This window comes from Corynebacterium sp. HMSC069E04 (genome assembly GCF_001813175.1).
Classification (GTDB): Bacteria; Actinomycetota; Actinomycetes; order Mycobacteriales; family Mycobacteriaceae; genus Corynebacterium; species Corynebacterium aurimucosum.
In genome coordinates, this window is the sequence record NZ_KV811624.1 from 1 (window position 1) to 55,817 (window position 55,817).

Consider the following 55,817-nt stretch of genomic DNA (forward strand, 5'->3'; position numbering starts at 1 on the left):
CGACCGGAACGATGTCTCGAGACTTCACAGCGTGCCCGGGGCGGGACTTGAACCCGCACGTCCTATAAGGACACTGGCACCTGAAGCCAGCGCGTCTGCCAATTCCGCCACCCGGGCAGGGTATTGATGTCTTGGCGACTAGCTAACCTTAGCACGCAGTCCAGCAGATTCTACAAATCCGCTGGCAAACCCGAACTTTCCAGGGAACTTTGCCGCGCGCGTCTACGTTAAGTCAAGGAAAGCACCCTATACTGATCGCTGCTATATCTCTCCCTGAAAACATCCCGAAAGGAGGACGGCTCTTCCTATGGCATTGCTCGATAAGCTCGCCAAGCTGGATTCTTCCCTGCAACGCGGACTGGACAACGGCATGGCCTTTGTCTTCGGCGGAAAAGTCGTCCCCGCTGAAATTGAGGAGCTTCTCAAGCAGGAGGCGCAGGACAATTTGTCCCGCGGTGACGACGGCAAGCTGTATAGCCCCAACGTCATGACCGTCGGCGTATCCTCCAAGGACATCGAGAACCTCTCCCAGGACCGGGGTGTTCCCAAGGATCTAGCTGATCAGCTCACCCGCTTCATCCGTAACAGTGGCTGGTCCCTCGCCGGGCCGGTCATCGTCCGCATCGCGGAGGAATCGGGGCTGCGGACTGGGCAGTTGCGCGTGTCCTCTTTTTTGGATCACGAGCCCACCGAAGAAACCGGATTCGATGCGATTTTCCACCACGACCATGGTCAGGAGGACTCTATGACCCAGCCGCACAACGCCGACGAGGCCGCAACCACCGCCTTTATGGCGCCCACCCCGAACCAGCCCGCACCGCAGGGCCCTGCGGTGACGCTCATGCTGCAGGACGGCTCCTCCCGCGTCTACCACGTGCAGGAAGGCTCCAACATCCTGGGCCGCAGCAACGACGCGGACCTGCGCCTGCCCGATACCGGTGTCTCCCGCCAGCACGCAGAAATCACCTGGAACGGCCAAGACGCCGTGCTGGTGGACCTGCAATCCACGAATGGCACCACCGTGAACGACACCCCGATTGAGAACTGGCTGCTTGCCGACGGCGACGTGATCACCCTCGGCCACTCCCACATCGAGGTGCGCATCACCGGCCTCGAGAGCCAAGGCTATTAAGCCACCCCCGGCAACGTTCACAGATTTTTAGCGTAAGGATTTTCCATGGATTCGATCGTGCTGCTCTCGCTGCGCATCGGCCTGCTGGTGTTATTGTGGCTGTTCATCTTGGTCGCACTCAACGCCATGCGCCGCGACGCCAATAAGGCCGCCGGCGTCTACCAGGCATCGTCCCCGGTGAAGGGATCCCAGAGGCGTCGCGAAGCGCCGCGTGAGATCACCATCGTGGACGGGCCGCTGCGTGGTTCCCACATGGAACTGGGCACGCTCGAGGACTGTACGATGGGCCGCGCGCAGGACTGTGACTTTGTCACCGGTGATGATTTCTCCTCCGGCCACCACGCTCGCCTGTTCCGCAGGGGCAGCGAGTGGTTCGTGGAGGACCTCGAATCCCGCAACGGCACCTTTGTTGGTGGCGTTCGCATTGACCAGCCAGAACGAGTCGGAGTCGGCTCCGATATCAAACTTGGCCGAACGACCGTGAGGTTGATGGCATGACTTTAAGCCTGACTTTTACTGCAGTGACGGACCGCGGATTGGTCCGCGAAAACAACGAGGATTCCGCCCACGCGGGCCCGCACCTGCTGGTGCTTGCCGACGGCATGGGTGGCCACGCCGCCGGCGAGGTCGCCTCCACCACCATGGTGGAGCACATGGCCTCCCTCGAGCGGGATCCGGGCGATAATGACATGCTGGCGCTGCTCGGCGCGGCGGCGGAAGACGCTAATGCGGCGATCCGCAAGCACGTGGACGAGCACCCGGAGACCGAGGGCATGGGCACCACGTTGACCGCCCTGCTCTTTAACGGCTCCGAGTTCGGCGTGTGCCACGTGGGGGATTCCCGCGGCTACCGGCTGCGTGAGGGCAAGCTGACTCAGATCACCAAGGATGACACCTATGTGCAGTCCCTGGTGGATGAGGGAAAGCTCGATCCGGAGGATGTGTCCTCCCACCCGCAGAAGTCGTTGATCCTCAAGGCCTACACGGGCCGCCCGGTGGAGCCGACGCTCTTCATGCTCGATGCTAAACCGGGCGATCGCCTCCTGTTGTGCTCGGATGGCCTCTCGGATCCGGTGACGGCCTCTACCATCGAGCAAGCGCTGAAGCAGGGCACGGTCGAAGAAGCCGCTACCACCTTGCGGGATCTGGCGTTGCGCTCCGGCGGCCCGGACAACGTCACCATCGTGGTGGCGGAGGTCTTGGAGGGAGAGGGTGATGAGAACGCCCCCATGACCGTGGGCGCGATCCAGGGCGTCGTCCCGGAGCCCACGCACCCGGATTCCTCCGCCAGCCGCGCTGCCAAGTTGATCTCACCCCCAAAAGCGCAAGCCGCTGAGGAGAAACCCCAGGAGGAACCACAGCGGCGGCCACAGCGAAGCCGGATTGGGTGGAAGGTCATTGCAGGCCTGGCCATCATCATCGTGCTGGTCATCAGCGGCGGGCTCTGGATGAAGAATTACCTGAGCAATAACTACTACGTCACCGCGAACGAGGACGGTATCCTCACCATCCACGAAGGCGCGGACTATGAAGTGTTTGGCCGCCCGCTGCACCACACGTATCAAAATGCCTGCTTGAGCAAGGAGAACGCGCTCAAGCTGGGGCACGGCGCCTGCGACGGCGATTTCGCGCCCTTCACGCTGAAGGATTTGCCCGAATCCGAACGTGCCGCCGTGGGCAACCTGCCCTCCGGTTCTTATGACGAGGTACAGACGCAGCTTTCGCAGCTCTCGGACAAGGCGCTCAAGCCCTGTCCCACCTCGCCGAAGGACGGAAAAGATAAAGACGCGTCTAAAGGAAACTGCCGGGAGGTGAAGTAGATGAGTAAATTCTTCTCCCGTGGCACCGAATTCGGCCTGCTCGTGCTGGCTACCGTGGTCTTCGCCATCACCTTGGTCAGCCTTGAGCTCTCCCAGGGCAACGTGCTGACCCTCGATGTGCTCTACCTGATCGGTGGCTTCATCGGCGTCTTTGCCGTCGCTCACTTGGTGCTCTGTTTCCTGGCACCCTATGCGGATCAGCTCATGCTGCCCATCGTCGCGGTGCTCAACGGCACCGGGCTCATCTTATTGCAGCGCCTCGACCTGGCGAATGGCGGCGGGCTGGCAGTGCGGCAGGTGATGTGGACCATCGTGGGCCTCATCCTCTTCGCGCTGGTGCTGGTCCTCCTGCGTGATCACCGCTCGCTCACCCGATACTCCTATATCTTGGGCGCGCTCGGCCTCATCCTCCTCGCGTTACCCCTCGTGTGGCCGCAACCGCCAGGCGTGGACGCCCGCATTTGGCTATGGCTCGGGCCCTTTTCCATCCAGCCGGGTGAGTTTTCCAAGATCCTGTTGATCCTGTTCTTCGCCATGCTGCTGACCCAGAAGCGTTCGCTGTTTACGGTGGCTGGCTACAAGTTCCTTGGCATTTCGTTGCCGCGCCTGCGAGATCTCGCTCCCATCCTGGTGATCTGGGGTATTGCCATTGTCATCATGGGCATTTCCAATGACTTCGGCCCGGCCCTGCTGCTGTTTAGCACCGTGCTCGGCATGCTCTTCATGGCTACCAACCGCGTGAGCTGGCTGCTCATTGGCGTCATCCTCGTGGGCGTCGGTGGCTTCGGCATCTACCAGGTATCGGAGAAGATCCAACAGCGCTTCTCCAACTTCCTGGATCCGCTGGCTAATTATGATTCCACCGGCTACCAGCTCTCCCAGGCGCTCTTCGGCATGTCCTCCGGCGGCATCACCGGCACTGGCTTAGGCCAGGGGCATCCGGACATGGTTCCGGTGGCGCACTCGGACTTCATCCTGGCTAGCATCGGTGAAGAGTTCGGTCTCATTGGCCTTACTGCGGTACTTGTCCTGTTTGCCATGCTCGTCTCCCGCGGCTTCCGCACCGCGCTGACCTGCCGTGATACCTATGGCAAGCTGGTTTCCTCAGGCCTCTCGCTCACCTTGGCTGTGCAGGTTTTCGTCGTCACCGGCGGTATCTCCGCGCTGCTGCCCATGACGGGCTTGACCACGCCGTTCATGTCTGCGGGTGGTTCCTCTCTCATGGCTAACTACATGCTGCTGGCTATTCTGCTGCGTATCTCGAACGCAGCCCGCCGCCCGGCGCGTGAGCTGAGCTCAAACGCACCCACTGACACGTCCATGTTTCCTGCCGTCCAGGAGGCAAGCCGATGAACCGATCGATCCGCCTCGTGGCACTCTTTTCTCTGATTCTTACCGCCATACTCCTCGTGAACCTCACGGTAGTGCAGGCGTTTTCCACCGATAAATACGCCCATAACCCCAAGAATGTCCGCGGTTTTTTGGAGATGCGCACGACTCCGCGCGGCCAGATCTTCGCCGGCAACACGGTCCTGGCGCAGTCCACGGCCGACGCCGAGGGCAACTACTCCCGCTCCTACCCTGCTGACTCCCCGGCGTTTGCCAACATCACCGGCTACCTCTCGGAACGCTTCGGAGCCTCGCAGCTGGAGGCCTCCCAGAATGACATCCTCAATGGCAAGGATGATTCGCTGCTGGCGCGCAACTGGCTCGATGTGCTCTCCGGCAAGCCCCAGATGGGCGCGAACGTCGAGGTCACCATCGACCCCGCCCTGCAACAGGCCGCCTACGATCAGCTCGCTGGACCAGGCTATAACGGCGCAGCCGTGGCTATCCAGCCCTCGACGGGCAAGATTCTGGCCATGGCCTCCACCCCGAGCTTTAACGTGTCCGACCTCCTCGGCGATAACGCCAACGAGAGGTGGGAACAGCTACAGAACCAGGAGGGCACGCCGCTGGTTAACCACGCCGCGCAGGACACCCTGCCCCCGGGCTCAATTTTTAAGATCATCACCACCGCCGCTGGCCTCAACAACGGTTTCGAGCCGAACTCTACGCTGACCGGCGCGGCGTCCATCACGCTGCCCGATACCGTCACGGAGCTAACCAACTACGGCAACCAATCTTGTGGCGGCGCGGAAAGCGTTACCCTGCAGACCGCCTTTGCACTGTCCTGTAACACGGCCTTCGTGCAGATGTCGGAAAACATCGGCGCTGATGAACTGCGCAAGTACGCCGAAGGCTTCGGCGTGGGTGAGAAATACTCATTGGGTGTAGGCACGTCCGCCGGCGCACTCGGCGAGCTGAGCGACGGCGCCCAAGTCGCCCAATCCGCCATCGGTCAACGCGACGTGACGATGTCAGCGCTCCAGGCAGCGATCATGGCCGGCACCGTCGCCAACAAGGGCAAGCGTATGGAGCCCTACTTGGTCAATCGCATCACTGATGCCCAGATGAAGGAACTACGCGCGACCACACCGCGCCAGGCCGCTGAAGCCGTGGATGAAGAAACGGCCAATACCATCAAGGACCTCATGTTTGCCTCCGAGCGCAACACCTTCGGCTTCGACGGCAACGGTTTCGCCTCCAAGACCGGTACCGCGGAGCACGGTGAGGGCCTTGCCCCGCACGCATGGTACGTGGCTTTCGACCCAGACAAGGACATCGCGGTCGGCGTCGTGGTCAAAGATGGCGGACACCTTGGTGAAGGCGCAACCGGCGGCCAGGTTTCCGCACCGATTGGTCGCGCCATCTTGCGCGCATACGGAGGTGAGCAGTAGTGAATAGTGCTGACAACAAGGAGCACCTCCAAGCGCTGATCGGCGAGGACTACCAGCTGCAGTGGATCGTCGGCCACGGCGGCATGTCCACGGTGTGGCTGGCGGATGACGTGCGCAACGACCGCGAGGTCGCCCTCAAAGTCCTGCGCCCAGAGTTTTCCGATAACAATGAGTTCCTCTCACGCTTCCGCAACGAAGCCAAGGCAGCAGAGTCCATCGATTCCGAGAACGTCGTGGCCACCTACGACTACCGCGAGCTCGAAGACAACGGCCGCACCTTCTGCTACATGGCCCTGGAGTACATTCGCGGCGAATCCCTGGCGGACTTGCTGGCGCGCGAGGGAGCACTCCCGGAGACACTAGCGCTCGATGTCATGGAGCAGGCCTCCCACGGCCTGTCCGTGATCCACCACATGGGCCTAGTGCACCGCGATATTAAGCCCGGCAACCTCATGATCACCCAGAATGGGCAGGTCAAGATCACCGACTTCGGCATCGCCAAAGCCGCCGCCGCTGTGCCTCTCACCCGCACCGGCATGGTCGTCGGCACCGCCCAATACGTCTCCCCCGAGCAGGCCCAAGGCTATGAGGTTGGCCCGTCGTCCGACGTCTATTCGCTCGGTGTCGTGGGCTATGAAATGCTAGCCGGAAAACGCCCCTTTAGCGGCGATTCCTCAGTCTCGGTGGCGCTGGCGCACATTAGCCAGGCGCCGGAGCCCTTGTCGACGTCGATTAGCGCGCCCACCCGTGAACTGATCGGCATGGCCCTGCGCAAGGACCCGAACACCCGCTTCGTCGATGGCAACGAATTCACCAACGCGATCTCCGCCGTGCGCCAAGGCCAGCGTCCACCGCAGCCGAAATCCGCGGCGCTCGCGCCCGTCGCTGCCGAGCCTTCGCCCTCCGCGTCCACGGAAATGCTGGCCAACATGGCTCACCCCACCACGGTGCGTCCGGCCGTTTCTGCACCCCAGACGGAGGAGCGCCCCGCCAAGCAGGGAGGTTTCGGCACAGGTTTGCTCATCGCGGTGGCCATCGCGGCCCTCGTGGCGATCGGGTTCATGGCTTATAGGCTGTGGGGGAACACGACACCGACCCCACAGCCCACACCAACGGAGGTCATTGTGACCGAAACGGTGGAGCCGGAAACAACGGAAGAAGAGGAAACGGAAGCCCCTGAGACCGTTGAGATCACCACCGTGGAGGAGGAACCTACTCAAGTCACCGTCACCACGACGCACTCGGTTATCCCCTCCCCACCCACAACTGCGCATCGCACAACGCAACAGGAGCCACCCGCGCTCCCTACCGAGGAGACGCAACCGCAGGTCGATGACAGCCCACTGCCCGAACCCGAACTAGACTCACAGAACAACCCCACCGAAGAATCCGCACTACAGGGAGGCCAGTAACCCGCCATGGTCAGTGATCGGTACCACCTCCGCCAGTCCATCGGCTCCGGCGGCATGTCCGAGGTCTACGAGGCCGAAGACTCCGTCTTGGGGCGCACTGTTGCCATCAAGATGCTGCGCCCTGACATGGCGCGCGACGTTAACTTCCGTGAGCGTTTCCGCCGCGAGGCCCAAAACTCCGGCAAGCTCAACCACCCGAACATCGTCGCCGTCTTCGATACCGGCGAAAAGGACGTCGACGGCCTGATGGTGCCGTATATCGTCATGGAATACGTGCAGGGCCGCACCTTGCGCGACATCGTCCGCGAAGACGGCCCCATGTCGGTGGCGGAGGCCGCGCGCGTGCTCAAGCCGGTGGCGGAGGCCCTCCAGTCCTCCCACGAGGCCGGCATCATCCACCGCGATATCAAGCCGGCCAACATCATGCTGACCAACACAGGCCAAGTGAAGGTCATGGACTTCGGCATCGCCCGCGCGCTGGATGATTCCACGTCGGCGATGACGCAAACCTCTGCTGTCATCGGTACCGCGCAGTATCTTTCCCCGGAACAGGCCCGTGGCAAGCCTGCCGACGCCCGCTCCGACGTCTACGCTCTCGGCTGCGTCATGTATGAAACGGTCACTGGGCGCACCCCGTTTGAAGGTGAAACGCCCTTCGCTGTGGCCTACCAGCACGTGCAGGAGGATCCAACGCCCCCCTCGGAGCTCATCGACGAAGAGCTCACGGAGAGAGAGCGCCTTGGCGTCGACGCCGTCGTGCTCACGGCAATGGCCAAGCACCCGGCGGATCGCTACCAATCCGCCTGGGAGATGGGCGATGACCTTGACCGTTTGGCACAGGGCCAACTCCCGGAAGCGGCACGCTCCCACGTCAACGATGAGGATCACCCCACCACAATGGTGGCACCCGTAGCCGCACAACACCGTGCGCCGGTGGCCTCCACCCGCCCTTCGGAGGACGAGGAATCCGGATCGGGCTTGAAGTGGCTGGCGGCCTTGCTCGCCGCTTCCCTCATCGCCATCATTGGCTACTTTGCCTGGGATTTCTGGGATAGCTCCCGCCAAGAGGCCCGCGAGCGCGAACAGGAGCAGCAGGAAGCAGCTCAGCGCGCGAACATGGTCACTGTCCCGAAGGTGGCCAACCGCCCGCGCAATGAAGCAGTCGAAGAGCTGGAAAAGCTTGGTCTGCTGGTGACCGTCAACGAAGAACCCAGCCCCGATGTGCCGCGCGGCAAGGTCATCCGCGTCAACCCGGCGGAAGGATCAGAGCTGCAGAAGAATTCTTCGGTCACGCTGACAGTATCCTCTGGCAAAGAGGTCACCGAGGTCCCTGATATCACCGGCATGAAGCTGGATGAAGCTACCACTGCGCTGGAGGAAGCCGGCTTAGAGCTGAATACCGACGTGGAGCAGGTGAATGATGAGGCCCCCGCGGGCGAGATCATTTCCCAGAACCCAGCGGGCGGCGCGCAGCTATCCAAGGGTTCGAAGGTACGCGTCACAGTGTCCAAGGGCCAGAAGGAAGTCAGCGTCCCAGACGTCAGCGGCATGGATCGTGATCGCGCAGTGGACATGCTGTCCTCCATGGACTTTGACGTCACCGTGCATTCGGTGGATTCTGAGCTGCCGGAGAACCAGGTGCTCAGGGTTGTCGAGAAGGGCCAGAAGCTACCCAAGGGCAGCCAGGTCACCCTCGAGGTCTCCAACGCGATGCTCATCCAGGCACCAGATATTACGCATTCCACGCAGCAGGAAGCTGAATCCGCGCTGCGCGCCAAGGGCTGGTCCGGTTCCCTCGACGTGGGCGAACGCATCCCAACGTCGAACCCGATCGATAGTGACAAGATTGGGTGGGCGTCGGCAAGCCGCGGCGATGTCATCCGCAAGGATGAGACCATCCACGTCCGTTTCTGGGAGTTTGACCCGGCAGCGTTGCTGCCGCAGTAGCTCTCAACGCCGCAGCTGCTAAGGTATCTCACAGATTAACCACCCCTATTCTTCGTGAAGGTGTAACAATGCCAAAGTCCAAGATCACGACGGAGGGCTCCGCACTCCCGCAGTCCTCCAGCTCTGCGACCAACCGCACCCCGGTCAAGATCAACTCTGAGGGAACCCCGAAGTGGTACATCGCCATCATGCTGGGCCTCATGCTCCTCGGCCTGCTCTGGCTGGTGGTCAACTACCTAGCGGGTGAGTCCATTCCGTTCATGCAGGAGCTGGGACCGTGGAATTACGGCATCGGCTTCGGCCTGGCCATCATCGGTCTGTTAATGACGATGGGCTGGCGTTAGTTTTCATCGCCACCGATGAGCTCCTCGAGGTTCTATAGCATCGCTGGCGTTGGCTGCATCATTTTGGTGATGCTCACCGTCACGGTGGATAAAAACTTCCTCACTCCCGGTGCACTCGTACTTGCCGGCCTCGGCGTTTCCCTGACGCCGCTGGCCATCCGCCGCCCACTTGCGGCGGCCTGCGGGTACGGTGCGCTTTTTGCGCTCGCAATGTGGTGCCCCGACTGGCGGTCTTTCCTCCTCTTGGCGTGGAGCCCCGTCATCGTGGGCATCGTGGCGTTTCGTACACGCTGGCTGTGGGCGCTTCCCCCAGCGGTGGTGTACACATACCTCGTCACAACGGATCCTTCGATTAATTATCTGCCCGATTTCGACCCGTTAAACCTGTCGACACCACTCATCTTGTATGCGGTGTCCATCGTCATTGGGGCCGCGCTACGCAAAACCCGGGACCAGCGTCTTGCCGCCGAGCAGCGCGCCGCCCAGCAGCGCGAGGCGCTGATGACCGCCCTTCATGATTCGGTGGCTGCGACCTTGACCTCCGTGGTCATGCGCTCCGAAACCTTGGCGTTAACCCAAACGGATCCCTCCGCGGCTGACTCCGCGGAAGCGATTGCTAACGACGCCCGCCGAGCCATGGGCGAAGTCCGCGACCTGCTACGCGTGATGAAGAATGAGAGCGTGACTCAGGGAGTTAAGTCCTTGGAAGAAGACCTCGACACCATGGTTAGCTTCCTGAGCAGCCACGGCTTCCACTGCGAAGCACAGATCAATGTAGGCAAGAACGGTGAGCTTGCGCTACCGGAAAAGCTCTCCCTCGTGTTCTCTGAGCTCGCCATCAACATCCTCAAGTACGCTCGCCCTGAATCCCATGTGAGCATCGAAGCCACCGGCAGCTCCAAGTCCATCGACCTCGTGATCACTTCCGAGATTGCAGCGCAACAATCACGCCAATACATGACGACGAATCTGGGTTTGGAGGAAATCGCCCGCCGCGTTCGCCGAATGCACGGCAGCTTCGGCAGTGGCAAAGAAGGCGATCACTGGATCACACGCCTTTCTCTTCCCACTGCCCACCTAAGAAAAATATAGTAAGCTTGCCCGGTAACCCGCCGATTCTTAGATTCCACAAGGTTAGTAGACATGCGTACTTCCCTCGCCGTTGCCGCCGCAGCTCTCGCGCTGTTTTCCGCGCCAATCGCCAGCGCTGCTGAGGCTCCTGCTGAAACCACCGTTGACACCGCTACTGAGAACACTGAGTCCACCGGATTCACCTTCTACAAGTCTTTCGCGGGCGAATTCACCGACCACTTCCGTTGCTCCAACAACCCCCAGCTCTGGTGGTGCCGCTAAACTGTTGCCATGAGCATTCGGGTTTTCCTCGTTGATGATGATGAGCTCGTTCGCTCAACGCTCCGCGTCTATTTCCAGACCACCGAGGACATCACGGTGGTCGGTGAGGCAACCAACGGCGCCGATTGCTTAGACCAGCTTGAAGAAGCCAAGCCGGACCTCGTCCTCGCCGATATTCACATGCCGCACATGGATGGCATTACGCTGCTCAAGCACCTTAACTCCGGACCGAATCCCCCGACGTTTTTGGCGGTGACCGCCTTCGACTCGGATGACACGATGCTAAAGATCCTGCGGGCGGGCGGCGCGGGCTATATCTTGAAGAACCAACGCCCGCGCTCCATCATTGAGGCGGTCCGCGCCGCCGTGGAGGGTGGCACCGTCGTGGCACCCGCCGCCATGCACCGTTTGGTCGACTACATCGGTGAGCCCGCCACCCCACGCGATCCCGTGGCCGCCGCCATTGAGAGCCACGAGCTTCACGACGCCGAAATAGCCGTCCTCAAACTCCTCCTCGCCGGCAACTCCAATTCAGAGATCGCCGCCGCCACCCACTATTCCGAGTCCGCCGTGAAGAAGCACGTCTCACGCCTCATCACCATCTTCGGCGCCAGCACGCGCCTGAACCTAGTGACGAAGATTCTGGGTGGCGCTGGTTCCTAGTCCGAACTGCACTCTAGCGGCAGAACCCCTTTTCGTAATACGATTACGGTTATGAAAACTATCAATGGAAAACCGATCAGCGAAGAGCAAATTGATGAATGGGTAGCGGAAGCCGAAAAGGGTTACGACGTGGAGACTCTTCGCACTCGGGGGCGGAAGCCCCGCGACAATAAAGCCGCAAAAATTGTCTCGATTCGCCTTTCACCCAATGAAATTGCGGACCTGGATAAGTATGCCGCAACCCATGGATGGTCTAGGTCACAGGCAATCCGTGAAGCATTAAGAAAAGCCATTTAAAGAAAATGGAGACCCTTAAGCAGTACCGCGCTCTGCTCGATTAACGGGCTTCTCCCCCAAATGGCGGAGGCAAAAGATTGCCTGCTTAGGCGATGTTTCTCATGCCCCTGATCAATATCGTCAGAGGTATGAACACCGCATTCACTGCTCGAGACATCACCGTCTCCTTCGCCGGACATGAGGTTGTCCACGGCGCGAACCTCACGGCATCGCCCGGACGGATCACCGCTTTGCTTGGTCCGAACGGCGCCGGCAAATCCACCACGCTCCGGGCTGCCCTCGGGTTGGTCAAAGCCACCGGAACGAAGCACATCAATGGCACCATCGGGCTGCTCCTCGACGATGGCGGCCTCGTTAGCAGTCTCACCGGGCGTCAGCATCTCCAAGCAATGGCGAGGCTATATGGCGTCGATAAGCATCGAGTGCAAGAAATTTTAGAGCTGGTCGATATGTCGCACCGATGCGACCGGCAGATCAAAACCTACTCGTTAGGCATGAAGCGTCGTATAGCGCTAGCGGGAGCTCTGTTACAAAATCCCGACATCATCATCTTGGACGAGCCGTCTTCTGGTCTTGATCCTGACGGCATTCGTTGGTTAGGGGAAGTCTTGTGTGCGGAAGCTTCCCGTGGGAAGGCAATTATCATGGCAACCCATCATCTGGCTGAAGCAGCCGCAGTCGCCCACGACGTAGTCATCATTTCTCGTGGTCACACCACATTCACAGGCGTTCTCAGTGAAATCCCCGACCTTGAAGCCACCTACTTCGCCCACACTACGAAAGGCTAGACGTGAAATCCGAGTTTTATACCCTTCGTCACCTCCCGAACGTGCGAATCGTCGCCATACTCGCAGTTATGATGGCGGGCATCAGCGCTGTCCTGCAGTGGGCACTTCCGTTCCTTTTGAAAATTGACCCGCCACAAGTCGGTGACAGTCCTACGGGCCAACAGGTGCAGGCGCTTATCGACGGCTCCGACCCCACGACGTCCAGTTTCCAATTGGCCGCCCTCGACATCACAGGTTCTGGCCAGTCGACAGGCATTTCAATCTTCCTCATCGCCATTGTTGCACTCACAATCACCGCAGCTAGCTACCCATTTTCCAGCGGTGCAGTGGTGTGGAAGGTGGTTGGCGCTGGTTCGCGTATGAAATGGGTGCGTTCTTTGATCACGGTTGTACTTAGTACCGTCCTCCTAGTGTGCGCGGGAGCCTGCGTTCTTAACTCACTGATCGCACTGGTTGCGGCTCCGATGAATGATGTTTCACTGGTTGCTTCTGCTTCTAACGTCGCCGTCGTGTGGCTTCGGGGCAGCTTGGCGGTGCTACTACTGGCCCTCGCGATCATCGGTGTCGTCTTAGCCATACGGAGGATCGGTCCAGCCATCGGCGTTATTGTCGCAGTGTTAATGGCAGGAGTGATCTTGGGAACTATCGGCGTCATGGCCGGGTGGGAACCGTATTTTTACAGTTGGCTTCCTTCTTCTGCTGTGTCAATTGCTGGTGGACAGGGGGCAACGCAGACTATGAATCCATGGGTAGGTATAGCTGTCCTTGCCGGCTGGTCGGTTGTGAGCATGGGACTTGGGCTCACCCGCTTTCACCGGGCAAATCTTTAACATGGACTACATGGATCGCCTTTCAGCCAGAGACATCGCTCTCGCTGTCATCGTTCTAGCCCTTGACCTCGTTGGGTTCCTGGTGGCTAGCTCGATGGACCCAACCCCCTTCAATACCGCATTGTCTCCAGCGCAGTTCTGGCTGATTCTTGGTGCCATCATTGCCAAAGGCATCCTCCTACTGTGGCGCCGTAAATTTCCCTTAAGCGTCCTACTCGGGATTTCTGCTACTGAGCTCCTGTGGTCCCTCTACTGTCTCGTCACCGCAGACCACAGCCTCGGCTATAACGGTATCGCTGCCTCGGTGGCTGCGTTTTCGCTAGCGCTGCACACGAAGTCAAAAACCCGCGACTCTATTTCCCTCATTATCTCGGGTCTCATTGTCGGCACCCTCCGCGCCATTGCCATGCCACCGCTGGGAGGAATCGAGCCTCCACTTTTTACTCTGCTCACAGCCCTGGGCTGGATGCTCCCCCTCATTGTGCTCTTTGCTATTGGACTCGCTGTCCGCAATAACCGCGAGCTCACCGCATCCCTCGCCCGCCAAGCAGAACTCGCTGAGGAAAACGCCGTTATCGAAGAGCGCGCCCGCATTGCGCGGGAGCTTCACGACACCACCGCCCATCACCTCTCAGCCATAGCCATCCAAGCTCAAGCCGCACAGGCATGCATCGATGTCAACCCCATCGCTGCCAAAGAACATCTCCAACACGTGACCTCGTCGACGACGAAGGCACTCCAGGATGTCCGCGCGACCGTTGGCAAGCTCTCGGTTTCCGATGCCGAAATACACCGCATCCCTCAGCCGACAAATTTACCTGCGCTAATTTCGGAAGTTCGCGCTCTGGGACAGGTAGTAACGTTTTCGGACACTTCCCACTTGTCGGAGGGCGAGTTGATTGCGGCTTATCGAATCACCCAAGAAGCTCTGACAAATGCCCGCAAACATACAACAGGCGCGCCTGTTGATGTCATGCTGAGCGATGATGAACTGCGGATCATCACCCGCGGCGCTTTCACGCATAGCCCCACGGGCCGTGGCACCATCAGCATCCAAGAGCGCGCCCGTGCTGTCGGTGCAACCGCTTTCAATGAACCTACCGAAGATGGTTGGCTGGTGCTCATTACCTGGAGGAAGCCATGATTCGAGTCTTGTTAGTTGATGACCAACCTCTGATCAGACAGGGATTAAAGGCAATCTTCGAGGCCACCGGAGAGATCCAAGTTGTGGCTGAGGCAGCTTCTGGAAATGAGGCTATAGCGGCTGCTAAAGCACGCGACATTGACGTGGTGTGCCTCGACATCCGCATGCCTGACGGGGACGGTATCTACGCGACCACGGAGATTAACAAGCAAGACAATCCCCCAGCAGTCATCGTGATCACGACCTTTGACCTAGACGAATACGTCTTTGGCGCCCTCGAAACCGGTGCCTGTGGCGTCATGCTGAAAGACTCCCCAATGACCGACCTCATTCAAGGCGTCAAACACGCGGCCTCAGGTGAAGGCATGGTCGACGCTGCGGTTACTAAAAGGGTGATTGCGGAATTTGGTCGGCGGAAAGCGCGGGCCACGGTAGATTCAGCCCTACTCACGCCGCGCGAACTCGAGTGCGTAAGGGCCCTGGGCAAAGGATTGACCAACATCGAAATCGGGCGCGAGCTGTATTTGGAGCCTTCTACGGTCAAGACTCATTTGTCATCTGCGATGGCCAAAGTGGGAGCTAGTTCGCGAGTACAGCTCGTGATCTGGGCATTTCGCGCAGGAGTGGTGAGCTAACTAGGGTGCGCGATTCCCAACACCACCCCGCAACCGGAGCACTGTTAACACCTTGGGTACAAAGTTATCCACAGGGTGGGGATAACTCTGTGGAAAACGAATTCCACAGCCTTTCTCCACACCCTGTGGATAAGTGTTTTCACGCTTCCCACAGCCCGCACAAAAACTTCGAACACAACCGATTAAGCTGCTGATCTGCGGTTATCTTGGCCCACACGTTCGGTAAATTACAAAAATGTAGTTATCCACAATGTGGATAACGTATGTGGAATTCTTTCGCACAAAGGTTTTGGTGGATAACACGCCCGAGTTATCCCCAAAGCCCAGCTCGCAGCGCTGCTGCAACAGCAGCTATCACCCCGATAATCCAAATCCCCAACCAACGCAGCCACGTGCGTTTGCGAAAGAGGAATGGTGCCAACAGCAGTCCTGTGAGCAAACCGCCCAAGTGCCCCCACACGGAGACGTTCTCCGCCACGAAGCTGTAGACAACGTTGGCTACAACGAGAACGATGGGCGCGCGCAGGTCTAGACCGCGGCTGCGGTACACACCAATGAGTAGACCCATGAGCGCAAAGAGGGCTCCGGAGGCGCCCACCGTAGGCGTGTCAAAATCCATCCACAGCACTGCGACGGAAGAGCCCACAATGGAGATGAGATAGGCCGCCGCATACAGCGCGCTACCCAGAGTGCGCTCTACTTCCCTGCCCACAAAAAACAGCATCACCATGTTGACGAGGAGGTGCCCGGCGTCGAGATGCATGAATCCAGCCGTGAGCACCATGGAGGGATGAGCGGCCACATCCGGCCCCCACAACGTCCAGTCCTGAGCCAAGGAGCTTTCGTAATACGGGGTAACCAGGGTCTTGGCCTGGATGGCCGTGGCCAACCATGCCCCAATGCACAGCACCATGAACACCATGGTGACTGACGCCGAACGAAGATAATTTTTCACGCAGACTCCTAAAACAACGAGCCCGCCACCACTTCACGTGGCAGCGGGCTCGGATGAAAAGCTAAGAACGCTTAGGCGATCTCAATGGACTCGATGACAACGTCCTCAGCCGGACGGTCCATGCGGTCAGTGGAGACCTTAGCAATCTTGGACACGACTTCCTGGGAAGCCGCATCGGTGACCTCACCGAAGATGGTGTGGTGGTTGTTCAGGTGCGGGGTCGGCGCCACGGTGATGAAGAACTGGGAGCCGTTGGTGCCCGGGCCGGCATTCGCCATGGCCAGCAGGAACGGGCGGTCAAACTGCAGCTCCGGGTGGAACTCATCCTGGAACTGGTAGCCGGGGCCGCCACGGCCGGTGCCAGTCGGGTCACCGCCCTGGATCATGAACTGGTCGATGACGCGGTGGAAGATAGCGCCATCGTAGAACGGGCCAGACTGCTCACCCTTGGCGTTCTGGGTGGTGTAGTCCTTCTCGCCCTTAGCCAGGCCGATGAAGTTCTCAACGGTTACCGGTGCGTGGTTACCGAACAGGTCGATAACAATGTCACCGTAGTTGGTGTGCATCGTTGCAGTTGCGGTCTTCTGAGTCATGCCAGCCATTGTATGGAAATTTCCACCAATGCGTTGTTCCGGCGCGACGCTGTCAGCGATCTGCGTAGGGTTACAAGCATGATTCGCGCCATTCTCTTCGATCTCGATGACACCCTCATGGACCACACCGCCGCGATGCATGCGGCCGTTGAGGAGTGGCTGCCGGGCGGGCACCACAAGCGCTTCGCCGAGATTGAGCGTAAGTGGTTTGCCGCCTACGAGCGCGGCGAGGTCTCCCACCAGGGCCAGCGCGTGGAGCGCTGCCGCGAGTTCCTGGGGCGCCCAGAGATGACGGAGCAGGAGGCACTGGCGGAATATGCCAAGTATTTGGCCGCGTATGAAAAGCACTGGCAGGCGCTTGATGACGCCCTCCCTACCCTCGAGCACGTCCTGTCCCGCGGCCTCAAAGTGGGCGTTTTAACGAACGGGGCTCGTGAAATGCAGGAGGGCAAGCTCAAGGCGGGCGGGCTCGACCTGCCAGGCGTTGAGCTCTTTCCCACCGTGGAGATGGGCCACCCGAAGCCGCACCCAGAGGCCTACCTCGAAGCTTGTCGGCACTTAAGGGTGGAACCGGGCGCCACTCTCATGGTGGGCGATTCGGTGGCCAATGATGTCGAAGGCGCCCGTGACGCGGGTCTCAAGGCACTGCACTTCGATAGGGGCGGAAACGGAGACATCGCCGCGCTCAGTGAGCTGACGGCGATGGACTTCGTTTAAATCTCTTGATGTAAACCTAGAGGCTGGCGCGGACCTCGTCACGGGCGAGGACCAGGTTGCGCAGGGAAGCTTCGGTCTCCTCGTAACCACGGGTCTTCAGGCCGCAGTCCGGGTTAACCCAGAGGCGCTCGACCGGCACGTTCTTGAGCGCTGCGCGGATGAGCTCAGCCATCTCCGCCACGGACGGGATGCGCGGCGAGTGGATGTCATAGATGCCCGGGCCGATCTCAGAGTGGAACTTCTCATCGATGTCCTCGAGCAGCTCCATGCGGGAGCGGGCGGCTTCGATGGAGGTGACGTCGGCGTCCAGGCCGGCGACGGCGTCGATGATCTGGCCAAACTCCGAGTAACAGAGGTGCGTGTGGATCTGAGTGGTCGGCTGGGCCTCGAGTGCTACGAGGCGGAAAGAGCGCACCGCCCAGTCGAGGTAAGCCTTGCGGTCCTGCTCGCGCAGCGGCAGCAACTCGCGCAGGGCGGGCTCGTCGATCTGGATGATGTCAATGCCGGCCTCCTCGAGGTCGCGGACTTCGTCGGCCAGCGCCACGCCGAGCTGGTCGGCGGAGACGGACTGGTGAACATCATCGCGCACGAAGGACCAGGCCAGGATGGTCACCGGGCCGGTGAGCATGCCCTTGACGTGCTTCTCGGACAGGGACTGCGCGAACTTGGCCCACTCGGTGGTCATGGCCTTCGGGCGGGAGATGTCGCCGACGACGATTGGCGGACGGGTGCAACGGGAGCCGTAGGACTGGACCCAGCCGTTCTCGGTGACGACGAAGCCGTCGAGAAGCTCGGCGAAGTACTGCACCATATCGTTGCGTTCCGGCTCGCCGTGGACGAGGACGTCCAAGCCCAAGCGCTCCTGCAGCTCAATGACGGACTTCACCTCGTTGCGCAGTGCCTCGGTGTAGTCGGCATCGGAGAGCTCGCCCTTGCGGTGTGCGGCGCGGGCGGCGCGAATCTCAGCAGTCTGCGGGAAGGAGCCGATGGTGGTGGTGGGCAGCTGCGGCAGGCCGAGGGCTTCCTGGGCCTTGTTGCGCTCGGCGAACTCCGGCTGACGCTGAACCTGGCCCTCCGGCAACTGCGCAGTGCGATCCTGTACTGCCTGGTCATGGGTGCGGGAGGACTCGGCGCGGGTGCGCACGGCGCGGTCAGCCTGAGCATAAGCCTCTGGGGCATCGAGCGGGCCGGCGGCGAGTGCTACGACCTCGCGGATCTTCTCATCAGCAAAAGCGAACCAGGTGGCGACGTCCACCGGCAGGGAGGTCTCCGCCTCCACGGTGTGCGGCACGTGCTGCAGGGACACGGAGGTGGTCACGGAGACATCCGCGCCCAGGGACTCCAGCTTCTCGCGCAGGTCGCGGAGGTTGGCGGCCCAGACGTTGCGGCCGTCGACGAGGCCGGCGGAGAGGTGGGTGACCTCGGCGAGCTTGGCCACACGCTCGAGGTAGGAGGTGTCTAGGGCCAGAGTGCCGACGGAAAGATCCACCTGGACTGCTTCCGGCTGCAGCTCGGCGACAGCGTCGAGGCCAGCGTTGAGGGAACCATAGGGCGTGGTCAGGTAAACCTGCGGGCGCTTCTCCGCGCCCAGGATGCGGCCATAGGCGCTCTTGAGTGCGGCGGCCAAGGTGGCGTCGTCAGCGGCGGCGAGGTCGGCGACCAGGGCCGGCTCGGCGAGCTGGATCCATTCAACGCCGGCGTCGTGAAGCTCAGCCAAAACGGTGAGGTAGGACTCGACTGCCTGATCGAGGTGGTCCAGGGGCTGCTTGGTGGCGCCCTCAGCCTGCTTGGACAGCGCCAGCAGGGTCACCGGGCCGACGAGGACTGGGCGCACAGTGTGGCCGGCGGCGCGGGCCTCCTCGACGATCTTCAGCACGCGCTGCGGACGGGCGCTAAAGGTCTGGTCATCGGTGATCTCAGGAACAATGTAGTGGTAGTTGGTGTCGAACCACTTGGTCATCTCCAGCGGCGCCGTGTCCTTGTTACCGCGGGCCAGGGTGAACTCATCATCGAGGCTCTCGCCCTGGGCAGCGCCCACGGTCAGCGCGGTCTCGAGGACGTGGTCGTAGTAAGCAACGTCGGCCGGGATGGCGTAATCCTCAGTGAGGCCCAGCTCCTTGAGGCGGGCATAGGTGTCAAGGCGCAGGGAGTGCGCGGCGGACTCGAAAGTCTCGGCGTCGATCTTGCCGGACCAGTAGGACTCCAGCGCGCGCTTGAGCTCGCGGTGGGCACCGACGCGCGGGTAGCCCTCAATCGTGGCCTTAGGGAAGGATGCGGTCATGGGATGACTCCAATTCGATGTAGCAGGTCAGTCGTGATGTCTGGATTGTTGTGCGTGTAGATGTGCAGCCCGTCGGCGCCGGCGTTCATCACCGACTTCGCCAGCTTGGCCGTAATCTGCATGCCGATTTCTTTCTCTTCCTCGGGGGAGGTCGCTGCCGCGAGCTGGTCGAGGACCTTGGTCGGCCCATCCAACCCGGACAGCTGGCACATTCGCTCCACCCGGGCGCGGCTCGTCATCGGCATGATCCCGGGGATGAGCGGAATGCGCACACCTGCCAGCCGGGCACGCTGGGCAAAGCGGACGTAATCCTCCGCGTCGAAGAAAAGCTGGGTGATGGCGAAGTCTGCGCCGAGGCGCTGCTTGGCCAAAAGGACGTCGATATCCTCGTCCGGTGTGGCGGACTCGGCGTGGCCGTTGGGATAGCAGGCCACGCCCACCGCCAAGCGGCCGGCTGCCAAGCGCGCCACACGGTCGGATTCCCAGCGGCGAATGAGCCGGACCAGGGAATCGGCGTGCGGCAGGTGACCTTCGGGCATGCCGCCTTCCGGAAGGTCGCCGCGGAGGGCAAGGAGGCCGCGCACGCCGGCGTCGACCAGCGTGTCGATCCAGCCAACGAGCTCTTCCTCTGTGCCGGCGGTGCAGGCCAGGTGGGCCAGGGGACGCATCGCTGTATCGCGCGAGATCTTCTCAATGAAGGCTGCGGTTCCCTCCAGCCACCCAGAGCGCTGGGAGCTGGTGACGGCGATGTAATCGGGGTTATACGCGGCGAGCGTGGCGAGCAAGCGGTCAATCTTTGCAGCATCCGCGTCGTGGCGCGGCGGGATCACCTCGAAGGAGAGAGCGGTGCGCTTAAGCTCCTTGGGCGTATCTTCGCTGATTTGGTCTAGTGGTGCGGATGCGGAAAGTCGCGGGGACATGCTCACCTCCTCTGCAGGTTATCGTTGTTTATCTTCGGTGTTGATGCCCCAAAACGTACCAAGCTGTCCATTTTGAGCGAAAGGCTTTTAATATTGGTAATACCTTTAGAACCCAGCCAGCTGCACTGTTAGCCCATAGCGCTAGTGAATAAAAACCCGGCCCATCCGTACAAAGCTGTCTATTTTCTTTGGACAGCTCGCCACCTGGCGCATCTGGTGGCGGGACCTGCGCGCCACCACTACGCTGAAAGGGAGTACCCAGCGCTAACGCGGGCGCGCATATACAGTGCCCCGCCGAAAAGTCACTTCAGTATTGACGTAAAGGAGCACCTAAACCCATGAACCCCGCCGCCCTGTCCACCGCCATCAGCGCCACCTCCGCCCTGGTGGAGCGCCTCAAGGAACGCCGCGACGAGAAGGCCCGTGAGGCCTACTCCGTCCTGGAGACCGCCGCCGCCCGCATGGAAGAGCGAGATGGCGAGTGGTTCCCGGAGGCCCGCCGCGAAGCGGGCGCCGTAACCAAGGCCGCGCATGCCCGCCTCGAGCGCACCCTCGAACAGCTCAAGGAGCGCAGCGAGGAAACCACCGAGAAGCTCTCTGAGGCTGCATCAGAGGCCCAGGATAAGGCCTCCAAGCAGTGGAAGAAGACCCGCAAGCAGGCGGAAAAGAAGGCCTCCAAGGCCCGCAAGCAGGCCAAGAAGAAGGCGTCCAAGGCTGAGAAGAAGGCGCAGAAGCAAAGCGCTAAGTTGCAGAAGAAGGCCCGCCGCCTCGGTGGCAAGGACAAGAAGAAGGGCTCAAAGATCTGGCTGATCTCCGCGCTCATTGCCGCCATTGCTGCCATCGGCGGTGGCATCTACTACTTCTTCACCCAGAAGAAGGAGAAGGAATCCGCCGTTCCGCCGCGCGTTGAGGACTTCTCCTCCCCGTCCGCGCCGCAGGGCTCCACCTTGGTCTACACCTCCACCACCGAGGACGATGCCACGCATGGCTCCGACTTGGCTGAGAAGGGCGTCGTCGAGCGCGACGAAGAGCTGCTGGGCTCGCTGGATGAGCAGCTGGCCAAGCACCGCGAGGAAGAAACCGCTATTCAGGACGCCGTCGAGACCGAGATCGAGGTCAGCAACGCCGACAAGGAGGATGCTGACACCTCCCGCATCACTGATGACCATGAGTCCGAAGGCAAGCACCGCCTCCAGACCGAGGACGAGAACTAACCCCCCATCCTTGGGGGTGCGCGTTTCGTTGTTTTGATCTCACTTCTTTGCCCCCGCGCGCCCGACCTGCTTGAATTGAAGGCTAATCGGCATCGATCCTCATAGATCGGTGCCCGCGCGCTGTTTTGCGCGGGAAGCCCTATCAACAGCAGCCAAGGAGATCAGGCATGAGCTTTGAGTCGCTCGTAGTCAAGCTCAAGAGCGGGGAGACCTTTTATTTTCCCGCAGGTGCCGTGAGCGGCGATCCGTCCACCCGCGTAGATAACCTACGTTTTGCCATCGAAAACGGCACGCAGTTTAGCTCCATCGATGACTATGGCGTCGACCGTGAATTCAACGGCTATGACGTGGAGAACTATCACCTGGCTTAAGCCCCCCAGTGATTCATTAAGCGTAATCTGAATCACTCCCTCATGCGTTGTGCGCTATAGGATGAGTTCTTATGACTCACTACCCCCGCATGAGGACGTGGTCGTGGTACCTCCCCGATGAACCCCCTTCCGGGGAGGTCTCCCTCACTGAGACCACCGACTTCTCCCGGCCCGGCACCGCCACGTGGCGGCTGCTTGGTGCCCAGCGCACCGGCGTTATCGGCATCTTCGTTGCCACCCTCATCAACGCCCCGCTGGGGGCGTTAGTCTCCGTCATCATCGGCCAGACCACGCAGTATGCCTTTTCCGATCCCTCCTGGCGCACCGTAGCCCTGCCGCTTGCGGCCACGGCGATCCTCCTCTTCATCGCCTATATCTGCGAGGCCACGGCAGATGCGTTTACTGATCTGAGTCAGGCCCGCACCACGCATACGCTGCGACTGAACCTGCTGGATAAGCTGCTGGGCGCTTCTACCGCAGGCATAAGCCCCGGCCGGCTACTCAACACGATGGATGAGGATTCGCACTACATTGGCCAGCTCAAGCAGATCCTCAACTTCCCACTGGTCATGGTGGGCTACCTCTTAGGCGCGGTGGTCAGCCTCGCCCCGATTTCCTGGCAGGTCTCAGCTGTACTGCTGGTTGGCGCGCTCGCCACCGCGCTGGCCTCCTGGGCCACCACGAAGCCGCTGACTAAGATTGCCGCGCGCCGCCGCCAGCTGGAGAACACCGCGTTGTCACTCGCTACGGACTTTGCGCAAGGTTCACGCGTGATTAAGGGCCTCGGCGCCAAGGAGATTTCCCGCCAACGCTTTTCCGACGCCGCCCAGGACTCCTTGGGTGCCATGCTCCGCGAGGCCAAGCTTTCCGCCCTCATGGCCTGGCTGCGCCAGATGGTTCCCGCGTCCTTTGCCGTGGGCATTCTTGCCTGGACCTCCTGGGAAACCTTCGAGGGACGCATCGCCCCCGGCGGGATGATGGCGATTACCATGCTCGTCCCGCCCGCGCTCACAGCATTAGGTGTCTCTCTGGGCCTGCTCACTGAAAACTGGGCGCGGGCTCGGGCCTCGGTGGAGCGCGTTGGCGAACTGCTCGGTCAGCTTTCTTCCAACACCACCGAGGCCGCCGGCGCGCCCATCGACCTCTCCCCCGGCTTACACGTGTGGATGCCCATCACCAACGAGGGGCGCAACACTGTGGATTCCTGGGTGCGCTACCTCCATGAGCAGGGTGCCTTGTGCCCACCGCACCGCATCTCCGTGTTGGAGGGCACCCTGCAGGACAACGTCGATCCGCTCCGCACTGTCAACACCACACAGCTTCACGCCGCCCTCCACGCCTCCGCCTGCGAGGATATTGTTATCCGCCTCGGTGGGCTTGGGCCCAACGGCGAGCTGCCCACCGCGCCCATTGGTGAGGCCGGCCTCAACCTCTCCGGCGGCCAGCGCCAGCGCGTCGCGCTGGCCCGCGCTCTCGCTGTGGACCCGGAAGTTCTCGTGCTGGACAACCCCACGACTGGGTTGGATTCGTTGACCCTGGCGGACGTGGCCAAGCGCGTGCGTGAGCTGCGCGCTGGCAAGATCACCGTGATCATTACATCCGCCTCCACGTGGGCAGCCAACGCCGATGAGGTGGTGGAACTATGAGCCCTGCTCACAAGACCACCAATGACAACCGCGCAGATGCCCTAGCTCCCGCCTCACCGAGGGAGTGCCTCCGTTTTCTGAAGACCCTACCCAGTGCCCCCAGCAGGCTGGGTATCGCCCTCTTCTTTGCGCTTTTTAGCATCACAGTCATCATGATGAACCTGGTCTCCCAGGTGCTCGGGCGCGTCGTCGATATCATCCAGGGCGTGGAGGTCCCCGTCCTGGGTACGGGCCGCGCAGCCATGGTGGGCGCGCTGGTTATTATCGCCGTGGGCTACCTCGTGGAGGTCACTGGCCGCACCGTGGGCCGCTACCTGGTTACCTCCACTACCCGCCGGCTCTCGGTGGATCTGCGCACCTCAGCGCTGGATTCCACCCTCGGTGCTCCCGTGCCGGCCGTCATGGAATTGGGCACCGGCAACATCATTACGCGCCTGTCCAAAGACATCGACACCGTGGTCATGACGATCTCCATGATGGGTGATCGCCTCGTACTCACACTCTTCATGCTGCCGCTGACCGCGCTCATGATGGTCTTCATCCACCCCGCCTATGCGCTGCTTTTTGTTGGCGTCGGCTGCCTGCTCTATCCCTTCATCCGCGGCACCATGCGCGATATCCCCGCCGTAGCCAACGAGGTGTCCTCGGTGGAGGCCTACCGCAACAACGTCCTGCTGGACACCATCCGTGCATTGGAGACCCTCCGCCAGTTCTCCCTGAAGGACTGGGCCCATGCACGCATGGAGCGCTATTCCTGGGACACGGTGCAGGCCTGGGGTGATAAGGTTCCGCTGATCAACCGCATCCTGGGCCAAGGCGCCCTGGCCTTTGCGGTGTTGCTCTTGGGATCGGTCCTCATGTCCGTGCCCATGGTGATGTGGGAATGGTTGACCCCCGGTGAGGCCACCGCCGCGGTGCTGCTGGTGATGCGGCTGGAGATCCACGTCTTCAACATCCTCTTCTTCGCCGGCGAGATCCAGCATTCCGTGACGTCTCTCGGCCGCGCGGTGGCGCTGGCGACCCTGGAGAACAACGCTGGCGCTCCAGACCTCAAGGACACGCCCCGGCTCACCTCCGCGCCGGCCATCACCATTGATCACCTTTCCTATTCCTATCCCGGTGGGGCGCCCGTGCTTGACGACGTCTCCCTCACCCTCACCGCCGGCACCACCACTGCCCTGGTGGGTACGTCCGGTGCGGGTAAGTCCACGCTCGCCGCCCTCGTGGCGGGCCTACAGTACCCTTCGGCGGGGAGCATCAGCCTCGATGGCATCGATACCGCCACCGTGCCGAACACGTGGATTACCGAGCACGTCGCGCTCATTACCCAAGAGGTCCATCTCTTCTCCGGCACCTTGCGCGAGGATCTGTTGCTGGCCAAACCTGACGCCAGCGATGAGGAGCTATGGCAGGCGCTTAACACCGTGGGCTTGGATGAGCATTCGCGGTGGCTGCCTCAGGGCCTGGATACGAAGATTGGCGCCGGCAACGAGGAGATCGGTGCGGAGGCCGAGCAGCAGCTTTCTCTGGCTCGCATGATTCTGCGCCAGCCGCCGGTGCTCATCATGGATGAGGCGACTTCCGAGGCCGGTTCCGAGCACGCAGAAGTGCTCGAAGACGCCGCTAGAGCAGTCACGAAGAGCCGCACTGCGCTCGTCGTTGCCCACCGCCTGGACCAAGCCCGCGAGGCCGACCGCATCATCGTCATGGAACAGGGTCAGATCGTCGAGGATGGCACCCACACCGAGCTCATCGATCTGGGCGGGCGCTATGCCTCGGCCTATGCCCAGTGGGAGCATGGGAAGTAGGTAGTTCGGCGCCGCGTCCTACCATGGAAACTATGCATCTTCTTTCCCTCACTGAAGCTGACCGTACCTACCTGGCCCGTATTAACTTTCTCGCCGATACCTTTGGCGATGAGCACAAGGAGCTTCCTGCGGGCTTCGAGGAAGGCTTTGACTACTACCTCGGCAGTTGGGAGCCTTCCCGTGGAGGTTTCATCGCCTGGGAGGGCCACGTCCCTGCCGGTGGCGTGTGGCTGAACTGGGGAACGGCGCAACGCCATGGTTTTGGCCACGTTATTGAAGGCATCCCGGAGCTCGCCCTAGCCGTGGAACCTCGCTTCCGCAGCCAGGGAGTAGGCACCCTGCTTATCGACGCCGCCACCGAACTCGCCCGCGAGATGGGCGCCCCGGGTATCTCACTGTCGGTGGCTAAAGATAATGACCGCGCCCACCGTCTCTACCTGCACCTTGGCTTCGAGCCGGTGGGCGAAAGCGATGGCCACATCATCCTGGTCAAGCGCTTCAAGGCCGCCGAATAAGTCAACCCCCGGCAAAGCTAAAGGGCGCTCACCATGTGAGCGCCCTGTGGAGCATAGGGGAATCGAACCCCTGACCTTTGCATTGCGAACGCAACGCTCTACCAACTGAGCTAATGCCCCAATACCTGTAGAGCGTACTCCTCCCAGTAGAAGCAGCGAAATCACCCCCTGGACGGGTCTAGCAAAACCTTAGGAGTTAACTTCTTTCACTCTAGTTGCGTGTCACTAGGGATAATCCACCTTCACTGGGCAGACAATAAGGGGTCTGAAAAAGTCTGTGGAAGGTTGTCATGCGCCGAAAAAGTGTTCTTGTTCGCTCCCTCATCGCCCTTGCGGCAGCCACGGCCCTGCCTGGCACCGCTACTGCGGCAGCGGAGTTTCCCGCACTCCCCCAACTCCCCGACGTCCAGAAGGACATTCAACGACTAGAACAGGACGCCTACGATGCTCTTCCCAAGGAGCTTCAGAGCAGCCCAGTCTTTGCAGGCTCCTCGCGGCCGGCTGGGAAGCCCGCGCCGACCGGCAAACAGCAGTCGCAGTCGGTTGCTGATTCCACCTGTTCCAACTGCGTGGCCATCACCTATGACGATGGGCCTGGTGAATTGACTGCTCAGCTCCTCGATACCCTGAAGGCCAAGGACGCCCACGCCAGCTTCATGGTTTTAGCCCCCAGCGCCTCCACGCACCCGGAGCTGCTACGCCGCATGAAGGCTGAGGGCCACACCGTGGGAAACCACACCGCATCCCACCGCGAGCTCAACAAGCTCTCCCCCAGCGACGTGGACGGCGAAATCAAGGCCGGGGCTGCCGCCATCAAGGCAGCAACGGGTGAGAACCCTCGGTGGATGCGTCCCCCGTACGGTGCCACCAACGGCACCGTGGAGGCCGCTGCAAAGGCTAACGGCCAGGCACAAGCCCTGTGGTCCGTCGACACCGTGGATTGGAAGGACCGCAACTCCGAGCACGTCTGCGAGGCTGCAGTCAACGGGGCGCAGCCCGGCTCCATCGTCCTCATGCACGACATCCACGCCACAACCATAGGCGCCGCAGACTGCGTCATCGACGGACTGCGCGCAAAGGGCCTCGAACCTGTAAGCCTCGACCGCCTCATCCCCAATCCCCAGGCGGGAAGGCAGTACCTCACCCGCTAGCGCACAGCGGCCCGTGGTGGGACCAAACTAAAGGCACCTTATGCAGATTCCACATCCATTCACCTGGGGTTTTCATGATTCAGCGCTGCAAATGGTGCCTTTAGTTTGGTCCCTTACCCCATTGCGGTGCCTTGCCCTTTCCTTGAGCATCCCTCCCTCTTTCCTTGAAATATCTTTCCCCTGTCTGAATACTCCGCTTTTCGAACTCTCCTTGTACCTTGAAGAATTCCTCCACTCTCTCAACGAGCCATTCTTGTTCGTCGGCACCATGCCGGGCATCATTTCAGGTCTAAGTGTCACTGCTGCTCTATGGGTGCTCGACTTCCTCAAGCACCCCGCTTAATTCTCTCCTACGTCAGTGGCAACCGCGCGGTATTGAGATGCCAGGGCTTCCGGCCAGTGAATATCGGCGGGTCTTTTATCTTGTATGAAGGGTCATATCTCTTCCATCCCGATGGATTTCGACGTAGAGATACAGGCCTGTACGTCAAGCCGCTTTCTCACATAGTGCAGTGAAATTACATGTCCACAGCGCAACGTAGCTGCACATGAAATAGGCAGTGTAGTGGCGGTATGCTGGGAACATGATCGCCAGCACTGCTCTACTGGATGACTGAGGTGTCCTTGGGCGGGCTCACGCAGCAAAAAAATATAGCGCTGGGTGTTGTTTCCAGCGCTATATTTTTCGCACAAACGAGCCTTGTGTTGATGTTTACTTCAACACTGGTGTGAGGACTGCAAGGCCGCTCGAAGGAACTCGTGTTTGGTCATTCGAAGGGTCGTAAGCAGAGAACGTAATTCGAACCATGCCTCCGCCACGCACATCAAAATTGCGCGCGACTATCTCACCGTTCTTGACAGAAAATTCGCCAAGGAGCTGCCCATCACGCGTAATCCTGACTTTGCCAATTCCGCCGGAGTTCGGGATAGTATCGACCCAAGCTGCCTTGAGGTTTAGCGTTCTCGCGGTTTCTGCTACTCGGTATTCCTTGAAAGAGAATTGAGAACGACCTTGACCATCAGTGGATAGGATTGACTTTTCGTATTCCTTCCCGTTCACGGTCACTCCCACCCCCGACTTAACCTTCCTATCGTGGTGATTTGAGGGGTCATCGGTTAGATACTTCGATCCAGTAGTCCCTGGCTGCGTAGCACCTCCTTGCGAGTCATTCGCTCCAGGGTTCCCGCTGGAACCTCCGTCAAGACCACCAGCGATGACACCAATTGCAGTTGCAATCGCAACAATAACGCTGACTGCCGCGGGGATAAGTCGTTGGAAGTCTTTCAGCATTTGAGTTAACTGATTGAGATTAGGCATGAGGGATCTTCCTTTCGGACAGAATGAGAGAATCAATGACGTCCTCATCTAAACATGAATGTTCACGTTTCGTTATACAATGCGGGGAATAGTCCGGGATATCGCTGTGATTTGGTTGAAAAAAGTTACCCCGCAGGTTTCGCAGCGGGATTTTGTGTTAAAATGCAAGCTTTTCGCTGTCGACGACAACGCTAGCAACAGCATCGTCATCACGGCGTACACCGCGTGCTTCGCTCTCAGCCCCTCACCCGGCTTAAGGGATATTTCGTGTGGATAGATCGATGTGGATTCCCGGAACAGTCTGGGATAATTCGAACACCCACATCGACAACGAATGGAACCCCAGCTTAGGCATAAGAAAAGGCTGGGCCGGACGCTCCTTGATCTTGATTAAGCCTAGTTGAACCCACCGAATGCGAAAGGCGCCCAGCGTTTCCGCCGGGCGCCTTCCACTTATGCTGTGGAGCATAGGAGAATCGAACTCCTGACCTTCTGCTTGCAAAGCAGATGCTCTACCAATTGAGCTAATGCCCCATTGTTCCGTGGTGGGCCTAGCTGGAATCGAACCAGCGACCTCATCGTTATCAGCGATGCGCTCTAACCGACTGAGCTATAGGCCCTTGACCGGAACGAGTAGTAACTCTACATAGGACCGGCGATCTATTACAAATCGCCAGGTCATATGTAGTTTTTCGCGGTGATATTCTCTAGTTAATCGGTTCGTCTTGCAGTCGAATCTTGAATCCACCGAAGACGTCCACGATGGCGTTGTAGATCACAGCCATAATGGGCGCCAGGATGGTCATCAGCACAGCAATGATGGCACCAAACAGTGCGGCCGCAGAGACGACCAATCCGAAGGAGACCTCAAAGCCGCCGCCGACACCGCCGACGAGGCTATTGAAGGAATCCCAGATGCCTGCCTGGTCAAGGCCGACGTACAACAAGCACACGGCGATGAGCCAGGCCACGAGGCCGACGAGGGACATGGCCAAGCCAACGCGGAACGCCGACATGGGCGAAATCCGGGCGAGGTGAAGCTCTCGTCCAATCATGGGTTACTCCTCGTCCTTATCGGCATCCTTGCTGTCAGCTTCGTCCTGCTGGGAGTCTTCGCCAGACTTGAGGTGCTCAGGCTTGACGTCTTCCACGGACTTCTCACCCTTGGCTACTGCCTGGGCGTCTTCCTCACCATCGTCCTCAACGTTGCGGTCGATGGCCAGCAGCTCGACGTCATCAGCCAGGTTAACCAGGCGAACGCCCATAGTGGCGCGGGAGCTCGGACGGATCTGGTTGACCTCGGTGCGGACAACGCCACCGGCAGAGGTAATGGCGAAGATCTCGTCGTCTTCGTCGACGGAGATGGCCGCAATGAGCTTGCCGCGCTTCGGGGTGTACTTGAAGGTCATCACGCCGAGGCCACCGCGGCCCTGCGGGGTGTACTCCTCAATCGCGGTGCGCTTGCCGTAGCCGCCAGAGGTAGCCACCAAGAGGAACTGGCCGTCGTTGACAACAGACATGGACAGCAGCTGGTCATCGCCGCGGAAACGCATGCCCTTCACACCGGCGGTAGCGCGGCCCATCGGGCGGAGCTGGTCGTCGTCGGCAGTAAAGCGGATGGCCTGACCCTGCTCAGAGGTAAGCAGGATGTCATCGCCCTCGTTGACCAGCTGAGCGCCGATCAGCGCATCGCCCTCGTTGAGGTTGATGGCGATGAGACCGGCGGAACGCGCGGACTCGTAGTCGGTGAGGCGGGACTTCTTCACGCGGCCTTGCTGGGTAGCAAGGACCAGGTACGGAGCGTCCTCGTAGGACTGAATCTGGATGACCTGGGCGATCTTCTCCTCCGGCTGGAACTCCAGCAGGTTGGCCACGTGCTGACCGCGGGCGGTGCGTCCAGCTTCCGGGAGCTCGTAGGCCTTGAGGCGGTAGACGCGGCCGAAGTTGGTGAAGAACAGGATCCAGTCGTGCGTGGAGCAGACGAAGAAGTTCTTCACAATATCGTCCTGCTTGAGCTCCGCGCCGCGCACGCCCTTGCCGCCACGCTTCTGTGCCTTGTAGGCATCCACCTTGGTGCGCTTGGCGTAGCCGGTAGCGGTGATGGTGACCACGACGTTCTCGCGGGCGATGAGGTCCTCATCGGAAACGTCTCCGGAGGCAGCGACAATCTGGGTGCGACGCTCATCGCCGTATTTCTCGACGATTTCCTCCAGCTCATCGTGGACGATCTGACGCTGACGCTCGTCGCGGGCCAGAATGTCCTTGAGGTCTGCGATGATCTCTTCGATCTCCGCCAACTCATCAATAATCTTCTGACGCTCCAGAGCGGCCAGGCGACGCAGACGCATGGCCAGGATGGCATCGGCCTGGATCTCGTCGACGCCGAGAAGCTGCATCAGGCCCTCGCGTGCCTCCTCCACCGTCGGGGAACGGCGGATGAGCGCGATGACCTCATCGAGCATGTCGAGCGCCTTGACCAGACCGCGCAGGATATGGGCGCGCTTCTCGGCCTCATCGAGGCGGAACTGGGTCCGGCGGACGATGACCTCAATCTGGTGAGCCACGTAGTAGCTCAGCATTTGGTCCAGGCGCAGGGTGCGCGGCACGCCATCCACGATGGAAAGCATGTTAGCGCCGAAGGAGGTCTGCAGCTGGGAGTGCTTGTACAGGTTATTAAGGACAACGCGGGCTACGGCGTCACGCTTGAGGGTGACCACGATGCGCATGCCCACACGGTCGGAGGATTCATCCTCAATCTTGGCGATTCCGGCGATCTTGCCGTTGACCACAGACTCCGCAATATTGGAGATCATGTTGTCCGGGTTGACCTGGTAAGGCAGCTCAGTGATAACGATGGTCTGGCGGTTGCCCACCTCCTCAATGGAGGTCACGCCGCGCATGCGGATGGAGCCGCGGCCGGTGGTGTAGGCATCCTTGATGCCCTGATCACCGACAATGAGGCCCGCAGTCGGGAAATCTGGGCCCTTGACGCGTTCCATGCAGGCAGCCAAGGCTTCTTCCTCAGAAGCATTCGGGTTATCCAGCAGCCAGTAAATGGCTTCTGCCAACTCGTTGAGGTTGTGCGGCGGAATGTTCGTGGCCATACCGACGGCGATACCGCCGGAGCCGTTCATCAGCAGGTTCGGAACGCGGGAGGGCAGGATAGTCGGCTCCTGCGTCTTACCGTCGTAGTTCGGCGCGAAGTCGACGGTATTTTCGCGGATATCGCGCACCATCTCCATGGCCAAGGGCGTCATACGACACTCGGTATAACGCATAGCTGCCGGGCCGTCATTACCGCGGGAGCCGAAGTTACCCTGGCCGTCGACCAGCGGGTAGCGCATGTTCCACGGCTGGGCCAAGCGCACGAGGGTGTCATAAATAGCGGAGTCACCGTGCGGGTGGAACTGACCCATCGTGTCCGAGACCGGGCGGGCGGACTTTACATAGCCGCGGTCCGGGCGGTAGCCGGAGTCATACATGGCGTAGAGGATGCGGCGGTGAACCGGCTTGAGACCGTCACGCACCTCCGGCAGGGCACGACCGACAATGACGGACATGGCGTAGTCGATGTAGCTCGACTCCATTTCCTCATTGATGTCAATTGGTTGGATGCGATCGAAAAGATCACCGTTATTGTCACTCATAGCGCCCAATCCTACCGTTTAGGGCCGTATAAGGCCGTTTGTGGCACGGCTGTGGTATCACAGTGATATCATTCGCGCTATGGCTATGACACTGCGCCTGACCCCGGAACAAGACCACGCGCTGACCCTGCTGGCCTCCGCGCAAGGAACCTCCAAGCACGAGACGGTGGTCCGCGCCATCGTTGCGGCAGCAGCACGAACCCTCTCGGATGCCGCCGTGCAGGACACCGCGCGCCGGCTGCTGCCTGGGCGTTCAGAATTAGAAGCGGAGATCCGCCAAGCTCGGGGAGGGCGTCAATGAGCGCAGAACAGCTGCTCCTCGTCGCGCGGGAGTTCTGCCAGGCCTATCGGGTGCGGGTTATAAACTTTGCCGCCCTGGCCGCCGCGGCGGCTGCGAGCACGGCCACCATTGAGGGAATTTCCGTTCATGGCAGCCGCTCTGCGGCGGCAGAATCACTAGAAACAGTCTTGCGCGCGGTCCCCGCTCTGAGTGGAAGGAACGAAGAATTCGCGCGATTTTGCACGGAGGTCTATCTTTCTGTTGCAGAAGTTATGTAAGTTAAACATGATAAAGAAGTCTCTATTCCCTTGTAGAAAGGAATCCCCTATGCCTTCGAAGTCTTTGAAGAAGTTTCTAGCCGCTGGTGTCGTTGCCACTACCCTCGCCACTGCCGCGACGCCGGCTGCGGGTGCTAAGACTGCTGACAATGACTGGCAAAACAACAAGAACCCCAACTTCCAGCAGGGCGAAGCAGGCTCCTCCCTGACCGGTTCCACGCCGATCGACATGACGCTCATCATCGGCGGTAGCATCGCCGCCGCAGCAGCACTGCTCAAGTTGGTAGTGGATAATGTCCCGGCACTGCGCGCCCAGGTGGACGAGTTTGCCGCCCAAATCGGGATGGCCGGCTCCTCCGGTTCTTCCGAGAACAACCGCCTCTACGAAGGTGGCCTCGACTTTGACCTCGAGCGCCTAGCCCGCACCAATGGTTTCCCGGAGATTGCTGACCAGCTCGCCGCGCTCAAGGCAGGATCCAGCGCACCGGCACAGTAAGCTCGCCTGTATGACAAACCTCACCCAGCTTCTCCAATCCCCTACCCGCAACGCCGTGGTGGCGGACTTGGCCACGGCCGCCGATGACACCGTCTCTTCGCTTTCCGGCATTTCCGGAATGGCCTTCAAGGGCGCTCTAGCCGCCGCAAAGAAGGCAGATTCTAAGGTCTTATCCAAGGGAATCAACCAGATGCTCCCGGAGCTGCTCAACAGCCTGGATTCCTACTGGAAGGAATTCGAAGGCTCTGAGCAGTCTGACTTCGGCACCTACCTGGACGGACGCAGCGCTGAAGTTACAGAGGTCATCATGACTACTGCGGACAAAGCCGCTGAAGACGTTAATGCGCCTGGCATCGCTCGCACCTACAAGTCCCTGCGCGGCAAAGCCTCCTCCATCTTGGAGCCCAATGTTGCGACCATCGGCCGCGTTCTGCAGCGCCACATGGGCACTGTCTAAGAGCACGCACTTGACGAAGAAAAAAGACCAGCACCTCATATGAGGTGCTGGTCTTTGCGGGTTTTACCTAGTGCTTAGACGTCTAGGAAGCGCACGTCCTTCGCTCGGCGGGTAATGAAGGAGCGGCGAGCAGACACGTCATCACCCATGAGGATGGAGAAGAGCTCGTCGGCGCGCTGAGCATCCTCCAGATCCACGCGACGGAGCACGCGGGTGGTCGGATCCAGGGTGGTCTCCCACAGCTCGGCGGCGTTCATCTCACCCAGACCCTTGTAGCGCTGGATACCGTCATCCTTATTGATCTTGCGTCCCTGCTCCAGGCCCTCGGCAAGCAGCTTGTCACGCTCGGCATCGGAGAAGGCGTAGCCCGGCTGGCCCTTCGCCCACTTCAACTTGTACAGCGGCGGATTAGCCAGGAAGACGTGGCCATCCTCCACCAGCTGCGGCATGAAACGGAAGAGCAGAGTCAACAGAAGCGTGGCGATGTGCTGGCCGTCCACGTCGGCATCGGCCATGAGCACAATCTTGTCGTAGCGCAGCTTGGAAATATCAAACTCTTCGTGGATGCCGGTACCCAGGGCGGTAATGATGGCCTGGACCTCAGCGTTCTTCAGAACCTTGTCCATGCGGGCTTTTTCCACGTTGAGGATCTTGCCGCGCAGCGGCAGGATGGCCTGGAACATGGAATCGCGGCCGCCCTTAGCGGAACCGCCTGCGGAGTCACCCTCCACGATATAAAGCTCAGTGCGCTTCGAGTCCTTGGAGCGGCAATCCGCTAGCTTGCCCGGCAGGCCGCCGAGGTCACCGGCAGACTTACGGCGCACGAGCTCACGAGCCTTGCGTGCGGCCACACGGGCGTGCGCGGAGGACACGGCCTTATTGATGATGACCTTTGCCTCAGCCGGGTTGGCGTCGAACCAATCATTGAGGTGCTCGTTGACGGAACGCTGGACAAAACCACGAATTTCCGAGTTACCAAGCTTGGTCTTAGTCTGACCCTCGAACTGTGGGTCCGCCACCTTGACGGAAATAACGGCAGCAAGGCCTTCACGGCAGTCATCGCCGGAAAGGTTGCCATCCTTTTCCTTGAGGAGCTTGTGCTCCTTGGCGTAGCGGTTCATCAGGGAGGTCAGCGCAGCGCGGAAGCCTTCCTCGTGCGTACCACCCTCATGGGTGTTGATGGTGTTGGCAAAGGTGTGGACGGATTCCTTGTAGCCCTGGTTCCACTGCAGTGCGATTTCGACCTCGTGGTCCTCACCCTTGACGTCGAAGGCAACGATGGTGGGGTGAATGGCGGTCTTGGTCTTGTTGAGGTGCTCAACATAGTCCTGCAGGCCGTTCGGATAGTGGTAAATAACTTCCTTGTTCTTCTTGGAAGTCTTCTCCTCGCTATCCTCGCCGTCCTTGTCGGACTTTTCCTTCTCATCGAGGGAGCTCAGGCTCACGGCGGAGTCGCCGGCTTCGGCGATCTCCTCTAGCTCGGCCTGTTCTTTGGAGATAGCGCGCTCGTCACGCAGCACAATGGTCAGGCCCTTGTTCAGGAAGGCCATCTCCTGCAGGCGGCGAGCGATCGTGTCGTAATTAAACTCGACGGTTTCGAAAATTTCCGGGTCCGGCCAGAAGCGAATGGTGGTACCGGTACCGCGAGCATTATCGCCTTCGACAAGCTCATCGGGGATGGCATTGTTGAAGTTCTGGTACCAGTGCTTGCCATCGCGCTTGATGTCCGCCTCCACACGGGTGGACAAAGCGTTGACCACGGAGATACCCACGCCGTGCAGACCACCGGACACGGCATAAGATTCAGAGTCGAACTTACCGCCGGCATGCAGCTGGGTCATGACCACCTGGACGGTGGGAACACCAGAGGCGTGCATCTCCACCGGGATACCACGGCCGTTATCGATGACCTCGATGCCGCCATCCTCACGGAGGGTGACGATGACCTTGTCGGCATAACCTGCCATCGCCTCATCGACGGAGTTGTCAACGATCTCCCAAATCAGGTGGTGCAGGCCACGGGCACCGGTGGAGCCGATGTACATACCGGGGCGCTTACGGACGGCCTCGAGGCCCTCCAGAATTGTGATTGACCCCGCATCATATGCGTGTTGTTCAGCCACGGATTCGTGTTCTCCTTTTGGCTAGAGCTAAATCTAAGACTCTAGCCATTCTACACTGTGTCCCCCCACGCAAGGGCACTGCACGCCCGTGAGAGCCCCAAATTTGCGTGAATTTCGCGGTCGCCGAAAATCAGCCGTAGGTATCTTGCGAACCTTGCGGCTTGACCCATTGGCGGCCCTCGTAATTCCGGTGCTGCTTAGGACCCTGAATGTGCAGCTTAACCACCACGTCTGGGCCCAGGCGATCCGCAATTTTTTGCAAGATGGGGCGCTGCAGGTAGCGCAACTCGGTAGCCCAGCTGGAGGAATCACACGCCACGTAGACAATCTGCTCTTTGATGTTGAGCGGTTGCGTATGCGCAGCAATGCGCTCGCCGACGAGGTTTTCCCAATTGCCCATGACCCAGCCATGGGCCAATTCGTGTTCCCAGCCGCGCTTGCCAATCTCTCGTTGGATCTGCGCGCCGAGGCTAGGGATCTCGAGGCTCCGTCGCCTGCGACGGCCATCGGGACCGCTCGGCCGACCACGCTGATAGGGCTTTGGCTGCTTCTCTGAAGATGTCTGGGCTAAGTTCATTTTGGGCGCCGGCTTATTGAGCTTCGGCGGATTTTTGGAATTGTTCCGCGTGCGCTCAAAAAGCGCCTTAACCGGATCAAAGTCTTGTTCAGTCATCCTCGTCACCGCCCGCCGTATACGGAGCGATCTCGGAGATTCGGCCCTCGTCGGTATCGCGGACCGTGACCGTAAAACGTTCGATGGGCTGCAAGTTGCCGGGCAGATCCTCATCCACAGCTGCGGTGATGAGCACCTGTTCCGCACCTGCCGCGAGGTGAACGAGCTTTTCGCGGCGTTTGGCGTCCAGCTCAGCGAAGACATCATCGAGGATGAGGATCGGATCAGTGCCGTCCTGGCGCAACAAGTTGAACTCCGCCAACCGCAGGGAGATGGCATAGGACCAGGTCTCGCCGTGGCTGGCAAAGCCCTTGGCAGGGCTCGCTCCTAGATTAAGCAGCAGGTCATCGCGGTGCGGGCCAACAAGCGAGATACCGCGTTCGATCTCGCGCTGGCGCTTGCTAGCGAGTTCGGTGAGCATCATGGCCTCGATGACCTCAGGATCAGAAATATCCACCGTGGACTTGTACTCAATATTCGCCGGCCGCGATTCCGGGGCAAGCCCGGCATAGGCGGCGGGGATGAGCTCGCGGAGTTCGTCGACAAGCGCAAGGCGTGCCTGAATCACCTGCGCACCGAGGGAAGACAGCTGTGTATCCCACACGTCGAGAGTCGCCAGCGCCGAGGCACCATCACTGTCGCTGTAGCCGCGGCGCAAGCTTGGCGACGCCGACTTCAACAACGCATTCCGCTGCTTGAGCACCTTGTCATAATCGGCCTTCACACCAGCCAAACGCGGCGTGCGCGAGGCAATGATGTCATCCAGATACTGGCGGCGCGCTGCCGGTTCGCCGCGTACGAGCGATAAATCCTCGGGGGAAAACAACACGGTTTTCACCACGCCTAGTAGCTCACGCGGGGATTTCAGGCGCGTACGGTTGATCTGCGCCTGGTTGGCCGCGTGGGGTTTGATCAGTAGGTGCGCCGTGAGCTCTCTGCCCTGGTTCACCGCCGTGGCGGAGATACGAGCATTGTGTGCGCCCTGGCGCACGAGGGGGGCATCGTGGGCCACACGGTGTGAGGATAGATGCGCGGTATACCCGATGGCCTCGACGATATTGGTCTTGCCGAAACCGTTGCGGCCGACAAACAAGGTAATTCCCGGTTTCAGCCTGAGGGTGAGCTCGGGCCAGGAGCGGAAGTCCCTGACATCGAGATCGCGAATATACATATGGCCTAGCCTGGCAAGCGCACTGGCATCAAGAGGTAGGTGAAATCAGTCTCCGGGGTCGGGAAAGAGCCGTCTTCGTTGGCTACCGGCAGCTCTTCCGGTTCCGGAATCATGATTGCCGGGCGCGAAGGTTCGGTGAAGCCAAAGACCACGCGGTCCGTGTGAACCACAGCCAAACCATCCTTGAGGTAGGACGGGTTGAAGGCAATAACAAAATCCTCACGGCCGTTGAAGGCGCACGGCAAGGTCTCGCTTGCACGACCAGAGTCCGCACCGGCCGCCAAGGTCACCTCACCTTCGCTGAACTCCATGCGGATCTGAGCGTTGCGATCCGTCAACAGCGAGACGCGGCGAATCGCTTCCTGGAGCGGAGCAACCTCAATGCTGGCCATGGCGCTGTGGGTCTTGGGCAGCAGCGGTGCCACGTTGGGGAAATCCGCGTCCAACATGCGGGTCGTGGTCTCGCGGTTATCCGCATGCAGGCCAAAAAGGCCTTCCGCAGCGATGTTGTCACCAGTGCCCACGGCAATTTCTACCGGGATGTTGAGGTGCGTGTCCAAGGAGCGGCCAGTCTCCTGCAGCGTCTTGGCCGGGACAAGAAGCTTGGCCTGGACATCAGGAGATACCGGCTCCCACTCGAAGGTGCGCATGGCCAGGCGGAAACGGTCCGTCGCCGTCATTTCCACGTGGGAACCATTGATGTCGATGTGCACACCTGTGAGCATCGGCAGGGTGTCATCCTTGCCGGCAGCCGCAACGACCTGGCTGATGGCCTCCACGAAGAGCTGCGGGTTAATGGTGCCGGTGACCTCCGGCAGAACAGGGAGCTGAGGGTAATCATCCAGCGGAATGAGCGGCAGCTCGAAACGGGAGGAACCACAGGTCAACAGAACTTTGTTGTCTTCCTGGGTCATCTCGATTTCCTTGTTGGGCAAGGAAGCAACGATGTCAGAAAGCAACTTACCGGCCACGGCGATGCGTCCCGGCTCATCCACCATGCCGGCGATACGCACACGGGTGGAGACTTCGTAGTCGAAGCCGGTGAATTCCAAACCATTGTCATCCGCGGTGATCAGCATGGCGCGCAGTACCGGCTGGGTGACCTTCGAGGGAAGGCTGCGCGCGACCCACGCTACGGCGTTGGCGAGGTCATCTTTGGCAACGCGAAATGACACGGACTGCTCCATGGTGGTGAGACGCTCCTCTAGTTGCGGATGGAAGATTCTTGCAAGCTCACTCCAACTTACAGGATCGGCGCCGAAGCACAGGATTTTGTCATTTACCGTCTGTGCTTCTCGATGAGGGCGTGCGGTCAGGCCGGGCGCCAACGAATCACACACATCCTTTTTCTTCTTAGTTAGGGAGAAAACAAAATAGGAGTAGTAATAAGCGCTGTGGGATCTGTGGACAACCTAGCAAAAGCCAAGCTCTGAGCCGCGAATCGATCTGTGAGTCAGGGTGTGGGATCACTGTGATCAAATGACAAGAAATGTGAGTAACTCGGTCGGGGTCAAAGTTATCCACAACCCATCCCCAGATCTATCCCTGCTGATCACAGGGTTAACCACAAGGGCGATGTGCCCTCTGATCTGCTGTGGAAGAAGAAAATGTGACAAGGATCTACAAATTACAACAATGGAATTACACAGCTGTGAATAACGGTGTGGATAACTTTTTGGCGGATCGCAAAGACGCCCCTTCCCGAGCTCACACCCTGTGCGGAGGTGAGATAGGAGGGGCGTCGCCAAGCGTTGCGTGGTGCTAACGCTGGTTGTGGTTCTTTACGCGCTGGGTCAGCGCCTGGATCTCGTCGTAGGTATTCCGGTTCTCAGTCATCTCCTTACGGATCTTGCGGTCCGCATAGATGACGGTGGTGTGGTCCTTGCCGCCGAACTGGTCACCAATCTTTGGCAGGGAGAGCTCAGTGAGTTCGCGACACAGATACATCGCTAGCTGACGGGCGTGAGCCACGGCGCGTTTCTTACCAGAACCGCGCAAGGTATCCACGTCGATGTTGAAGTAATCCGCGGTCACCTCGATGATGGCTGCCGCGGTGATTTGGCGATCTGCAGAATCCGGGGCCAGATCGTGCAGAGCAATCTCCGCCATCTCCAAACTGATCGGCTCGTTGACCAGAGAGGAATAGGCAGAGACGCGGATGAGCGCACCTTCGAGCTCGCGGATCGAAGATTCAAAGCGAGAGGCGATGAGCTCGAGAACCGAGCGATCGACGTCTGTGCCGTCCGCGGAGGCCTTCTTCATGAGGATAGCGATGCGCGTCTCTAGGTCTGGCGGCTGAATATCCGTAATCAATCCGCCCTCGAAGCGCGTGCGGAGGCGATCCTCCAGTGTGGTCAGCTGCTTCGGTGGACGGTCGGAGGACAAAATGATCTGTTTGTTGGCCTGGTGCAGCGCATTGAAGGTGTGGAAGAACTCCTCCTGCGTGGACTCTTTGCCTTCTAGGAACTGGATGTCATCGACCATGAGGATGTCCAGGTTGCGGTAGCGGCGCTTGAAGGATTCCTGGCGGTCATCACGCAGGGAGTTGATGTAGTCGTTGGTGAATTCCTCCGAGGACACGTATTTCACGCGCAGTCCCGGGTGCAGGACCTGGGCGTAGTTGCCGGCTGCGTGCAGCAGGTGCGTTTTGCCGAGGCCGGAACCGCCCCAAATAAAGAGTGGGTTATAGGCGCGCGCGGGGTTTTCCGCGACGGCCACGGCGGCGCCGTTAGCAAAGCGGTTGGAGGAACCGATGACGAAGTTCTCAAAGGTGTGCTTCGGATTGAGAGACTTTTCTCGGTTCGGGTTGTGCGCTGGCTCCTCCCGCGGGATCCGTGCCCCGGCTGCTTCGGGGTAGCCACTGGGTGCGGTGCTTTGTTGCTCGCTGTAGTGTTGCGCCAATTCATCGAGGCTGGCTGGGGAATGCGCAGTCTCCCATGAGCGCGGCTGATGGTGGCTTGGTGTTTCTGGCTGGGAGGTTGGAGCGGGCGGCGTGGGCTGCTGGAAAGCCTGAGCCTGGTGCCCCATGCCGTGCTCGGGAGCCTCGGTTTGGATAGGGCGTTGAGGTGCGGGTGCTGGAGGCTCTTCCTGTGGTGCCGGCTGCGGGGGTGCCGCAATGGTCACTGCCAAAGAACAGGGGCGACCCATGTGCTGCGATAGAGCGCGGGTGATGTATTCCCCTAGTTCAGTTTCGATGACAGTTTTGGCGTTCTCGTGTGGCGCGGCGATCAACGCATAGCCATCACCGATCATGATGGGCTCGACGAGTTGGAGGTTGAGGCGCTGGCTATGGGAGAAGTTGGGGACATCCGAGCTTGGTTGCTCGGACTGAGCCAGCAAATCACTGACCACAGCTTTCCAGCTGGCCCGGAGGGCTGCTTGCGGATCGGACACAACGCCTACCTTCTGTGTAGTTAGAGTTCACGCGGTGCTGCCGAAGAGGCGGCCACACCTATTTGATTCTGGGAAGAAGCGGCCTTGAGAACCAAATATTTACTGCGGGACTCTGGGTGAGAATCGGGGATGGACGGATGGATAAGAAAGAGATACGGAACGAGAAATCACAAGAATTTTGTGATTTCCACCGGAGATTCCACACGATGTTTTAGCGCGTAACCTCGGTTTCCACAAAGTTATCCACAGGTGTGAATAGGTGGTTTATCCACAGCCTATCTCATGGCTGTGGATAACTATGAATTGGCTCCTTAACGCAGTTGACCTGCGCAAACAGCAAAAGTCTCAAGTTATGATTGAGAGTTATCCACATCCTGTGGGTGACTGTGGAATTAGATTCCTCAGTTGTACCGCGTTATAAGGGCGCTGTCTAACGCGCTTTTATGCGCGCTTGACATGGTGGCCCCCAGCGCGGTGGGTGGACGGCAGGAGGCGGCGCTTGCCGCGCAGCATGTGGGCAAAAAGTGGCGTTCTAGCTGCGGATAAAAACATCTTTGTAATTTCGGGGACACCCAGTGTGTCGATTTGTTTCGCGCACTATCTGTCACGTAACCTGTGATGGTCTATCGCAACAGTGCATGGTGCACATGTTGCATGTGGGAATGCCTCGCCACGCCTCACGGCGCTTAAAGTGCGAAGCCTTATCCCCACGTACACCATTCATCAGTGGATGTTTAAGCCCAGCGCCACCAGTGGCGCGAAGCTGTGCCATCCACCAACAACTTCAAGGAGTTAATCGTGGCAAAGGGTAAGCGTACCTTCCAGCCGAACAACCGTCGTCGTGCTCGCAAGCACGGCTTCCGTACCCGCATGAGCACCCGCGCCGGCCGCGCCATCGTCGCCGCTCGTCGCAAGAAGGGTCGCGCTAAGCTCACCGCTTAATTCATGCTTCCAGCCCAGCACAAGCTCACATCTCCGAGGCAATTTCGGAGGACCATCAAGGGCGGGCGCCGGGCGGGCACGCGCACTGTCGTCGTGCATTTGCGCTTTAATGACGGTGAAGACGCCATCGCGGCCACTGGGCCGCGGTTCGGTCTCATCGTGTCGAAGGCCGTCGGGAATGCCGTGGTTCGCCACCGCACCTCCCGACGGCTTCGTCATGTGTGCATGTCCCTCATGCGCGATGGTGTCAAAGGGACAATGCTGCCCGCCAACGTTGACATCGTTATCCGCGCCTTGCCCGCCAGCGGTGATGCCACCAGTGAGCGCCTTGAGCGTGATATCCGCAAAGCGCTACGCACATGGGATATCTGAACTCCCAAGGTGAGGAGATTCCCGAAGCCCGCGGCTTCGGAAGAGTCCTAGTTCACGGGGTGCGCTTCTACCAAAAGCACTTGTCAGGCCTTAAGATGGTCTCCACCTGTCGTTTTGAACCGACGTGCAGTGCCTATGCCCTCGAAGCCATTTCCATCCATGGAGCCTTCAAGGGGACGGGCATGGCGCTTGCCAGGTTATGCAAGTGCGGTCCCTGGCACCCGGGCGGGTTTGATCCGGTACCGACCAAACAACAACTGAGGTAAACAACTCTCGTGCTTAATTTCATCTATTGGCCAATTTCAGCCGTCTTGTGGTTCTGGCATTGGCTTTTGAGCTTCGTTCTTGATTCCGCATGGGGCGGAACCTGGATCATTGCCATCGTTCTTCTGACGTGGACGCTCAAGGCCATCATGGTCAAGCCGACCATCACGCAGCTGCGCTCCTCCCGCAAGATGCAGGAGATCCAGCCGCAAATCCAGGAACTGCGCACCAAGTACGCCAATGACCAGACCAAGGCGGCGCAGGAGATGCAGCGCATCTACAAGGAATCTGGCGTGCGCCCGGTGGCGGGCTGCTTGCCTATGTTCGCGCAGATCCCGATGTTCATTGGTCTGTTCCACGTGCTGCGCTCCTTCGACCGCACTGTTGCTGTCGCCGGTGGCATTGGCCACCCGGCGGGTGACGCCATGTCGGAGGAAATGAACGCCTCCATCGCCAACTACATCTTCGAACCCGCGCTGGTGAAGGAGTTCGTCGATGCCAAGATCTTCGGTGTGCCGCTGGTGGCCAACCTGCGCCTCAATTCGGGGCTGGAAATTGTTAAGGAAACCACCACCGCCCAGGCGGCCGTCATCATCGTGCCGCTCATCGCCATCATTGCGACGCTGACGCACTTCAACGCCCGCATGACGCTCAACCGCCAGGAGGCGCGTCGCGCCGCCGGCAAGACTGCTGCACCCCAGGGTCAGAATGCGGAGATGATGCAACAGCAGATGGCCATGATGAACAAGATGATGCTGTGGTTTATGCCGGCAATGCTGGTGTTCTCCGGTTTCATCTGGCCCATCGGCCTTCTCTTCTACATGTTGGCCAACACCGTGTGGACCTTCTTCCAGACCCGCATCGTCTACGCCAAGATGGACCGCGAGGAAGAAGAAGAGGCAGCCGCCAAGGCTGAGCTCAAGCGCACCTCTGCTCCGAAGCCGGGTGCTCGCAAGAAGGACAATCGCTCCAAGAAGCAGCGCCGCAAGAACAATAACTAGAACTTAACCCAGGAGTTTTCACAGTGACTGAATCTGTGTCCGACACTGTGCCACTGGACCCGTCTGACGTCTTCGGATCGCGTCTGCCGCTCGCGCAGAAATACCACGATTCGCTGGCTACGGACGGGTCCACCCGTGGTTTTATAGGCCCCCGCGAGGTCCCGCGCCTCTGGGAGCGCCATCTCATCAACTGCGCCGTGGTCGCCGAAGTCATGCCGCAGGGCGCCACGCTTATCGACGTCGGCAGTGGCGCCGGCCTGCCCGGCATCCCGCTCGCTATCGCGCGCCCTGATCTGAAGATCACCCTCATCGAACCGTTGCTCAAGCGCTCGACCTACCTCAACGAGGTCGTCGACCTACTGGGGCTGGATAACGTCACCGTCATCCGCGGCCGCGCCGAGGAGGGCCCGGTCAAGAAGGCCGTTAAGAGTGCCGACATCGTCACCTCCCGCGCCGTGGCCCCGCTGGGCAAACTGGCCAAGTGGTCCCTGCCGCTGGTGCGCAAGGGCGGGGAGATGATCGCGTTGAAGGGTTCCTCTGTCTACGAGGAACTGGAGCGCGATGCTGCTGATATCAAGCGCGCCGGCGGCGGAAAAGCCGAGGTCATGACCATCCACGGCACCACCATTATCCGTGTCCCGCGCGTGAACTAAAGTAGACGGCATGACTCATCCTCGTCTTATCACCATCGCGAACCAGAAAGGTGGCGTGGGTAAAACCACCTCCGCCGTCAACCTTGCCGCCGCGCTCGCTGAGGCCGGCAAGAAGGTCCTGGTGATCGACTTGGACCCGCAGGGCAATGCCTCCACCGCAGTAGGAGCGGAGCACACTTCCGGCACTAAATCCAGCTATGAGGTTTTGTTGGGGGACTGCAGCGCGGAGGATGCGATGCAGCACTCCCCCGACGATGAGAGCCTTTACTGCATCCCAGCCACCATCGACCTCGCCGGTGCAGAGATCGAAATGGTCTCCCTAGTTCGCCGCGAGTTCCGCCTCTATGACGCTCTGCACAACGGCTTCCTCGAGGAGCACGGCTTTGAGTACGTCTTTATCGACTGCCCACCTTCCCTAGGCCTGCTCACCATCAATGCGATGACGTGTGCAGAAGAAGTTATTATTCCCATCCAGTGTGAGTACTACGCCTTGGAGGGCGTGGGCCAGCTGCTGGGCAATATTTCCATGATTCGGGAGCACCTCAACGAGGACCTTCACATTTCCGGCGTGCTGCTGACTATGTTCGATGCCCGCACCAAGCTGGCTGAACAGGTGGCCAATGAGGTGCGCGAGCAATTCGGCGCCGTCGTTTTGGGCAACGTTATCCCGCGCTCCGTTCGCGTTTCGGAGGCGCCGGGCTATGGTAAGACAGTTATCGCTTATGACCCGTCGTCGACGGGTGCTCGCGCCTACTCCGCCGCCGCGCGCGAGTTGGATAAGCGCGGAGACTACACACCGCACCCCACCACGGGTGCCATTGGCGTGAGCCCAGAGATTTTCGCGGAATTGGAAGGATAGGACACCGTGGCAGATAAGAAGGCAGAGCAGAAGCCGGAGCAGCGCCAGGGCGGCCTAGGCAAGGGCCTGGCCGCGCTCATTCCATCCGGCCCGGGTGCGCCCTCCCGTAAACCGCGCCTGGGGGATTCGGCAGCCGACATTATCCTTGGCGCTTCGACAGGCGGGGCTCACGGATCTGCGCCGAAAAAGGTGCAGGGAGCGCCCACCATCCAGCAGTCTTCTGGCTCGAAGAAGCGGCAGGCCAAGCCTTCGGTGATTGGTGCGACGTACCGCGAGATCTCCGTCGGGGATATCATGCCCAACCCGAAGCAGCCACGTACTGTCTTCGACGAGGATGAGCTGGCGGAGCTGGTCCACTCCATCAAGGAGTTTGGCCTGCTGCAACCGGTCGTTGTGCGCCCCGCTGAGGAGGGTGGCTTCGAGCTCATCATGGGTGAGCGCCGCTGGCGTGCCTCCTCCAAGGCGGGCCTGGCCACCATCCCGGCCATTGTGCGCGATACCAAGGATGATGACCTCCTGCGGGACGCGCTTTTGGAGAATATCCACCGCGTACAGCTCAACCCGCTGGAAGAGGCTCACGCCTACCAGCAGCTGCTGGAAGAATTCGGCGTGACCCAGAACGAGCTGGCTGATCGCATCGGCCGCTCCCGCCCTCAAGTCACCAACATGATCCGCTTGCTCAAGCTGCCGGTCAATGTGCAGAAGCGCGTTGCCGCTGGCACCTTGTCCGGTGGCCATGCCCGCGCGCTACTGGGCCTGCCGGATGCTGAAGCCATGGAGCTCATTGCCAACCGCATTGTGGCCGAGGGCCTGTCCGTACGCGCCACGGAGGAAGCCGTCACCCTGTACAAGCGTGACGGCAAGCCGGCCGAGCCAACCAAGAAACCTGCCGCCCCGCAGCCGCAATTCTTTACTGATTCCGCTGAGCGCTTGGCCGATCGCTTCGACACCAAGGTCACCGTCACCATGGGCAAGCGCAAAGGCAAGATGGTCGTCGAATTCGGCGACCAGGAAGACTTTGAGCGTATTCTGGCCCTCATTGAGGGCAAGGAAAGCAGCTAGCTGACCATGCTCGTTCAGGCCGTCAAGGAAGGTGTTGCCATCAACCCCTTGGCGGCCCGATCCATCTTCTGGGAGCTGAAGACCACGGTCGCTGATCCTGTTTTCGAGAAGGAAGCATGGATCAGCGCCACGCTGCTGCGCTGTGGTGAGTGCGGTTTTACCGTGGGTGATGAGGCCACAGTGTTCTTTTGCCCGCCCGATCTTGCCCCCGGTGCCGCGAAGCTACCCACCTCCCCCGTCTCGGAGGACGCGGTGCTGGTGTCCTCGCTTTTCGTGAAATCGCACCGCGCGGCGAAGGGCCTGGAGGCGGTGCTTCTCGATGCCACCATCATGCACCTCACCTCCCGCGAAGCTAGCGCCGTTGAGGCCTTTGGTTACCGCGATGCTCGCGCCGCCGAAAATCTCCTGCGGGCTAAGCCCGGCCGTATTGGCCTACTACCGGTGGAAACGCTGGAATCCGCCGGTTTCAGGGTGGAGCGTGATCACCCCATTACCCCGCGCCTGCGACTCGAGCTGCCCCCAGCTTTCGATCTGCTGACGGCTGCCGCCGTGGAGGACCTCCTCGCCCGCGCCCTAGCCTAGATACAGGTGGTTCCTCTAAGCTCGTTAGGAAGAGCGCTCCGCGCGCAGCAGCTCGTCGAAGCGGTAGGTGCCGGTGACGGCAGTGTCATCGTCAAGAAGGTACAGGCGCTTGACGGAGACGACGATGGCCTCGGCGATGTCATCGCGGCGATCTGGGTTGGCCAGAATAGTCACGTCCTTGGGGCTGGTTAGGTAGCCCAGCACGACCTGCACCACCGGCATCTGGGTCAGGCGCAGCAGTGCCCAGGTGCGGCCGTGGTTGCGGCAATTACCCAGTTCGGTACGGGCGACGATCTCACGTTGGATGAAGCCGGAGAGCGTTTCACCAATGAGCGAGGAGTTTCCGGACTCCGAACCGAAGTAGAAGGTGGCTACGCCATTGGCCTTCTCTGTGGGGTACTCGTCGCAGGCGAGCGAAATGACCAAGTCAGCGCCAAAGGCATTGGCAATGTCGGCGCGATCATGAATAGAGGGATCATCGGTACGCGGGCGGGAGATGATGGTCTCCATGCCGGCGGCAATCATGCGGCCAGCAACTCGCTCGGCCAAATCCCAGAGGATCTCTTCCTCAGTGATGTCACCAAAGCGGCCCTTGACCGTACGGCCCTTGTTGAAACCGCCCAGGCTGGGATCGATGACAACGCGCTTGCCGGCCAATTGGGGCCCTGCGTTGCGGACGCGCTCGCGCTCTTGGATGTTGTGCGCTGATCCGCCGGTGATGCGCCGACCCAGTAGGTTGAGCGCGTTGATGGTCTCCGGGCCACAAATTCCGTCACTGCGCAGTCCAGAGTTCAATTGGTATTCCGCCAGCGCTGCATAGGTGCGGGCACCGAAATTGCCGTCGATGCGCTCCTGGTAGAAGCCGAGCTCCTGGAGCTGTTGCTGCAACTGGGAGACATCGTCGCCCACCTGCACGTTGCCAGGCTCATAGGCCAGCACGCGCGCACCCAAGGTGTAGGAGGCTTGGCGCAGTTCACGCAAAGTGAGTTCATCGATATCGCCGCTGGGCACAATGCCGCGTGATTGCTGGAAGGCCTTAAGTACTTCCGCTAGCTCGCTATCAAAGTGCTTATCGGCTTCGGAGTACTTTTGCTTCTTCCAGTCGGACAACGTCCCCTGGTAGTCAGTCATCAGGCCGAGGCGGGCAAGGGTTGCGCGTGCTTCGGCGACCCGAACGCTCTGGTCACCTACACGTAAAACGCGGTTCACACCTACCCCTTTCGTGATCAAGGAGGCGCACTACAGTGCGCCAACAACGAGTTAAAGAATACCAGTTAGAGCTGTTTCTTTACCTGCGCTACGATGTCGGCCTTGGAACGCAAGCCAACGAACTCATCGACCTTCTCGCCGTCCTTGAAAATCAGCACAGATGGGATGGACATGATCTGGAACATGGCACCCAAAGTGCGTTCTTCATCCACGTTGACCTTGACTACGGAGACGTCCTCACCGAGTTCTTCGGCGACCTCCTCAAGGATCGGGGACAGCTTCTTACACGGACCACACCATTCGGCCCAGAAGTCCACGACGACTGGCTTGCCTGCCTCTACGACGTCAGCGCGGAAGGAATCAGTAGTGACGTTTTTAATGTTGCTCATGTGATTACTAACGGTTCTCAGCCAGGAAATGTTCCGCATCAATCGCCGCGCGGCAGCCGGAGCCCGCAGCGGTGATGGCCTGCTGGTAGTGGTCATCCACCAAGTCACCACAGGCAAAGACACCTGGCAGCGAGGTCTTAGTGGAGGGCTGCTGTACCACCACGTAGCCAGCCTCATCGGTCTCTACCTGGCCGTTGAGGAAGCCGGAGCGCGGGTCGTGGCCAATGGCTACGAACATGGCGGTCAAATCCAGCTCGCTGGTCTCACCGGTCAGCACGTTCTTGACTTCGAGGGCACCGACCTTGCCGTCCTTCTCCAGGACGCGCTCGACGGTGGTGTTGGTCAGCCACTTGATCTTTGGGTTCTCCTTGGCGCGCTCCAGCATGATCTTGGAGGCGCGGAAGTTCTCCGAGCGGTGAATAATGGTGACGGTCTCGGCGAACTTGGTGAGGAAGGTGGCCTCTTCCATGGCGGAATCGCCACCGCCGACGACGGCGATGTTGTGGTCCTTGAAGAAGAAGCCATCGCAGGTGGCACACGCCGACACGCCGCGGCCGGTCAGCTCAGATTCGCCCGGAATACCCAGGTAGCGCGGAGCGGCACCGGTAGCGAGGATGACAGCGCGGGCTTCATAAACCTCGTCGCCCACGTGTAGCTTCTTCACCTCGCCTTCGAGCTCGATGGAATCTACAACTTCCATGCGCAGGTCGGCACCGAAGCGGATGGCTTGAGCGCGCATCTCTTCCATAAGCTCAGGGCCCATGATTCCCTTCTGGAAGCCTGGGTAGTTCTCGACCTCGGTGGTGTTCATGAGTTCGCCACCGTATTCAAAGCCCTCGAAGACGATGGGATTGAGTTCGGCGCGTGCTGCGTAGAGCGCTGCGGTATAGCCGGCAGGGCCGGAGCCGACGATGGCGACATCGTGGATAGTCACTAAAAACTCCCTTGAAACGATTCTTTTTAAGTAAGACTCAGATTCTACTCGCCCTCAGTCTATCGCCGCACGCAACACTTGCCGAGCTCGAGCTCGCCGTGACTTCACCGTGCCAGGTGCCACGCCTTGCACCTTAGCCACCGTATCGATGGGATAACCTGCAACGTCGGTGAGGTAGAGCGCCTCGCGCTGGTCTTGGCGCAAGGTTTCCATCGCTTGGGCCACCGTGATGCGTTCCGCCAGGTTTTCGCTGGGGTTGTGCGCGAGCGCATAGTTGCGGTCATCCTCAATGATCTCTGCATCGAGGGAGGCGTTTTCCCGGTTGGAGCGATGGTTGAGGAAGTCATAGCCGGAGTTCATTACCAGCCGGTGCAGCCACGTGCTCAGGGTGGCATCGTGCCGGTAGGAGGCCATGTTGCAGCTGGCCTTGAGCAGGGCCTCCTGCACAATGTCCTGCGCATCATCATCGTTGCGCGTATAGCGTCGCGCCATGGCGGTCAGGCGCGCGCGGTGCTTTTCGACGATTGCCGAAAAGGCCTTGGTATCTCCACCAATGAAGGCGTCGACGAGTTCACGATCGGTCGGCTGTGCTGACACTAAGAATCCCCCCGGAAACTTGAGCAATGACACGTGGGTCAACACTGTCCCCGGCCGAAGCCGATGGTTTGTGATTGTCCCCCCGTTGATGTGGTTGCGAGTTTACGGGAAGATTCTGCTATCCGCTACGCGAAGCGTCTCACGTGCCGCGTTTAATGTGCCGTGCTTACTGCACGGCACGGACACGATGCGCACGACGCAGCGCATCCTGGCATTCCAGCAGCACGCGGCGCAGCGCGCGCGGACGATCTTTGCTCAGGAATTCGCTGGTGGCGGCGTCGGCCATCGCGAGATCTGGGTAAAGACCGCGAACGAGGCGGTTGGCAATCTCGATGGGATGCTCCGCCCAGAGCTTCGCCAGCGAATCGAAGTACTCCTGGGCAAAGGCTTCGGTGAGGTGGGCTGAGCGCGGTGCGTTGAACGCTGCGAGCAGGGAATCCACCTCCGCGTTGGAGTACGTGCCCGGCGTGCGCACGAGGTCAAAGACTTCGCGCTTGAGCTCGGCAGATGGGAAGGCGTGGGAGGCGCCCAGGTAGGCGGCGGCACCGGTGAGCGTGTTATCGCGCTCCTTCTCAGCCTCCAGCTCCTCGGTGCTGATGGCATCGCGGGCGGCCAAGGCGCGGAGGATGGCCCAGCGAATATCCGGGTCGAGGGCGAGGCCGTCGAGGGATCCGTCGTAAAGCGCACGCAGGCGCTGCGTGCCGGATTCCTCCGGGGTGGCCGCGAGTGCTTGTATGGCGGCTCGGGCGAAGGTGAGCTGCGCGTCGGAACCAGCCGGGGCGCCTTGCAGCACCTCCCACAGCCGTTCGGCATAATCGGAGCGAATCTCCTCGCGTTCTTCCTGGCTAACGAAGTGGTCGATGGCATAGCGGGCATTGGCAAAGGCCGTGGTCAGAAGCGTCGGGTTGGACTCCGCCGGAGCGTGCTTCAGCACGGTGTCGAGGTAGGAGCGCACCGGCCACTCGCCATCGCGGGTGAGGTTCCACAGGGAGGTCCAGATGACCGCTCGGGAGAGCTCATCCGGAACGTCAGACAGGCGCGTGCGGATGGTCTTCAAGGAGGTCTCATCGAAGCGGACCTTGGCGTAGGTGTGGTCGCCGTCGTTCAGCAGCAACAACGCCGGTGCCTGAAGCCCAGAAGCCTCGTCGAGGATAGTGCGCTCGCCCTCCAGATCGACGTCGAGGGTGGCGTACTTCTTCAGGGAGTTATCGAACAGCGCCACGTTGAGGCGGTGCGGGCGCGTGGTGTCCTCCGCCTCGACAGCGATAGCTAACTCGTGAATCCTATCGCCGTCCGCGTGTAACTCCGGGGTCAGCGTATCCGGGCCCCACGTGCGCAGCCAGGCTGTGGACCAAGCGTCGAGGTCGCGGTCGGTGTGCTTCTTCAGGGCCTTAAGGAGGTCCTCGAAGGTGGCGGCAGCAAAGGCGTGCTCCTGGAAGTAGTCACGCGCGCCGGCATAGAAATTCTCCCGGCCCACGTAGTGCACCAGCTGTTTGAGCACCGCAGCACCCTTGGCATACGTAATGCCGTCGAAGTTCTGACGCGCGGCATCCACGTCCGGGATCTCGGCCTTGATCGGGTGTGTGGTGGGCAGCTGATCCTGCAGGTAGGCCCAGTTCTTGCGCTGGCCGGCAAAGTTGACCCACGCCTCGGTGTACTCGGTGGCATGCACCGAGGAATCAGCACCCATGAACTCCGCGAAGGACTCCTTGAGCCACAGGTCATCCCACCACTGCGGCGTGACTAGGTCACCGAACCACATGTGAGACATCTCGTGCAGAATGGTGTTCGTGCGCCCGGCATGCTGCGCGCGGGTGGCGGCGGAACGGAAGAGGTAATGCTCCGTAAAGGTCACGAGGCCGGGGTTCTCCATGGCACCCAGGTTGTATTCCGGCACGAAAATGGAATCATACTTACCCCACGGGTAGGGATAGCCAAAGTTGTTGTGGAAGAAGTCCATGCCTTGTGCGGTGACCTGCAGGATTTCATCATCCAGGTACTCCGCCATCGAGGCGCGGGCAAAGGCGCGCAGTTCCACGCTGAGGGATCCATCGGGTGCGGTCCAGGTGCTGTGCTTCTCGACGTACGGCCCCGCCGCAAACGCCGTCAAATACGTCGACAGCAGCGGGGTCGGGGCAAAGTGCGCTACTTCCCCACCCTCGGTCTTCTCGCGGCTGACCTCCGGTTGGTTACTGAGCAGCTGCCAGCCTTCCGGGCCGGTGAGGTGCACCTCGTAGCTGGCCTTGAGGTCCGGCTGGTCAAAGCAGGGGAAGATGCGGCGGGCGTCGGATGGCTCGAGGTGCGAGTAGAGGTAGGTGGTGTCATCGGCCTGGTCGTGCATGCGGTGCAGGCCCTGGCCAGTGCGGGAGTAATAGGAGGAGCCGGTGATCTCCACGGTGAGCTCCTCCCCCACTGGAAGGTTGCTCAGGTAAACCCGTCCGCCGTCGAAGGTGTTCTCCACCTCCTCGCCGTTGACGTGCACTGTATGCACGGCCTTGCCCAAGTAATCCACGAAGGTCTCGTGCTCGGTGGTGGTGAACGTAATGCGCGAGGTGACCTCGTAAGAGTCGGCGTCGGTTGGCGCACTCGTGACGTCGAGGTGCAGCTCGTAGGTGCTCAAACGCAGCGCGGCGCTGCGGGCGGAAGCTTCTGCATGGGTGAGGTTTGCGGTAGTCATGCGCTACATCTTAAACCTCGCTGCGGTGTGTATCACAGGGTGGTCATGAAAGAATCCACCGCGTGTTGGGGCCGCGCTGTGGGCCATCAGGATCGATGCGCGCTTGGCCTATAGTTCTTAGGTGGCGCAGTATTCCTGTGACAATTGCCCGGTCTACTCCCAGTTCTTCGGCGACTTTACGCGTATTCAGCGCAGCTCCTTCTTTGAGTTGAGCCAGGATCCAATCCTGAACGGACGTTGCTGCAATGTGTCCCTCTATGTGAAGCCCCATCAGTGATCGTGCCTTGGTGGTAAGTATCCACTCTCGCGCTTCACGTAGTTGTTCTACGAAACCGAGGCTCTCATACCACCGTAGGGTGTCTGCAGCCTGATCTTCGCTGACTTGCATGAGTTGGGCAGCAGTGTGACACAGCAGGATCTGGTTGTCCATAAGGTGACGGGCAATGATGAGACCATTGACGCTGTCGAAAGGCTCAGCGCCGAAAGCACCTTTGAGTTCGGTCAAGGACTTAACGAACGCGGTGTCAACGCGCCCAGAGGACAAAGTAACTTCGACGAAGGATTCCTCGGCGCGAAGTTCCGGAATATGGCGACCACTCGACAGCATGGATGCCCACATGCGGTCGAATCCACGGGAGGATTCCTCTGCTAACCCCAGCATCCTTAACGCCGTCATAAGGCGGGGATTTCGGGGAATTGATTGTGTTGTGAGAACCCGATCGCGTTGTACACCTGTGGGAAGACCACCGGGAGACCATACAGAGAAGGCTATGGGAGATTGGTCGATGACTACTGCAGCCGATGCGTCCCAGTCGCGATGGGCTAAGGCATTAGAGACAAGCTCGTCGACAGCGGTGTCTGGGAAAGCCTTGATCGATACTTCTTGACCCGTGGCAAGGGCGATCCGCTCCACTTCTTGCTGGGCATTGACTCGAATTAGCTCTTTCAACCGCAAGTATGTGGTGATGAGGGGCGCAGAGATTTCTGTTGTTCTCGGCTCACCGCCAGGGACAAGACGGAGGAGGTGCCGAACTGTAACCTGCTGGGATACCGGAGGCATGAAAAGGATTTCGGCCGCGTATGTGGGCTTTAGTGAGCCATCCAGCAGTCCTAATTCTCCCAAGAGTTCGCGGGCCGTCGCGGGAACAGGCTCCTGGGAACCGGACATTGCCCTCGCTTGGGCTAGGAGGTGTCGGGCCTGATCGACGGCCGTCATATCGAGTTCCTCAAGCCCTCGCCGGGAGGGGTGAGCAGTGTAATCCGGGTTGGCGCGTTCAAAGAAGAGTGCGCGGCGTTGATGCTCGGTGAGTGGTACGCAGCGAGTGTCAACTCGCTTGCTCGCCTGTCCCTTTGGGCGTTGATACAGCGTGATGCCACGGGGGAACGCGTAAGACGATGAGCCGGGCTCCGCACCACTCCAGCTCCTCTGCTTCGATGTGGATGTTGGGCTGTGTTCCTTCAAAGATCTTTCTTATGAGCCAGTCCAATTCCCGTTGGGTGCCTGTAAATGCCTCTGGTCCAGATTTCTTGTCTGCGACTCCAAGCACAATGAAAGCGTTCCCGTTATCGGCATTGGAAAAGCACACGGCTTCATCGATGAGGAATTCAACAAGGGACGCGTCTGGATTGCGATTTCGAGGGTGGACGGCGGGATCCTCTTTAAAATCGAGAATTTCGGATTCCAGGCTATCGGCGGTTGCGCCGGCTTCAATCGAGCGCAGTGCCTGGATGATGAATTCGAGTTCGTCCTCTCTCATGGTCCCGTAGTGTAGCAGAGTTGTTTCAAACAACTCCGCAACAACTAATAAACAACTATTGGCTAATATGGCAGCTTCTGACTCAGAATTAATCTAGAACATGCAGTCCAGAGCGTTGTTCAAGTTGTTTGGGAGTTGTTTCAGAGTTGTTTATTACTCGGTTTTGGGCCTTTAGTTGTTAAAAAGTTGTTGCCCGCAGTACCGGAATGGGCACTACGGGCAACAACTTAGAACTACTTCCTACGGCGAGGTTTCGCGCTTGATGGCTTACTGCTTGATGGCAGAGACCTCGAGCTCAATCTTGATCTCCTCGGAGACCAGCACGCCGCCGGTCTTCAGCGGAGCGTTGAAGTCGATGTCGAAGTCGAGGCGGTTAATGGAGGTCTTAGCCGCGAAGCCCAGGCGGGTGTTACCGAAGGGATCCTCGGCCACGCCCGTCTCCTCTACCTTGAAGTCAACGGACTTGGTGGTGCCCTTGATGGTGAGGTCACCGGTGACCATGCCCTCGCCTGCCTCGTTCACGTCGAACTTGGTTGCGGTGAAGGTCATCTCCGGGAACTTCTCAACGTCGAAAAAGTCCTCGTTCTTCACGTGCGCATCGCGGTCGGCGTTGTTGGTATCGATGGACGCGGTCTTCACCGTGGCGGTAGCTGCGGACTCGTTAATGTTCTCTCCCACCTTCAGGGTGCCCTCGAACTCGGTGAAGTTGCCACGCACCTTGGTGATCATGGCGTGGCGGGCGACGAAGCCGATGGTGGTGTGTGCTGCGTCCAGTGTGTAGGTTCCTGCGGTGATAGTCATGGGTTCCTCGTTTCTTCTAGGTTTCTCTAGATTGTTGATGTGACAACAATAATTATACGCTCCGTGTCTGATCTGTAAAGGGAAGAAATCGCAAGAACAATAAAGCCCCAGACCTAGAACCCGAAACCTCAGGTGGGCGTCGTCAAGCGCGTGGTGCGTCTGAGTCAGCGAGCAGGGAGTTTCGGGATCGAGGTCTGGGGGAATGCGTGAGGTGGTGGGTTAGTTAGTCGGGATACCCACCAGGGTGGCCTCCTTCAGTGTGACGGAGCCGGACTTGGGCATGTCGGTGAAAACGATGAGGGCGCCGTCGAAGGCCACGGGCTTCTCCTTGAGCTCGATGTCTTGGCGTGCGCTCGTCAAGGTGCCGTGTGCGAGCTCGGTCAGCTTGCCGGAGTCAGGATCCGTGGGGTCAAAATCCTTGGTATTAACGCCATAGACCTCGTACTTGGCGCCCGTGGACTTGCTCTGCTGAAGCGGTAGCGCGCGGAGTTGCGTGGGCTTGTCAACGCTGAGCAGGAGTCCAGTGTCTGCCTTTTTCGTGGACCATGAACCAGATACTTCCTTGC

The 55,817-nt window shown here is 60.0% G+C and carries 56 protein-coding genes and 4 tRNA genes (1 of these 60 running past the window's edge); 35 read left to right on the top strand and 25 right to left on the bottom strand.

The window, feature by feature from the left end; translation table 11 throughout:
- Positions 1-32 precede the first annotated feature (32 nt).
- Positions 33-117 (bottom strand) — tRNA-Leu (locus HMPREF2896_RS00005).
- Positions 118-307: 190 nt separating this feature from the next.
- Between HMPREF2896_RS00005 and HMPREF2896_RS00010 the strand changes: the two genes are divergently transcribed.
- From HMPREF2896_RS00010 to HMPREF2896_RS00080, 16 genes are all read left to right on the top strand, one after another.
- The gene (locus HMPREF2896_RS00010) at positions 308-1,132 is read left to right on the top strand and encodes a DUF3662 and FHA domain-containing protein (protein WP_070645074.1); all 825 of its coding nucleotides are present in this window, start codon (positions 308-310) and stop codon (positions 1,130-1,132) included.
- Positions 1,133-1,177: 45 nt separating this feature from the next.
- Positions 1,178-1,630: an FHA domain-containing protein FhaB/FipA gene (locus tag HMPREF2896_RS00015; RefSeq protein ID WP_070645077.1), complete on the top strand. Its 453-nt coding sequence runs from the start codon at positions 1,178-1,180 to the stop codon at positions 1,628-1,630.
- Positions 1,627-2,952 (top strand): PP2C family protein-serine/threonine phosphatase, encoded by a 1,326-nt coding sequence (locus HMPREF2896_RS00020; RefSeq protein ID WP_070716718.1) that lies wholly within the window; start codon positions 1,627-1,629, stop codon positions 2,950-2,952. The genes HMPREF2896_RS00015 and HMPREF2896_RS00020 overlap by 4 nt, the downstream gene beginning before the upstream one ends.
- The gene (locus tag HMPREF2896_RS00025; protein ID WP_070645082.1) at positions 2,953-4,305 is read left to right on the top strand and encodes an FtsW/RodA/SpoVE family cell cycle protein; all 1,353 of its coding nucleotides are present in this window, start codon (positions 2,953-2,955) and stop codon (positions 4,303-4,305) included.
- Positions 4,302-5,732 carry a penicillin-binding transpeptidase domain-containing protein gene (locus tag HMPREF2896_RS00030; protein ID WP_070645085.1) on the top strand — a complete coding sequence of 477 codons (1,431 nt, stop codon included), beginning with the start codon at positions 4,302-4,304 and terminating at the stop codon, positions 5,730-5,732. Before HMPREF2896_RS00025 ends, HMPREF2896_RS00030 begins: the two co-directional genes overlap by 4 nt.
- On the top strand, positions 5,732-7,144 hold the full coding sequence (locus HMPREF2896_RS00035; protein ID WP_070645088.1) for a serine/threonine-protein kinase: 1,413 nt from the start codon (positions 5,732-5,734) through the stop codon (positions 7,142-7,144). Before HMPREF2896_RS00030 ends, HMPREF2896_RS00035 begins: the two co-directional genes overlap by 1 nt.
- A gap of 6 nt (positions 7,145-7,150) precedes the next feature.
- Positions 7,151-9,091, top strand: a complete 1,941-nt coding sequence (gene pknB / locus HMPREF2896_RS00040; RefSeq protein ID WP_070716721.1) for a Stk1 family PASTA domain-containing Ser/Thr kinase — start codon at positions 7,151-7,153, stop codon at positions 9,089-9,091.
- A gap of 68 nt (positions 9,092-9,159) precedes the next feature.
- Positions 9,160-9,435: a cell division protein CrgA gene (crgA, locus tag HMPREF2896_RS00045; protein ID WP_010188168.1), complete on the top strand. Its 276-nt coding sequence runs from the start codon at positions 9,160-9,162 to the stop codon at positions 9,433-9,435.
- A gap of 15 nt (positions 9,436-9,450) precedes the next feature.
- Positions 9,451-10,527, top strand: a complete 1,077-nt coding sequence (locus tag HMPREF2896_RS00050) for a sensor histidine kinase (RefSeq protein ID WP_070716724.1) — start codon at positions 9,451-9,453, stop codon at positions 10,525-10,527.
- Between the two features lie 51 nt (positions 10,528-10,578).
- The gene (locus tag HMPREF2896_RS00055) at positions 10,579-10,788 is read left to right on the top strand and encodes a hypothetical protein (protein WP_070710508.1); all 210 of its coding nucleotides are present in this window, start codon (positions 10,579-10,581) and stop codon (positions 10,786-10,788) included.
- A gap of 9 nt (positions 10,789-10,797) precedes the next feature.
- A complete protein-coding gene (locus HMPREF2896_RS00060) occupies positions 10,798-11,451 on the top strand; it encodes a response regulator transcription factor (protein WP_070716726.1) in 654 nt (217 codons plus the stop codon).
- A 51-nt stretch (positions 11,452-11,502) separates the two neighbouring features.
- A complete protein-coding gene (locus HMPREF2896_RS12235; RefSeq protein WP_083311423.1) occupies positions 11,503-11,748 on the top strand; it encodes a ribbon-helix-helix domain-containing protein in 246 nt (81 codons plus the stop codon).
- Between the two features lie 128 nt (positions 11,749-11,876).
- The gene (locus HMPREF2896_RS00065; RefSeq protein ID WP_070710525.1) at positions 11,877-12,536 is read left to right on the top strand and encodes an ABC transporter ATP-binding protein; all 660 of its coding nucleotides are present in this window, start codon (positions 11,877-11,879) and stop codon (positions 12,534-12,536) included.
- 2 nt (positions 12,537-12,538) lie between these two features.
- On the top strand, positions 12,539-13,366 hold the full coding sequence (locus HMPREF2896_RS00070; protein WP_070716728.1) for a hypothetical protein: 828 nt from the start codon (positions 12,539-12,541) through the stop codon (positions 13,364-13,366).
- 10 nt (positions 13,367-13,376) lie between these two features.
- The gene (locus tag HMPREF2896_RS00075; RefSeq protein WP_070716730.1) at positions 13,377-14,510 is read left to right on the top strand and encodes a histidine kinase; all 1,134 of its coding nucleotides are present in this window, start codon (positions 13,377-13,379) and stop codon (positions 14,508-14,510) included.
- Positions 14,507-15,145 carry a response regulator transcription factor gene (locus HMPREF2896_RS00080; protein ID WP_070716734.1) on the top strand — a complete coding sequence of 213 codons (639 nt, stop codon included), beginning with the start codon at positions 14,507-14,509 and terminating at the stop codon, positions 15,143-15,145. The genes HMPREF2896_RS00075 and HMPREF2896_RS00080 overlap by 4 nt, the downstream gene beginning before the upstream one ends.
- Before the next feature lie 310 nt (positions 15,146-15,455).
- Here HMPREF2896_RS00080 and HMPREF2896_RS00085 read toward each other — a convergent pair whose 3' ends face one another.
- Together HMPREF2896_RS00085 and HMPREF2896_RS00090 are read right to left on the bottom strand one after the other, a co-directional pair.
- On the bottom strand, positions 15,456-16,100 hold the full coding sequence (locus HMPREF2896_RS00085; RefSeq protein ID WP_070716737.1) for a rhomboid family intramembrane serine protease: 645 nt from the start codon (positions 16,098-16,100) through the stop codon (positions 15,456-15,458).
- Between the two features lie 71 nt (positions 16,101-16,171).
- Positions 16,172-16,702 (bottom strand): peptidylprolyl isomerase, encoded by a 531-nt coding sequence (locus tag HMPREF2896_RS00090; RefSeq protein WP_039672975.1) that lies wholly within the window; start codon positions 16,700-16,702, stop codon positions 16,172-16,174.
- A gap of 69 nt (positions 16,703-16,771) precedes the next feature.
- On the opposite strand from HMPREF2896_RS00090, the gene HMPREF2896_RS00095 reads away from it, so the two are divergent.
- Positions 16,772-17,410, top strand: coding sequence for an HAD family hydrolase (locus HMPREF2896_RS00095; RefSeq protein ID WP_070444480.1), 639 nt, complete (start codon positions 16,772-16,774; stop codon positions 17,408-17,410).
- Between the two features lie 16 nt (positions 17,411-17,426).
- Here HMPREF2896_RS00095 and metE read toward each other — a convergent pair whose 3' ends face one another.
- Positions 17,427-19,691, bottom strand: coding sequence for a 5-methyltetrahydropteroyltriglutamate--homocysteine S-methyltransferase (gene metE, locus HMPREF2896_RS00100; protein ID WP_070716742.1), 2,265 nt, complete (start codon positions 19,689-19,691; stop codon positions 17,427-17,429).
- Entirely contained in the window at positions 19,688-20,611 is a 924-nt protein-coding gene (locus HMPREF2896_RS00105) for a methylenetetrahydrofolate reductase (protein WP_070716745.1), read from the bottom strand. The genes metE and HMPREF2896_RS00105 overlap by 4 nt, the downstream gene beginning before the upstream one ends.
- A 338-nt stretch (positions 20,612-20,949) precedes the next feature.
- Between HMPREF2896_RS00105 and HMPREF2896_RS00110 the strand changes: the two genes are divergently transcribed.
- From HMPREF2896_RS00110 to HMPREF2896_RS00130, 5 genes are all read left to right on the top strand, one after another.
- A complete protein-coding gene (locus tag HMPREF2896_RS00110; protein WP_070716748.1) occupies positions 20,950-21,825 on the top strand; it encodes a hypothetical protein in 876 nt (291 codons plus the stop codon).
- A 167-nt stretch (positions 21,826-21,992) separates the two neighbouring features.
- Positions 21,993-22,196: a hypothetical protein gene (locus HMPREF2896_RS00115; protein ID WP_070444488.1), complete on the top strand. Its 204-nt coding sequence runs from the start codon at positions 21,993-21,995 to the stop codon at positions 22,194-22,196.
- 71 nt (positions 22,197-22,267) lie between these two features.
- Entirely contained in the window at positions 22,268-23,842 is a 1,575-nt protein-coding gene (locus tag HMPREF2896_RS00120; protein ID WP_070716750.1) for an ABC transporter transmembrane domain-containing protein, read from the top strand.
- Positions 23,839-25,650 (top strand): ABC transporter ATP-binding protein, encoded by a 1,812-nt coding sequence (locus HMPREF2896_RS00125; RefSeq protein WP_070716753.1) that lies wholly within the window; start codon positions 23,839-23,841, stop codon positions 25,648-25,650. Before HMPREF2896_RS00120 ends, HMPREF2896_RS00125 begins: the two co-directional genes overlap by 4 nt.
- A 23-nt stretch (positions 25,651-25,673) precedes the next feature.
- Positions 25,674-26,165: a GNAT family N-acetyltransferase gene (locus HMPREF2896_RS00130; RefSeq protein WP_070444494.1), complete on the top strand. Its 492-nt coding sequence runs from the start codon at positions 25,674-25,676 to the stop codon at positions 26,163-26,165.
- 47 nt (positions 26,166-26,212) lie between these two features.
- Here HMPREF2896_RS00130 and HMPREF2896_RS00135 read toward each other — a convergent pair.
- Positions 26,213-26,285, bottom strand: a tRNA-Ala gene (locus HMPREF2896_RS00135).
- 170 nt (positions 26,286-26,455) lie between these two features.
- Between HMPREF2896_RS00135 and HMPREF2896_RS00140 the strand changes: the two genes are divergently transcribed.
- Complete coding sequence (locus HMPREF2896_RS00140; RefSeq protein WP_070716757.1) at positions 26,456-27,316, top strand: polysaccharide deacetylase family protein; 861 nt, start codon at positions 26,456-26,458, stop codon at positions 27,314-27,316.
- Positions 27,317-28,028: 712 nt separating this feature from the next.
- On the opposite strand, the gene HMPREF2896_RS00150 is transcribed toward HMPREF2896_RS00140, so the two are convergent.
- From HMPREF2896_RS00150 to gyrA, 5 genes are all read right to left on the bottom strand, one after another.
- A complete protein-coding gene (locus tag HMPREF2896_RS00150) occupies positions 28,029-28,634 on the bottom strand; it encodes a hypothetical protein (protein WP_070711389.1) in 606 nt (201 codons plus the stop codon).
- Between the two features lie 461 nt (positions 28,635-29,095).
- Positions 29,096-29,168 (bottom strand) — tRNA-Ala (locus tag HMPREF2896_RS00160).
- Positions 29,169-29,177: 9 nt separating this feature from the next.
- A tRNA-Ile gene (locus tag HMPREF2896_RS00165) sits at positions 29,178-29,254 on the bottom strand.
- A gap of 87 nt (positions 29,255-29,341) precedes the next feature.
- On the bottom strand, positions 29,342-29,689 hold the full coding sequence (locus HMPREF2896_RS00170; RefSeq protein WP_070444502.1) for a DUF3566 domain-containing protein: 348 nt from the start codon (positions 29,687-29,689) through the stop codon (positions 29,342-29,344).
- 3 nt (positions 29,690-29,692) lie between these two features.
- On the bottom strand, positions 29,693-32,281 hold the full coding sequence (gene gyrA / locus HMPREF2896_RS00175) for a DNA gyrase subunit A (protein WP_070716761.1): 2,589 nt from the start codon (positions 32,279-32,281) through the stop codon (positions 29,693-29,695).
- A 79-nt stretch (positions 32,282-32,360) separates the two neighbouring features.
- Here gyrA and HMPREF2896_RS00180 point away from each other — a divergent pair, with 79 nt between their 5' ends.
- The 4 genes from HMPREF2896_RS00180 to HMPREF2896_RS00195 are packed head-to-tail and all read left to right on the top strand — an operon-like array spanning position 32,361 to position 33,792.
- On the top strand, positions 32,361-32,582 hold the full coding sequence (locus HMPREF2896_RS00180) for a CopG family transcriptional regulator (RefSeq protein ID WP_070444506.1): 222 nt from the start codon (positions 32,361-32,363) through the stop codon (positions 32,580-32,582).
- The gene (locus HMPREF2896_RS00185; RefSeq protein ID WP_070444508.1) at positions 32,579-32,839 is read left to right on the top strand and encodes a cell filamentation protein Fic; all 261 of its coding nucleotides are present in this window, start codon (positions 32,579-32,581) and stop codon (positions 32,837-32,839) included. Before HMPREF2896_RS00180 ends, HMPREF2896_RS00185 begins: the two co-directional genes overlap by 4 nt.
- Before the next feature lie 49 nt (positions 32,840-32,888).
- Positions 32,889-33,335 (top strand): hypothetical protein, encoded by a 447-nt coding sequence (locus tag HMPREF2896_RS00190; protein ID WP_070444510.1) that lies wholly within the window; start codon positions 32,889-32,891, stop codon positions 33,333-33,335.
- Positions 33,336-33,345: 10 nt separating this feature from the next.
- A complete protein-coding gene (locus HMPREF2896_RS00195; protein ID WP_070444512.1) occupies positions 33,346-33,792 on the top strand; it encodes a DUF6918 family protein in 447 nt (148 codons plus the stop codon).
- Positions 33,793-33,866: 74 nt separating this feature from the next.
- On the opposite strand, the gene gyrB is transcribed toward HMPREF2896_RS00195, so the two are convergent.
- From gyrB to dnaA, 5 genes are all read right to left on the bottom strand, one after another.
- On the bottom strand, positions 33,867-35,915 hold the full coding sequence (gene gyrB / locus HMPREF2896_RS00200) for a DNA topoisomerase (ATP-hydrolyzing) subunit B (protein WP_070716766.1): 2,049 nt from the start codon (positions 35,913-35,915) through the stop codon (positions 33,867-33,869).
- 130 nt (positions 35,916-36,045) lie between these two features.
- A complete protein-coding gene (locus tag HMPREF2896_RS00205) occupies positions 36,046-36,588 on the bottom strand; it encodes a DciA family protein (RefSeq protein ID WP_070716768.1) in 543 nt (180 codons plus the stop codon).
- Entirely contained in the window at positions 36,581-37,759 is a 1,179-nt protein-coding gene (gene recF, locus HMPREF2896_RS00210) for a DNA replication/repair protein RecF (RefSeq protein WP_070716771.1), read from the bottom strand. Before recF ends, HMPREF2896_RS00205 begins: the two co-directional genes overlap by 8 nt.
- Before the next feature lie 5 nt (positions 37,760-37,764).
- The gene (gene dnaN / locus HMPREF2896_RS00215) at positions 37,765-38,946 is read right to left on the bottom strand and encodes a DNA polymerase III subunit beta (protein ID WP_070444520.1); all 1,182 of its coding nucleotides are present in this window, start codon (positions 38,944-38,946) and stop codon (positions 37,765-37,767) included.
- 574 nt (positions 38,947-39,520) lie between these two features.
- On the bottom strand, positions 39,521-41,152 hold the full coding sequence (gene dnaA, locus HMPREF2896_RS00220) for a chromosomal replication initiator protein DnaA (protein WP_070444522.1): 1,632 nt from the start codon (positions 41,150-41,152) through the stop codon (positions 39,521-39,523).
- 798 nt (positions 41,153-41,950) lie between these two features.
- Between dnaA and rpmH the strand changes: the two genes are divergently transcribed.
- Genes rpmH through HMPREF2896_RS00260 form a run of 8 tightly spaced genes read left to right on the top strand, consistent with a single transcriptional unit; the run spans position 41,951 to position 46,887 of the window.
- Positions 41,951-42,094 (top strand): 50S ribosomal protein L34, encoded by a 144-nt coding sequence (gene rpmH / locus HMPREF2896_RS00225; protein WP_003847033.1) that lies wholly within the window; start codon positions 41,951-41,953, stop codon positions 42,092-42,094.
- Positions 42,095-42,097: 3 nt separating this feature from the next.
- On the top strand, positions 42,098-42,466 hold the full coding sequence (gene rnpA, locus HMPREF2896_RS00230; protein WP_070444524.1) for a ribonuclease P protein component: 369 nt from the start codon (positions 42,098-42,100) through the stop codon (positions 42,464-42,466).
- A complete protein-coding gene (yidD, locus tag HMPREF2896_RS00235; protein WP_070444526.1) occupies positions 42,454-42,732 on the top strand; it encodes a membrane protein insertion efficiency factor YidD in 279 nt (92 codons plus the stop codon). Before rnpA ends, yidD begins: the two co-directional genes overlap by 13 nt.
- A gap of 9 nt (positions 42,733-42,741) precedes the next feature.
- A complete protein-coding gene (gene yidC, locus HMPREF2896_RS00240; protein ID WP_070645137.1) occupies positions 42,742-43,731 on the top strand; it encodes a membrane protein insertase YidC in 990 nt (329 codons plus the stop codon).
- Positions 43,732-43,754: 23 nt separating this feature from the next.
- On the top strand, positions 43,755-44,384 hold the full coding sequence (gene rsmG / locus HMPREF2896_RS00245) for a 16S rRNA (guanine(527)-N(7))-methyltransferase RsmG (RefSeq protein WP_070645139.1): 630 nt from the start codon (positions 43,755-43,757) through the stop codon (positions 44,382-44,384).
- Positions 44,385-44,394: 10 nt separating this feature from the next.
- Positions 44,395-45,243 (top strand): ParA family protein, encoded by an 849-nt coding sequence (locus HMPREF2896_RS00250; RefSeq protein ID WP_070711385.1) that lies wholly within the window; start codon positions 44,395-44,397, stop codon positions 45,241-45,243.
- Between the two features lie 6 nt (positions 45,244-45,249).
- Positions 45,250-46,305, top strand: coding sequence for a ParB/RepB/Spo0J family partition protein (locus tag HMPREF2896_RS00255; protein WP_070444535.1), 1,056 nt, complete (start codon positions 45,250-45,252; stop codon positions 46,303-46,305).
- Between the two features lie 6 nt (positions 46,306-46,311).
- Positions 46,312-46,887, top strand: a complete 576-nt coding sequence (locus HMPREF2896_RS00260; protein WP_070444537.1) for a hypothetical protein — start codon at positions 46,312-46,314, stop codon at positions 46,885-46,887.
- 24 nt (positions 46,888-46,911) lie between these two features.
- On the opposite strand, the gene HMPREF2896_RS00265 is transcribed toward HMPREF2896_RS00260, so the two are convergent.
- From HMPREF2896_RS00265 to murJ, 9 genes are all read right to left on the bottom strand, one after another.
- Positions 46,912-48,096, bottom strand: coding sequence for an N-acetylmuramoyl-L-alanine amidase (locus HMPREF2896_RS00265; RefSeq protein WP_070444539.1), 1,185 nt, complete (start codon positions 48,094-48,096; stop codon positions 46,912-46,914).
- Between the two features lie 65 nt (positions 48,097-48,161).
- A complete protein-coding gene (gene trxA / locus HMPREF2896_RS00270; RefSeq protein WP_070444541.1) occupies positions 48,162-48,485 on the bottom strand; it encodes a thioredoxin in 324 nt (107 codons plus the stop codon).
- A 7-nt stretch (positions 48,486-48,492) separates the two neighbouring features.
- Positions 48,493-49,419, bottom strand: coding sequence for a thioredoxin-disulfide reductase (trxB, locus tag HMPREF2896_RS00275; protein ID WP_070444543.1), 927 nt, complete (start codon positions 49,417-49,419; stop codon positions 48,493-48,495).
- Positions 49,420-49,473: 54 nt separating this feature from the next.
- On the bottom strand, positions 49,474-50,016 hold the full coding sequence (locus tag HMPREF2896_RS00280) for a sigma-70 family RNA polymerase sigma factor (RefSeq protein ID WP_010188059.1): 543 nt from the start codon (positions 50,014-50,016) through the stop codon (positions 49,474-49,476).
- 166 nt (positions 50,017-50,182) lie between these two features.
- On the bottom strand, positions 50,183-52,693 hold the full coding sequence (pepN, locus tag HMPREF2896_RS00285; protein WP_070716773.1) for an aminopeptidase N: 2,511 nt from the start codon (positions 52,691-52,693) through the stop codon (positions 50,183-50,185).
- A gap of 43 nt (positions 52,694-52,736) precedes the next feature.
- Entirely contained in the window at positions 52,737-53,861 is a 1,125-nt protein-coding gene (locus HMPREF2896_RS00290; protein WP_168165677.1) for an ATP-binding protein, read from the bottom strand.
- Between the two features lie 157 nt (positions 53,862-54,018).
- Entirely contained in the window at positions 54,019-54,450 is a 432-nt protein-coding gene (locus HMPREF2896_RS12240) for an AlbA family DNA-binding domain-containing protein (RefSeq protein WP_083311425.1), read from the bottom strand.
- A 267-nt stretch (positions 54,451-54,717) separates the two neighbouring features.
- Complete coding sequence (locus HMPREF2896_RS00295; RefSeq protein WP_070444547.1) at positions 54,718-55,251, bottom strand: YceI family protein; 534 nt, start codon at positions 55,249-55,251, stop codon at positions 54,718-54,720.
- A gap of 219 nt (positions 55,252-55,470) precedes the next feature.
- Positions 55,471-55,817: the final stretch of a murein biosynthesis integral membrane protein MurJ gene (gene murJ / locus HMPREF2896_RS00300; protein ID WP_070716779.1), read on the bottom strand. The gene runs 2,896 nt beyond the window's last position; 347 of the gene's 3,243 nt are visible here — the last part of the coding sequence; its start codon lies off the right edge, out of view; it ends in the stop codon at positions 55,471-55,473.

Excerpts from the sequence above, each read along its gene's own strand:
- HMPREF2896_RS00010 (WP_070645074.1), top strand. The coding sequence starts at position 308 with ATGGCATTGCTCGATAAGCTCGCCAAGCTGGATTCTTCCCTGCAACGC.
- HMPREF2896_RS00015 (WP_070645077.1), top strand. The coding sequence starts at position 1,178 with ATGGATTCGATCGTGCTGCTCTCGCTGCGCATCGGCCTGCTGGTGTTA.
- HMPREF2896_RS00020 (WP_070716718.1), top strand. The coding sequence starts at position 1,627 with ATGACTTTAAGCCTGACTTTTACTGCAGTGACGGACCGCGGATTGGTC.
- HMPREF2896_RS00025 (WP_070645082.1), top strand. The coding sequence starts at position 2,953 with ATGAGTAAATTCTTCTCCCGTGGCACCGAATTCGGCCTGCTCGTGCTG.
- HMPREF2896_RS00030 (WP_070645085.1), top strand. The coding sequence starts at position 4,302 with ATGAACCGATCGATCCGCCTCGTGGCACTCTTTTCTCTGATTCTTACC.
- pknB (WP_070716721.1), top strand. The coding sequence starts at position 7,151 with ATGGTCAGTGATCGGTACCACCTCCGCCAGTCCATCGGCTCCGGCGGC.
- crgA (WP_010188168.1), top strand. The coding sequence starts at position 9,160 with ATGCCAAAGTCCAAGATCACGACGGAGGGCTCCGCACTCCCGCAGTCC.
- HMPREF2896_RS00050 (WP_070716724.1), top strand. The coding sequence starts at position 9,451 with ATGAGCTCCTCGAGGTTCTATAGCATCGCTGGCGTTGGCTGCATCATT.
- HMPREF2896_RS00055 (WP_070710508.1), top strand. The coding sequence starts at position 10,579 with ATGCGTACTTCCCTCGCCGTTGCCGCCGCAGCTCTCGCGCTGTTTTCC.
- HMPREF2896_RS00060 (WP_070716726.1), top strand. The coding sequence starts at position 10,798 with ATGAGCATTCGGGTTTTCCTCGTTGATGATGATGAGCTCGTTCGCTCA.
- HMPREF2896_RS12235 (WP_083311423.1), top strand. The coding sequence starts at position 11,503 with ATGAAAACTATCAATGGAAAACCGATCAGCGAAGAGCAAATTGATGAA.
- HMPREF2896_RS00065 (WP_070710525.1), top strand. The coding sequence starts at position 11,877 with ATGAACACCGCATTCACTGCTCGAGACATCACCGTCTCCTTCGCCGGA.
- HMPREF2896_RS00075 (WP_070716730.1), top strand. The coding sequence starts at position 13,377 with ATGGATCGCCTTTCAGCCAGAGACATCGCTCTCGCTGTCATCGTTCTA.
- HMPREF2896_RS00080 (WP_070716734.1), top strand. The coding sequence starts at position 14,507 with ATGATTCGAGTCTTGTTAGTTGATGACCAACCTCTGATCAGACAGGGA.
- HMPREF2896_RS00090 (WP_039672975.1), bottom strand. The coding sequence starts at position 16,702 with ATGGCTGGCATGACTCAGAAGACCGCAACTGCAACGATGCACACCAAC.
- HMPREF2896_RS00095 (WP_070444480.1), top strand. The coding sequence starts at position 16,772 with ATGATTCGCGCCATTCTCTTCGATCTCGATGACACCCTCATGGACCAC.
- metE (WP_070716742.1), bottom strand. The coding sequence starts at position 19,691 with ATGACCGCATCCTTCCCTAAGGCCACGATTGAGGGCTACCCGCGCGTC.
- HMPREF2896_RS00105 (WP_070716745.1), bottom strand. The coding sequence starts at position 20,611 with ATGTCCCCGCGACTTTCCGCATCCGCACCACTAGACCAAATCAGCGAA.
- HMPREF2896_RS00110 (WP_070716748.1), top strand. The coding sequence starts at position 20,950 with ATGAACCCCGCCGCCCTGTCCACCGCCATCAGCGCCACCTCCGCCCTG.
- HMPREF2896_RS00115 (WP_070444488.1), top strand. The coding sequence starts at position 21,993 with ATGAGCTTTGAGTCGCTCGTAGTCAAGCTCAAGAGCGGGGAGACCTTT.
- HMPREF2896_RS00120 (WP_070716750.1), top strand. The coding sequence starts at position 22,268 with ATGACTCACTACCCCCGCATGAGGACGTGGTCGTGGTACCTCCCCGAT.
- HMPREF2896_RS00125 (WP_070716753.1), top strand. The coding sequence starts at position 23,839 with ATGAGCCCTGCTCACAAGACCACCAATGACAACCGCGCAGATGCCCTA.
- HMPREF2896_RS00130 (WP_070444494.1), top strand. The coding sequence starts at position 25,674 with ATGGAAACTATGCATCTTCTTTCCCTCACTGAAGCTGACCGTACCTAC.
- HMPREF2896_RS00140 (WP_070716757.1), top strand. The coding sequence starts at position 26,456 with ATGCGCCGAAAAAGTGTTCTTGTTCGCTCCCTCATCGCCCTTGCGGCA.
- HMPREF2896_RS00150 (WP_070711389.1), bottom strand. The coding sequence starts at position 28,634 with ATGCCTAATCTCAATCAGTTAACTCAAATGCTGAAAGACTTCCAACGA.
- HMPREF2896_RS00170 (WP_070444502.1), bottom strand. The coding sequence starts at position 29,689 with ATGATTGGACGAGAGCTTCACCTCGCCCGGATTTCGCCCATGTCGGCG.
- gyrA (WP_070716761.1), bottom strand. The coding sequence starts at position 32,281 with ATGAGTGACAATAACGGTGATCTTTTCGATCGCATCCAACCAATTGAC.
- HMPREF2896_RS00180 (WP_070444506.1), top strand. The coding sequence starts at position 32,361 with ATGGCTATGACACTGCGCCTGACCCCGGAACAAGACCACGCGCTGACC.
- HMPREF2896_RS00185 (WP_070444508.1), top strand. The coding sequence starts at position 32,579 with ATGAGCGCAGAACAGCTGCTCCTCGTCGCGCGGGAGTTCTGCCAGGCC.
- HMPREF2896_RS00190 (WP_070444510.1), top strand. The coding sequence starts at position 32,889 with ATGCCTTCGAAGTCTTTGAAGAAGTTTCTAGCCGCTGGTGTCGTTGCC.
- HMPREF2896_RS00195 (WP_070444512.1), top strand. The coding sequence starts at position 33,346 with ATGACAAACCTCACCCAGCTTCTCCAATCCCCTACCCGCAACGCCGTG.
- HMPREF2896_RS00205 (WP_070716768.1), bottom strand. The coding sequence starts at position 36,588 with ATGACTGAACAAGACTTTGATCCGGTTAAGGCGCTTTTTGAGCGCACG.
- recF (WP_070716771.1), bottom strand. The coding sequence starts at position 37,759 with ATGTATATTCGCGATCTCGATGTCAGGGACTTCCGCTCCTGGCCCGAG.
- dnaN (WP_070444520.1), bottom strand. The coding sequence starts at position 38,946 with ATGGAGCAGTCCGTGTCATTTCGCGTTGCCAAAGATGACCTCGCCAAC.
- rnpA (WP_070444524.1), top strand. The coding sequence starts at position 42,098 with ATGCTTCCAGCCCAGCACAAGCTCACATCTCCGAGGCAATTTCGGAGG.
- yidD (WP_070444526.1), top strand. The coding sequence starts at position 42,454 with ATGGGATATCTGAACTCCCAAGGTGAGGAGATTCCCGAAGCCCGCGGC.
- HMPREF2896_RS00250 (WP_070711385.1), top strand. The coding sequence starts at position 44,395 with ATGACTCATCCTCGTCTTATCACCATCGCGAACCAGAAAGGTGGCGTG.
- HMPREF2896_RS00260 (WP_070444537.1), top strand. The coding sequence starts at position 46,312 with ATGCTCGTTCAGGCCGTCAAGGAAGGTGTTGCCATCAACCCCTTGGCG.
- trxA (WP_070444541.1), bottom strand. The coding sequence starts at position 48,485 with ATGAGCAACATTAAAAACGTCACTACTGATTCCTTCCGCGCTGACGTC.
- pepN (WP_070716773.1), bottom strand. The coding sequence starts at position 52,693 with ATGACTACCGCAAACCTCACCCATGCAGAAGCTTCCGCCCGCAGCGCC.
- HMPREF2896_RS00290 (WP_168165677.1), bottom strand. The coding sequence starts at position 53,861 with ATGTCCGGTTCCCAGGAGCCTGTTCCCGCGACGGCCCGCGAACTCTTG.
- HMPREF2896_RS12240 (WP_083311425.1), bottom strand. The coding sequence starts at position 54,450 with ATGAGAGAGGACGAACTCGAATTCATCATCCAGGCACTGCGCTCGATT.
- HMPREF2896_RS00295 (WP_070444547.1), bottom strand. The coding sequence starts at position 55,251 with ATGACTATCACCGCAGGAACCTACACACTGGACGCAGCACACACCACC.